Source organism: Streptomyces ficellus (genome assembly GCF_030406405.1).
Taxonomy (GTDB): Bacteria; Actinomycetota; Actinomycetes; order Streptomycetales; family Streptomycetaceae; genus Streptomyces; species Streptomyces ficellus_B.
Window position 1 is genome coordinate 1 of sequence record NZ_JAUEPL010000055.1, and the last position, 42,036, is coordinate 42,036.

Below are 42,036 nucleotides of genomic sequence, written 5' to 3' on the forward strand. Positions count from 1 at the left end.
GGACGGGACGATCAGCACGGTCGCCGGCACGGGCACCGCGGGCTTCGACGGGGACGACGGCCCGGCGACCTCGGCACAGCTGAACAACCCGGTGGGGCTCGCCATGGGCCGCGACGGGGCCCTCCACATCGCCGACAGCAACAACCATCGGGTCCGGAAGGTCGCGGCGGACGGGACGATCAGCACGGTCGCCGGCACGGGCACCGCGGGCTTCGACGGGGACGACGGCCCGGCGACCTCGGCACAGCTGAACAACCCGGTGGGGCTCGCCATGGGCCGCGACGGGGCCCTCCACGTCGCCGACCACGTCAACCACCGGATCCGGAAGGTAGCGTCAGCGAGGGTGTCCGGGCTGCCTGATTCGGGCACGGTGGTCTCCTGGGCCAACGTCCGCAGCAGGCTCCGGATGGGAGTCCACCGCGAGTCCCTCAAGGACGGGGCCGAGATCCACCAGTTGCTCGCCGCGCCCAGGAACCACCAGCGCTGGCGGCTGGTCGCCACGGGCCAAGACAACGGTGATGTTCTGTACCGGATCGAGAACGTGCGCAGCGGCAAGGTCCTGGAAGTCGCCAAATCAGAGGGATGCGGGGCGGTGGTCGCGCAGCGGGCCTACGAGGGCGACGACGCACACCACCAGCAGTGGAAGCTGGTCCCGGTCGACTCGGCGGCCGACAGCCCGCGAGTGTACGAGATCGCCAACCGCAACAGCGGCCTGCTGCTGCAGGTCGACACCAACGCCCGCACGGTCGTCAAGCAGCACAGGCCGGAGGGCGACCACCGAGGTCGCCAGTGGCAGTTGCTTCCCGCATAGCGCGCGAGAGGGGGCAGGGGCGGTCTCGCCCCTGCCCCCTCTCGCGGCTTCGGGTTCTACTCGGAACGGGACGGCTTCTCCGCGGTCGCCTTGGGCGCCTTGGGCGCTTCCGGAGCCTTCGGAGCCTCCGGGGTCGTGGGGGGCTTGCTGAAGTCGTCCTTCTTCGGCCTGCTCTCCAGATCCTCGTCCTTCTGGAGGTCGCCGTATTCCCTCACCGTCGCGCTCGCGTCCTGCATGCCGGCGGAGGCTGCCTTGGTTACCGAGCCGGGGTCCTGGGCGTACTGGGCCTGCGCACTGGCGGATGCCTGGGTGGTCTGGATGAAGGAGCCGAGGAAGCCCAGGACGGCCCGCGCCTCGGGCGAGGTCTCCTGCACGATCTTCGCGCGGGAGGAGGCGCCGTGGATCGCGTTATTAAACAGGCTGGTGCTGGTGTCGTCGTATGTGCCGTCGTTGGAGTCTTCGAAGTCGACGTCCTCACCTGGCTGGGTCTTCGTGCTGTCGGTGGTCACGGAGAAGAGGCCCGCGCCCTTGCCTGCGGAGTTGAAGATGTTGTCGAACACCATGGTCGTCACCTCTAGTCGTCGTGGCGGCGGTGCCGCGTGGTCAGGGCTGCTTGTAGAGGGTCTGCTGGCTGACGGTCAGGTTCTCGACGTCGAGCATGGTGTGGTGGACGTCCAGGGCGGAGACGACCTCGGCCAGTCCCGTCATGCGAAAGCCGCCGGGTGTCAGGTCGATGTCGTTGATGTCGCGGGCGACCATGTGGCTGAGGCCGGGGTAGATGCCGGGCTGTGGGGGGGACAGGACCGCCACCGGCACGGCGTACTGGACCGCGATCAGTCCGGAGAAGGTCACCGGGATCTCGTAGGTGTACTGCTTGCGGGTGCGGCGCTGGGTGACGATGGTCTGTACGCGGGAGTTCGCCGGGACCTTGCCGGAGATCTGCGACTTGGAGGCCCAGCTGGTGTTCAGGGAGCCGCCGACCGTGGCGGCGATGCCCAGGGCCAACTGGGCGTTGAGCGACGCGTTGCCGGTGGCGCTGCCCGAGGTTGTGAACCCCACCGAGTTGGTCATCGTGTTCGACGAGGAGTTCGTCGCGGAGCTGCTCGCGGACGTCTCGCTGGTGTTGGCGTTGTCGACGCCGATGCTGTCCTTGCTGTTCTTGTTGGTCACCGTGTTCGCGTTCTTGTTCGCCGTCCCGTTCTGACACGACGCCGCGAGCTGCGACTGCAGGTCCAGGCGCAGCTGGTTCTGCAGCTGCAGCTGGAGCGAGGCACCGATGCTGCCGCCGAAGGTGAGTTTGGCGTCCCCGTGGAGTGACCAGGTGACCCCGTTGGAGATGGTGAAGTCGACCGAGTCGGTGAAGGTCATCTCGGCGCCGCTGCGGTTGACGTAGGTGCGGGAAGAGAACGTGTCGGGCGGGGGCTGGGCGATGTCGCCCCGCACCTCGATCAGCGGCTCACCGAGGTTCATGTAGGCGAGCCAGCCCCGCTCGAACGCGGTCCCCGAGAAGGTGCCGAAGATCGACTTGTTCACAGAGAACCCGACGGGCTTGTGCTTCACACCGGAGGGGTCGGCGTAGACCAGGTTGGGGTGGTTCAGGATGTCCTGCGAGATCTGCTCGATGTTGAGTTCCCGCAGGTTCTTCTTCGTCAGCGGCTGGCGCCTGGCCTCTACCAGGCTGTATGCGGTGGAAGGCATCTACCCGTCCTCAACTAATTCAGCCGAACCGTGCTCGGTGAAATTTAAAGAGAAAACTGCGCACGTTCCGCCGGACGAAATTACCGCATCCCCTCGCACCCGGGAAGGCGTATTCGCATGTCACACTCAATCGAGTGATCGATTTTCGGAAGTCATTTCCGAAACGCCAGTGAAGTGACCTTTCTTCACTGGCATTCACTCGATCGATGACTTTTTGTCAACTTGCTCATGGGTACCGTGACCCCAGGCACTACCGCTGGGGGAGCTTCGCTTTCGGCCGTTAATCCAGCTCCATTCGGCTTCCGTTCGAAGGCCAGGTCCGCTTCAATACGGCTCCATTGAGTGCCGCGTTGAGCATCCGAAGTTTTCGTGTTTCGCATTCAGGACAGGTGAGGTTTCCGCGATGTACACCCAAGAGCGCACGGCAATGTCCAATTTGGTGGTCGGCGGCCCGGTGGCGGTGAACAGCTACGACAACGCGATCGTGGCGGCACTGGTCGAAAACCGGCCGGTCATGCTCGTCCACGCCTTCAACGGCGGCTACCTGCGACCCGCAGAGCTGGGCGAGGCAAGCCACGACAAGGGCGTCCAGCTGGCCACCGCCCTCGACGACACCGTCAAGGAGGCCAAGGGCCACCTCTGGCACATCACCCCCGCCGGCTTCTTCGGGCAGCGGCCCCTGTACTTCATCGAGAGCGCCGCCGGCCAGGTGACGCCCAAGCTCGCGGGCGCGGGCGGAACCGACGCCGGACGTGGCGACGACGGCATGCCGAAGCCGCAGCGTAGGCGCATCACCGTCCACCAGGACGCGCCCCAGAGCACGGCCGACACCGTCCAGGTCGGCCTGCCCGACAAGGTCGGCGACAAGTGGCGGGGGAAGAACGGCGCACCCGAGGACACCCAGCTCTGGGTCGTCACGGTCACTCCATGGGGCGGCATCACCTTCGTGCCCATCACCCACCCCGAGGCCATCCTCGGCTTCAAGGACCACGCGGTGACCGCCAACAGCGAGGTGAGCCTCACCCACAACTGGGGCGGGGACTTCACCGGGACGGTCATCAACACGTTCTACCCGCGCCTGCCCAGCGAGTGGAATGTCCCGTACCACCACGTCTTCACGTGATCCGCGGCCACCGCCGTACGACACCCGTCCCGAGCCACCGTCCGCACCCCTGGAAGAGGCACCACGATGCCCGTGCCCACGGAAGAACTGAAACTGGAGATCGTCAACGCCGCCACGGGGGAGATCCTCGACGGCAGGGCCGCGCCGGGGCAGGGCGGGGCGGTCGTCGTCCGTGAGCTCCCCGAGGACGGTCCGGCCCCGGAGCAGTGGCAGATCCTTCCCGTGCAGTCCGCGCAGGACGAGCAGGTCTACGTGATCCGCAACGCGACTGGCGGGAAGGCCCTTGAGCAGCCCGCCGCTGCGGACGGCGGCGTCCGCCAGGGAGAAGCGGCCGACGGCAAGAAGGCCCAGCAGTGGCGCCTCGTCCCCGTCGAGGGCGAAGCCGCCCTCTACTTCATCGAGAGCGCGGCCGACGACACCGTCCTCGACCTCGACCGCGACGCTTCCGGTGAGAGCGGCACCCCGGTCGTCGTGCGCGCGTACGACGAGGACGCGGAGAGCCAGCGGTGGCGTCTCGTGCCGGCCGAGCCCGAGCGCGTCAGCGACCCGGTGCTGCGCTGGGCACGGCTGGGGCACTGGAACGGACGGCAGTCCTGGCGGCTGGCTCACTCGGCGGCGCTGCGGCCCGCACCCGGTGCGACACCTTCGTTCAGCGATCTGCTGCTGGTTCTCGACCGGTTCGGAACCGACCAGGACGCCGGCGGCTGGAAGAGCGAAGGGGCCGTGCCCCGCCCCGGCGCACAGCCGGGCTCGTGGGCCGGGCTCGGCGCGCGGTTCCTCGCCGAAACCGCCGGAAAGGCGCCGGCGGACATCGTCGCGCTCAAGCCGGCCAAGGGGACCGTGACGGCGACTGCGCGAGGTGACGGAACGTTCGAGGACGAGGAGCGCGTCCTGCAGCCGCCCGCGCCCTCCCCGAGTCCCGCGGACCTGTGGACCCTCGCCGACATCACGGGCGAAGGAAAGCCCGGCATCGTGGTGCTGGCAGCCGACGGTGTCCGAGTATCCCCCCAGGGCGAGGACGGGACCTTCGCGCTCGCGGGCGGCGAGCCGGCCCTCCAAGCTTTCGGCCACGGCGATCAGGCCGGCGGGTGGCTGGCCGACAAGCACCCCCGCTTCCTGGCCGACACCACCGGCAGCGGCCGGCTCGACATCGTCGGCTGCCACGACGACGGCGTCTGGATCTCCCTCCAGGACGAGCAGGGGACGTTCGAGCCGCTGTCCGACGAGCCCGCTCTCCGTGCGTTCGGCCACGACGAGAAGGCCGGCGGGTGGCTGGCCGACAAGCACCCCCGTTTCCTCGCCGATACCACCGGCGACGGCCGGCTCGACATCGTCGGCTGCCACGACGACGGCGTCTGGATCTCCTTCCAGGACGAGGACGGTGTTTTCGCCGAACCCCTCTACGTCCTCGACGACTTCGGGATCGACCAGGGGTGGACCTCGGCCGAGGAGTACCCCCGGTTCCTGCTGAAGACCACCGGCGACGGAGCGACGGACATCATCGGCTTCGGCCCCTACGGCGTCGTCGTCGCACGCGGCCTCGACGACGGCACCTTCGAGCCCTCGAAGCTCGTCCTGAACGACTTCGGCACCGCCCAGGGATGGACGGCCAAGAAGCACCTGCGCTTCCTCGCCGACGTCACCGGCGACGGCACCCCCGACATCGTCGGCTTCGGCGACGAAGGAGTGTGGGTCTCCCACAACCGCGGCGACGGCACGTTCGAGCAGGCCCAGCTGGTCTGCCGCGGCTTCGGGTACGACGACGACGCCGGCGCCTGGCGGATCGGCCACCATCCCCGTTTCCTCGCCGACATCACCGGCGACGGACGCGTCGACATCGTCGGTTTCGGCGGCCCGGGCGTCTACGTGGCCCGAAACCTCCACCGCCGCTTCAGGACCCGATAGCCCGGCGTGCTGGGGCACCGATGGTGACGGCGGCGTGGCGGAAGAGACAGTGAGGCCGGCGGTGTGCGCCTCATATATGGGGTGAAGTGGGCGTGCATGCCCCCGGTGATCGAGCGGAGCGTCTCGTTCAGTTCGTGCATCGTCTCCGCGCCGGACAACTGCACGCGGGCCGCGAGGACGGTCTCGGTGGCTATGGCGAAGGACAGCAGTCCGACCGGGCGGGCGAGCGGCCCGACGCGGGCCCACGGGGGCGGGGTGGATGTGCTGGAGCTGGGACAGGGCGTGCCACAGGTCGCCCGGCGGATCCTGGGGTGCGGCTTCTTCTCGGCTGAGTCTCATGCGGCCGGTGTAGGGCATCTGGTGGGCTGGTGCCGTCAGGTGGGCCCGTTCGTCCCACGCGGTGGCATGAGGTCTTCTGTCCCGTTCCGCCCGCCGGGCCGGAGGCCGGGCAGCCCCCTTCGTGGAGGGGACGTGCCCAGCGTCACGCGCGCCGTCAGCGGCCGGCGGGTTCGGGGTAGCGTCGGCGGCGCTGGTCCGGGTCGTCGACGCCGATCTCGTACCAGGGCTCGCCGCGCCGGAGCCGGGGCAGGGTGTTCACCCAGACGGCGACGGCGATGCCCTTCACGTCGTCGGCGAGCGCCTGGAGGCGGTTGTCGAGCAGGTGCTCCTCCTTTCCGGCCAGGACGACGTGCAGCCGCGGGAAGGTCTGGGAGCGGGTGTAGCGGTGGCGCTGCCAGAACGGGTACGTGCCGCCGATCGTGCCGCGGGCGCCTTCCCAGACGCGGTGCCCGGCGTAGCGCTCGTAGTCCCAGACCTCCTTGGCGAGGCGGGCCTGGGACATGGTGCCGTTGTCGAGTTCGAAGAGGCGCACCTCGCTGGTCTTGGTCGGCCACGCGAGGACGGCGTCGGTGTTGAAGCTCAGGCCGGTCTCCTTGATGGCGTGGTTGACGTCCACCTGCCAGTCGGTCAGATGCTTGCGGCCGCCGTAGGCGAGGATCATGTCCGTCACCGCGACGCCGTGCGGACCGAACCCGGCGCGAACGGCCTTCGCTCCGGTGCCGGCCTTCGGTCGGGGAGGCAGCTCGTTGCCATCGGCCAGAGCCTTCTGCCCCGCCGGGGTCAGGTTCCAGATCTGGTGCTTGCCGTCCTTGCCGTTCGCGAGAAGGGCGGCGTCGAGGGTCAGATCGGCTACTTCCGCCGCAACCACTTCGTCCCGGTCCCCGAGGTGTCCTCGCTCGCCGAGCTGAACGAGATGGTCGAGCAGTGGGACCGGCAGGACGACGCCCGCCGGATCGGCTCCAGGTCCCGGACCATCGCCGAGGACTTCGCGCTCGAACAGCCGCTGCTGATGCCGCTTCCGGCGGAGCCGTTCGAGACCGGGCGGTTGTTCACCCCGCGAGTCGACCGCTACGGCCAGATCCCGGTCCGCACGAACCGCTACTCGGTCCCCATCCGGCTGATCGGCAAGCGGGTGAGGGTCATCCTTCACGCCTCTCACCTGGTGGTTTACGACCAGAACGTGGAGGTCGCCCGACACGAGCGGCTGATCGCCAAAGGCGCCGTCCGCCTGGAGCTGGACCACTACCTGGAGGTCCTGGTCCGCAAGCCCGGCGCCTTCCCGGGCTCAACCGCTCTCGAACAGGCCCGTTCGGCGGGCAAATTCACCCCGGTCCACGACGCCTGGTGGACCCAGGCCATGAAGACCCACGGCGAGCGGGACGGCACCCGCGCGCTCATCGAGGTGCTGCTGCTCGGACGCCACATGCCGCACGAACATGTCGTCGCCGGCCTGGCCGCAGCTCTGCGGGCCGGGGCCATGACCGCGGATGCGGTCGCGCTGGAGGCCCGCAAGGCCGCCCAGGCCGAGACCGAGCCCGCACCGGATAGTCGGGCCGTCGGCCAGCCGCCGGCGACGGTGACGTCCCTGCACGAGTGGCGCCTGGCCCATCTTCCGCCGGACACCAGGCCGCTGCCCTCGGTGTCTCACTACGACCAGTTGCTCCGACGCCGCCGCACCAGCGGCAGCGGCCACCGTGAGGGAGAAGCGCAGTGACCATGCCCCGCCAGCGAGGCTTGACCGAGCAGGCCGCCGACGCCGCGATCGACTCCGCCTGCCGCTTGCTGCGGCTGCCGTCGATCCGCAACGAGTTCTCCGACATCGCCGACCGGGCGATGAAGGACCAGATGACCTACCGCGGCTTCCTCGCCGAACTGCTGATGGCCGAGTGCGACGACCGGGCCCGCCGCCGCTCGGAGAGGCGGATCAAGGCGGCTGGCTTCCCCCGGGAGAAGTCCCTGCGGTCCTTCAACTTCGACGCCAACCCGAACATCGACCCGGCCACCATCCACACCCTCGCCAGCTGCGAGTGGATCAAGAAGAGCCAGCCCCTCTGCCTGATCGGGGACTCCGGCACCGGCAAGTCCCACATGCTCATCGCCCTGGGCACCGAGGCCGCGATGAAGGGCTACCGCGTCCGCTACACCCTCGCGACGAAGCTGGTCAATGAGCTGGTCGAGGCCGCCGACGAGAAGCAGCTGAACAAGACCATCGCCCGCTACGGACGCGTCGACCTGCTCTGCATCGACGAACTCGGCTACATGGAACTCGACCGCCACGGCGCCGAACTCCTCTTCCAGGTCCTGACCGAACGCGAGGAGAAGAACAGCGTCGCCATCGCCTCTAACGAGTCCTTCGGCGGCTGGACGAAGCCCTTCACTGACCCCCGCCTCTGCGCGGCCATCGTCGACCGGCTCACCTTCAACGGCACCATCATCGAGATTGGCACCGACTCCTACCGCCTCGCCAGCACCCGAGCCCGAACCGAACAACCCGCAGCGGGCTAACCCTGAAACCGCTGGACTGCTGGTCAGGGCACCTGTCAGGCTCCGCCTCGTGGAGATACTCGATGTCCTGACCAGCATGGCGAAGACAGGTCGGCTGGGCCCGGTGTTCAGCGGAGCCGACTGGAACGATGTGACCGCGGCACTCGGCGAGCCGTGGGACATCGGAGCAATGAGCCGGAACAGAAAGTGGCCGCGGCTCTTCGCCTACGGAGACCTTGAACTGAGTGTCTGCCGCTGCCGCAAGGTCTCCCTCATCTGCGTCCAGACCTGGCGTGACGTCGTCGAACTCCCCCCGTCGGCTGTCGGGGGAACGGGCACCTTCCCGGCAGGGCTCAAGCACGCGGACGTCGTTTCCGCCTTGGACAAGACCGGCTGTTCCTGGGAGCCCTATCCTCCGCTGACCTTCGGCGACCAGTGCTCGCTCACGGCGATCCCGTCAGGAGCGAACTTCACCTTCGAGATCCCCGAGGGCGAGGAACCCGTGCTGAACGTCATGGGCCTGCCCGGCGACGGACACGACTGCTCCGCACGGACTCCAGGCCAAGATCACTGACGCGAAGCGCCGTCAAAACTCGTGAACATTCATCGTCCCAGAGATCGCTAACCGCCGCTCAAACTGGTCGACAAACGCTGTCACTGAAGGTGAACGAAGCCAGCCGCCGGTAGTCACGGAATTTGATGCGTTTGCCGTCGGGGCCGGTCCGCCCTTCGTCGAAGGCGGTGGCGGTGTCCAGGTCGGCTGCGGCCCTGAGGAAGTGGACGGTCTGGCCGACCAGGACGGTGAAGGTCCGCCGGGTCTCTCCGACAAAGTCGGGGAACGCTTCCAGACCGTGCAGGAGACGGTTGAGCAGCGGCACCACTAATCTACTGGGGGCGACCGGGCGCTGGCGGGCGTTCCGAGGACGCCGCCTCCGTGGTGGTCTCCGGCGCTGCCTCGGCAGCAGCGGCGGCGCGGCGCTTGCTCCACTTGTCGTAGGCCACGGTCCCGGCGATGGTGGCGCCGGTGACGGCGCCACCGATGATGACGCCTCGCCCGGTGTAGAAGTACCGCAGCGCGAGGGGGCCGCCCCGCTTGGCAGCTTCCTTGGCCAGTTCCGCGTAGTCCCACGCCATCGTGCTACCTCAGTTCGTATCGCTCGCTCGGGACGACTCGATGATCGCAGGATGCCGCCACGCGTGTGGAGCGTTCCCGAATGTTCGTCACCGGGTGCGGGTACCTCCGCCGCCGATCGTCCGCCCGCACTTGTTCGCGGCGGCCTGACTGCCCTTGCCCTTGGTCGGGTTGAGGACCGTCCACGACGCGAGGTGCTCGGCGACGAGACCCATGACGACGGCGTCGCCACTGTCCGGAAAGCGGCCGAGCAGGGCGACCAGGTCCTCCTTCGGCTCGATCTGGATCTTCGGCGGTACTTCGGACGTCAGCCGGTGCCGACGGCCGACGAGCCTGACGGACAGGTGCTGATGTTCCTGTGGGGCGTGCCCCCGGTTGAGGGAGTGTGTGACAACTGTCAGCGTGGGCCGATTTCGCACTCGACATCGGGATGTGCAGCGACTGCCCCCGGCAACGCGTACGCACGGCCCTGAAGGGCGTCTGGGCGGTTTTGGCTACACAGCAGTTCGTCGAATCGCCCTGCCAGCCATGCTCTGTCCCCGATCACGCGTCAGCGCCAAGGCAGACATGCCGTAACCGTAGGCGCGCTCGACATCATCGCCTGGTCAAAGCCCTCACAGTGCCGCCCCCCCTCCAGTAGTCACACACGGCGGCGGTACACCGCGTGGCCGTCTCGCACCTCGGTCACCGCCCGCCGCACAGCCTTGACCAGCAGAAATCAATCCACTCGCCCCCGCAGCACAATTGAAATCCCGTGCCAATCACTACATTCCGAGCAGGCAGCTAAACCCACACCTCAGCGCCTCTCCAGCTCCTCAACGCTCCGCAAAGACCACCACGTAGGCATCGAGCTACGTCCCGAAACGATCACAACATCACCAGCTGAGCCGCTCACCAAGCTGGTGATCATCGCAGATTCATCACAGCCCCAGCTTCCACCTGCCGGAGCTCGCCCAACCGCCGCCAGGACACTGTCATCGGGGGACCTGGTAGTAGTTCTCCGGCGGCAGGGTCAGCGCGAACACCGTGCCATGCCGGCGGCGGATACCGTCCACGCGCGCCCCTGGGGGCTGGCAAACGAACCGGAAGGCGTTAGCCGGTTGTTCAGGCTCAGGAACATGCGAGCCTGGCTGATCCCAGGTAAGGGTGTGGCCCACGTGAGTCATTGCACCTTGTCTGTCCTCGTGGGCGTTGTCGTGGGTGAAGGGGATGCCGGACAAGGCTTGCTCCCCGGCGGCGAGGATCCTGGTGATGGTCTCAGGTGCAGGCAGCGGGGAACTGTAGTAGGCCGTCAGACGCATCGAGCAGGACACTTGGTAGGCAGGCTTGACCGGGTTGAACATGTCCCAGCCTGCCATTCCACGGGTGTAGCTGTCCTCCACGACCACGAGACGCAATACCAAGGGCGTGCTTTGCGCGTAGGCCTGGGCGATGGCCCGCAGCCGTGCCTCAGCAGCCTGACGTGCCTGCTGTGCGGTATCACTGTCCGCGAGTCGGTGGGCTCTGTGCCGGCTGGTCGAGCCAAGAAGCGTCCACAGACGGGCCACGACATTGAACGTGAGAAGGAGCGGCCGCGTCACAGCACGGAGCATGAGAACCTTCACCGGGCGCCGGGTCACGAGGACCGTTCCTTGGGTTGTGTGCTGGTCGGCATGATTCTGGCTTGCAGGAGCGAGGCCCCAGTCGCGGCGGCCGACTGGATGGCCACCCACAGGACGGCCTCGCCCGGGCTCGGTGTGGAGTCGACCAGGTGTGCCGTGGTCATCGTTGCCCACACGTAGGTGCTGATGACGATGGCCAGATGGTTGCCGCGGACTCCGGCGAGTCTGGCGCCGGCCCACAGGGCGAAGGGCTGGCACAGGATGCCTGCGGCGTTGGCGGCCAGGTAGTAGGGGACTCCCGCGAGCGGGTTGCGTGCGCTGTCGGCTTCGGTTGCGTGATCGATCAGCGTGTACAGACTGCGGATGAGCCACCATGCGACGAGCGTGGCCGCAGCGGCCGTGGAAGCCACTTTTACAGCCCGCACTAAATAGGTCATGAGCACGATTATCTGCCTGTCATCTGGTGGGTTTCTATCCGCACAGCTACTCAACCCTGAAAGCTGTTCTGAGGCGCCGCATCGTACGGAGCCCCAGAACTCGCTGGCTGTTACTGAGCGAGGGCGTCCTGGAACGCTTTTGCGTAGTGCGCCGTTCCGGAGACCTTGGGGTGGAACGACTTCATCGAGATCGGCTTGGTGTCGGCCTTGGAGTGCCCGGTGAGTGTGATGCCGTGGATCGTCTCCGGGTCTCCGCAGATCGCCTGCCCGGCGAAGGCAGACCGCGGGTCGGCGAACACTGCATACGAGCCGGCGTCGCTGACGGCTCCCTTCATCTCGGTGGCGACGACGTCACCCATTTCGTTCAGCCAGGGCGCCTCCTCGGTGCCGATGCCGACCACGCACGAGCCGTTCTTCTCCAGGAGCCTGGGGTAGCCCATGAGCACGATCTTCGCGTTGGGTGCCTTTTCGTGAAGTGCCCTGAGCGTCTTCACCAGGCGGGGCCGGATGACGGTATGTGCCCATGCCGGCAGCCAGCGCTTCAGCTCGGGTGTGTCGGTGTCGTATGGCATCCCCGTGTCGGGGTTGCGGGTCTTGATCGACCCGTTCTGGCACACGTCAGAGATGGCGGTGATGCACTTCTTGATGACGTCAGCGAAGGCCATGTCGTTACCGCCGATCGATAGGGCGACGAGGGTGGTGTGCTGATCCAGATAGCCCTGTTGGATCTGCGGCAGCTCTCCGGAGTCCGGCGTGATGCTGAGGATGTTGTAGTGGCGGGCGCCGGAGCAGGCGGTGAACTGGAAGTCCATTCTGGGGCTCCACGGGTCCGCCAACTCTCCAACCGAGAGTGCTTCGCCGGGCAGGACCGCGCGGCGGGGCCAGGCGTGCCGGGAGCGGTGGCAGGTGTTCTTCGTTTTGTCACCCGACACTTTGTTGTAGTAGTCGGACTCCGGATAGTAGTCGTCGCCGCCCGGGTCGGAGGCTCCTTCACCGGAAGAATAAGAGTCGCCCATCGCGGTCACGATGTGGTTCGGCTTGCCAGGAAGGGGCTGGAAGGCGACCGCGTCCCATGCGACGTCCTCGTCGGCGGTGCCGTCAGCGGTGGCGTTGGTGAGGGTGACGGTTGGTGTTCCGGTGAAGCGGAAGGCTCCGAGGCTCACCCACCGGTTGGCGCGCTGCTCGACGATGCGCACGTTGCTGGTGGTGTCGGCGCCGCCGATCACGTAGGCCGCCTGCCGGGTGTGGGCTCCGGTATCTGGCAGATGTACCATCACGCGGGCCCATTCGATGTTTTTGTCGAGGGTCCAGGTGCCCTTGACAGTCATCACCCCGGAGTCCCCGCCGAGGTGCGCTGTGTCGCGGGTGTGGGCGTACCAGAAGTGGCCGCCCTGTCCGCCGCCTATTTGGTGCAGATCTCCCTTGGCCTGGTACGGGCCCAGGCCGGGGCCGGTCGCTGCCGGGTTGGGGTAGAACGTGAACTGGAAGTGCCCCGCGTCGGTGCCGCTCGATCCGCAGCCGCCGTAAGTGTCGATGTTGTCGGGTACGGATTCCACGATCAGCGCGCCGGCGGGGGCAGGGCTGCACTTCGGGGTACCGTTTTCCAACCGATACCCGCGGCCCGGCTCCTCGCGTAGTGTGACGTACTTGATGCTTTCGTTGCCGCATTCGGTGGCGCAGTCTGGCTTCCACGTCACGTTCGACCCGCGCCACCAGTGTTTTTTGTAGCACTCTTCGTCGGGGCAGTCCGGGGGGCTGGCCGCGTTGCAGTTGTTGGTGGCGTTGCAGAACGCGTCCAGCGGCGGCTTCACCAAGTCGCGCTGCACCTCGGTGACCCACCAGGCGGGCCGGAACCCGACGCTGGAGTATCCGGATTCACCAGGCCAATCCTGCCGTCCGTCGGTTGAGTAGGAGAAGCCGGTGTCCATGGACCAGGCGGACCAGCCCATCACCTTCTCCTGGTATGGCCAATTCTGGGGCTTCGCGGCGTCACGCGGGTCGGTCATGAACGGGTGCCGCGACGGCGGGTAGAACGGGTTTGCGGGGTTGTTGTACCAGCCCAGTCCCCACGGCGTGCCATCACCGTTGTTCGGGTTGAAGCCGAGGTTGTAGTTCCACAGCGCGGTGAACCAGTTCTCCGGCTTCGACGCGTCATCGTTATTGACGGTGATGGTTTGTCCGGCGGTGTGCACCTGATTCCACTTGTCCGCGAGGATGTACATGGAGGCGGCAATGTTCACCGAGTAGTCCAGGGCTACGGCCTTCTGCTTGAGCGGAGGCAGGGACGTCTCACCGGGCTTCTCGTGCCCAGCCAGGCGCATGCCGTCGGTGACCTGGCCCACCCCGTAACCGCAGTCCGAGTTCAGCCAGCGGATCTTCCAGTACTCCTCGGCCGTCTCACCCTTGTGCCCATAGAATCCGGCGATCGCGGCCTGCGGGTTGCCCATCTGCCCGGGTATGGCACCGCCCTCGGCCTGCCAGAGGTTCGACTCCTGCGCGAGCACGCCCAGCAATACTTGAGCTGGAATACGGCCCCCGCCCTTCAGTGTCGGTGGAGGGAACAGGCCCTGGGGGTCGACGGTGCCCAGTCCGGCCTGGGCTCGCCAGCCTCCCTGCTTGATCCACTTGGCACGCAGCTCGCCGCGGATCGCCATGTTCACGGCCCACTCGATCTGGTTCGGGGTCGGCTGCAGGGCGAGCGCCTTGACGTCGTTGCGGGGGATGGAGCACAGGCGGTCGGTGTCGATCGGAGTGGAGGCCCGTGGGTCATCGGCCGCTGCGGCCCGCCCGCTCCTGCCGGGTGCCGGGCGGCTCGTGCCGGTGGTGTTGAGGGCGGGTGAGAAGGACTCCTTCCCCGTGGCGCTGCTGGTGTCCACCAGCGCCTGGGTGATCTTCTGACCGGTGGCGGTCGAGAGGCTCGTGATGGTTGGCGCCCCGGCATCGTTCGCGGGGCCCTGGGCGCTGCGCCGGGGGGCCGACGGTTCGGCCTTGGTGAAGCCCTTCCCGGCATTCTGGATGTTGTCCAGACCTGCCCGCACACCCGGCATGAGGACCGGGTCGACGGCCAGCCGGCCGAGACTGGACACCTCGGCGTCCGCCGGAACGTTCAGGCGGGTCACTGCACTGCCCGCCAGCCGGGCGTTCTTGGGCTGCCCGGTGAGGAACACCCGGCCGCCGGTACCTTGCTTGAGGGCCAGGTCCTCGAGCTTGCCAGATGCCAGCGTCGAGGTCTCGCCTCGCTTGGTCCACAGTTTCGCGCGGGCGGTGTCACCCGTGCGGTCCAGGAACGCCACCCCGTCACGTGTGGGGCGGATCTGGGACGGAACACTGTCTGCCCTGGCCAGGGTGCGGGCCTTGCCGGTGGGGCTGAGGTGAACCAGGTGCCGTCCCCGTGCGGCGACAAGGCCACCGTTCACGGGCACAGCAGATGTCACCTGCCCGTCCACGGAGGCGTCCGCGATGGTTTTGCCGGTGGTCGCCACGGTGATTAGGCGGGTCTTGTTGTCTCGGAAGGCGGTGAACGCGGCAGTGCGGGTCTGGGGGTTGCAGGTCGGGTCGAAGTAGGCCATCGACGCGGTGAACGGAAGCTTCGTGACCGTGCCGGTCTGCAATTCGATGACGGCGGTAAATGCACCGCCCTGCATCAGGTCCGGCTTGTTGGTGAACGTGCGCGGCGCGTAGACGGCGGCTACGTGCTCCCGGTCCATTACGCACGCATTCCCGATCCACGCATCCGCCGGCATGCCGGGCTCTGCGAGGGTGGCGACCGTCCTCCATTCGTAGGCTTCCTTGCTGTCCGCGACAAGGATCTTTAACCCTCCAGAATCTGCCGCAGTGGTCACGGCCCGATCAGCAGAAGCCGTCCAGTCCTTGCCGAGTCTCATGCCTGGATCCTGTACTCGGGCAGTCGGCTCCGGCGGCTCGCTGCTCACGGGGCCGGGTGACGGTGGCGTGGGGGCTGCCATAGCCGGAACAGTCTGGATGAGCCCGGTCAAGACCGCGGTGGCTGCAAGGCCTGCGATCGCGCGTGCTCGTCTGGATAATCGCACCTTACTCCTCAAGAGGTGACCTTTCGGGTATGGACGAGAAATCGCCGCAGCCCTGAATGGGGAGGACCACACAGGAGTGCTGCGGTCGATGGGGAGGCGCTCTGTGCTGGGCTCGCCTCCGGGGCGGCTCGAAGCTCACCGCGCGGCCACAGGCATGCTCCGCCGTCTGGGCACCGCCGGATTGCCGGCCGTGACACACAGCGTCGCTGTGAGGCCTCGACTTGATCACAGGTTGGGAGATCAAGCAGCTTGTGAACGCTGGCGCACTGAGCACACCCAGTGATCGGGCGTCTCCCGGCATCGCGAGGCTGAAGGCACACGTGTCCTGCCCCAGACATCCGGGAGCGAGGGCCCAGCTTGCCGCAGTCCGGTGCGAGAGTCCGGACTGGGCAGCGGCGAAGGCCAGTCGATCGTCAGCTGGTGAACTGGAACGACGCGTTGTTGTTGTAGACGTTCCGGAATTGGTCGATGTGCTGGTACGGGCCCATCACGTCCTGGGCGCCGCCGAAACCACTGCGGAAGTACACACGGGCCGTGTACTTGTAGTGGAAGTTCTCACCGGACGCGGCGTTGTTCTTCACTCGCTGGTAAGAACCCGGCCACGGGCTGCTACCTCCCCCGCCGCAGTACTTCAGCGGGTGGTCGGCGCCGTCCCCAGGGCGGAGCGCATCGAAGTTGTAGATCGGGTGATGCATGTTCCGGTACGCGCCGTTCTGCCCGGAGTTGTACCAGAGGGTGAACTTGAACTTCGAGGAGCCCGGGTCGTAGCAGGCTTCCATGCTGTGAAGCGTTTCGGAGTCCCAGCCGGGGTCCGCCGCGCTGGCCGCACCAGCGTTCGCGACGAACAGGGCGGCGGCCATGACCGTGAGGGAAACCGCTCTGCCGACCAGCCTCATCGCCCCGCCTCCTGAGACGTCGAGCCGGCCTTTGCGACGGCCGCCTTGATGGCAGCCTTCTGCCTCTTCAGGTCATCGAGCCGTCCAGCGATCTCCTTCTGCTGGATCGCAGCTTCCGCTTCGAACCAGGTCTTCTCCACGTGGTGCTGGTCTCGACACTCCACGTCCGCTACCGCTGTTCGCTTCTCGGCCTCGCTGACCTCGCCCGAGCCGGTACTGAAGTGGTCGCTGGCATCCAGGGGCTCACTGTAGGTGTGACCCTTGGACTTCATACATGCCGACCACAACGCGAAAACCTTCTTCACCGCAGGGGTCCCCGTCGACTGCTGGTAACTGCTGCCAGTGATCTGGTTTACCAGTGCGTTCTGCTGAACACTGACGCCTGTGCCGTCCGTCTTCGTGGCACAGCTACGCAGGGTGTCCTGGTCAGCGTTCATGGACTCGTCCGCAGCGAGCGCCTCTTGATATGCGGCCTGCTGCGCCGGGTCCGGGTGGTAACCGTTCTCCTTGGCCTGCGCGAGATCGTGGATGCCGTAGCGCCAGTCGGTCAGCGTTGTCCCTCGGACCGCGGGCAGATCAGGCGCTGGCTTCCAGTCCGGGAAGCCGGCATCTGCCATGCAGCTCTTGATCGCGTCATCGCGGGAGGACGACAGGAGACGCGCCTCCGCCTTGGTCGGCAGATAAGCCTCGACAGGCAACTTCCACGTCGCCGGGTCCTCGGGATCCCCGATGTACGCCTTAGCCGCCGGCTCCTGCGGCGCAGTCGGCCGGTCAACGGCGGCAGACCTGTCGCCATCCGAACCTGGCATGACCGCAAAGGCTGTGCCGGCCACGGCTAACGCCGCGAGTGCAGGCACAACCGTCTTAAGCTTGCTCTTCACACGTCCCCCTCGGCTATATCGACGCATGCCCGCGCTAATTGCTCGACAGCTGGCCCCTCGGCCGCGTCGTACGCCGGGGCATGGTCTAGTTCACGCTGAGCGCCCGATCACTCTAGGCACAGGAATCACTGCGCGACAGGTGAGAGGCCCTGACATGGCGAGAACCGGGCCGCAACCGGAGCGACGTCATCAGCCGGACCACATGGATGTTCTGCGCACCTACGTGAGGACTCCCTAATACGGAAGCTGATCAAGCTCGCTTCACGCACCCCGCACTGGCTGGATTGCGATCACTTGAACAGCCTGCCGACTCAACTGCAGTTGCTCCGAGATTGCTGGTCAGAGGCGAGATGATCTCGTAGAGGCCGTGTGATCACGGGATGTCGGCGCCGCCCTCGATAGCTCTGTTAACCGGCCGAACTCATCAGTTAGCAAGCAGAGTGCCGAAGCTCAAATGACTGTGCGTGGCTCGCATCACCCGGCTTCGCCCGTAAAGAGGCGCGACCCAGATCCACAAGGGCCAGCCGTTGAGCTAGTCGCTGTATGTCCAGTTGTGCTGGTCACCGCCCTGGCGGGCGAACCTCACCCTGAGGCAGCTGGCAACCGCTGTTCGGTAGGTGCCCAAGTCGACCGCATCAGGCACTCGCTGGTGCTGCACAGCGCAGGAGGTTCCGCAAGAACACTGTGCTGATCATGGACGGCACCTGGGCCGACCACAGCCTTGCCAAGCACCCGGAAGATGTACCGGTACATGACTAACGATCAGGTCGTGGCATGGAAGCTGTCCGGCAGGACGCCGTCGGCCACACGCGGGCGTCGCGGATGGTTGCTATGCCTGCATGCACGACTGGAGCCGTGATAGGCCGGCGCGGCATCCAATCGCCAACTCACATACGTATGGCCATGACAATCAGGGAATAGGTCACTCCACATTGTGGGTTCCGTTGAGGCGAAACTACCCAGATACCCCTGCCTGACCGGCTCTCACTTTCTCCTTGCAGCCTCACCCTTCGGGGCGAGTTCAGGCCAATCAAATCACGAGGTGTAATAGGTTTCCGCTAGTCCTATAGAGTACCTGGCCGGGCACCCGAAAGATCACTCAGACGTGTGCCGCCCAAAAGCCCGCCCTCACTTGAGAGGACGGCGAGCTCAGCCATGCTGGACCAAACGCGAAAGATTTCGCCCACATGAAGCCAAGGGAGATCCCGCCAATGTTTACAAGCGGTCGCGCACTCAGGAGCATTACGGGAGCTTGCGCACTCTTCGCAGTCTCAGCCAGCCTCAGCCCTGCCTACGCCGACACAACGGATTTGCAGTCTGGGGAGGTGTGTGCCGACAGCACGGTCAACAACCGGACCCTCGACCTCCCCGGCGATAAGCCTGACACTGCCATCTTCGCGGACGTATGCGTTGGCGTCGTCAACGGAAATCAGGTTCAGGCCCGCACGACGCTATATTGGCACCTCTTGGCTGACCAGGTCGTCGACCGGTCCAAGCGCTTCTCCAGCGTGCGAGTGACCACCCGCGCAGAGAAGCGCTCTACAAACGGCACCGACAGCATCGTCACATCTAAGACGTGTGATTTCACTGACCAATTAAACCAAGCCTGGGCCAACTCGACGGCTCTGACCTGCCAGAGTCCCGCCACGGCATTCGGCTCAACTGGTTCGTGGTCCGCCGACGCTACAGTGATATACGACATCGAAGGTGACGGAAAGGGAGCCATCACCTGGCAGCTCACCGGTTCGCCCTTAATCCCCTGACCGCCGACGCAGCTCCTTTGGATTGAAGTCTGCCCGACACTCGTATGTCGCGGGAACTGAGGCGCCTTCATGAGCCACCGCCGGACTTCAGCCGTCACACCCGGCTGCGGCGGTGGCTCGCTCCATGCTCGGATACTTCTGTGGTGCAACCCCTGCCGCCGTCGGTAGCCCTGACGCTGGTCAACCACTCACAGGTTGCTCCGTTGCACGCCGGCCGAGCTCGCCCGCTGCAAGAGGGCCAAGCACTGGCCATGTGCGGGGCGTATGTTCGAGCCGACTGAATCGTCGTGCCTCCAAGCGGTGAGTCACGACATCGTCTGTGCTCACCGGCCGCATCGAGTGCGCCGACTGGGTGCGTTCAGTGGCCGGTCTCCCGGCCGCGGTGCGGTCCGGGCTCCTGCGGTCGGTGCGCCTGCTGGTCGTCCTGGCGCACCGGGCGCACCGCGTCGGCATCGTCCTGTTCGGCGTAGCGGTCCATGGTGGCGCGGGCTCGGTCGGCCGCTGCGGTGATGGCGGCCCCGAGGTGGCGCAGCCGCTCGGCAGTGAGATCGAGGGCTTCCACGTCCGTCCTGGACTCCCGGAGGGCCCGCAGCGCCGTCAGATCGATCACCTCCTTCCGTCCGGCCTCCGGCTCCTGGTCGTCGGTTTCGGGGTCGGCGGCCGCGGGCGCGAGCAGCTGCTCGGGCATCGCCGCCTGCTGGTGCGCGACGATGTCGTACGCCCGGCCGCGCACGGCGGTGACGGTGGTGGTGCGCAGCTTCTCCCGTACCACCGCGCCGGCGAGGACAGCTCGCTCGTACTGCAGCGGGATGCGGGGTATCTCCCACTCCCCCGCGCCCTGGCCCGGGGGCCGGGGCGCAGCCGGCTCGCCGGGATCGGCCGGGGGTTGCCGGTCCGGGTCGGGTGCGGGGGTGGGTGGGCGGCGCCGGTTGGTGAGGTCGGACAGGGCCCACCGGGCTGTGTAGAGGCGGTAGCCGGACTCCAGGCCGCGCACCGTCTTCGGCTCGCTGATGTCCAGGCAGTACGTAGAGATGGCGGCAGCCACGATCCGGTCGTCCAGGCCCGGCTCGCGGCGGCGGCCACGCAGGACGAGAGCGAGGTGGCGGCGGGCTTCGGCGAGCAGGTGCCTGCGGTGGAATCGGCCGCCGTCGTTCATTACGAACACCGTCGCGGCGACGTCGACGGCCGCCAGGGCGACGTCGACCACGGCGGCGACCCGGGCCCGGATCGCTGCAGCCCGCGGCTCGGGCGTACTCGAGGAGGGAGTTGATGACGTCGGCGGCCACCTTGGAGGTGCGGATCGCGCTCTCCTTCCACTCCTTGCGCAGCTGCGCGAGGGGCCGGGCCTTCTGCTTCGGCGGGCGCGTCATCTTCGCGGCGATCCCGTTCAGCTTGGCGCGGGCCCGCTCGGAGACCACGGGCAGGAACCGTGGCTCGCCGTCGTCGTCGACGGCGGTCACGTACTCGTGCTCAAGCTCTGCCAGGCAGGCGGCGATCTGGTCGCTGCGCCGGGAGGTCCAGCGGATCAGCTCGTGCGGCACCCCGGCAATCTCCATAACCGGCCGGCGTCCCGGGGTGACGGTGCGCGGCTCGGTCGCCAGCCCCAGCGCGTGGCAGACCTCAGCGGCCACGAGCTCGTTGTAGAGCGCGGAGGCGGCGACGGTGTTCTCGTGCAGGGCCGTGGTGTGGATGGAGCCCCACTTTCCGTCCAAGCGCTGCCCCTTCACGGACAGAAGCAGATGGTCATGGAGCAAGGGCCTCCCGGAGCGAGCCTCGTAGTGGCGGAAGCGGGCGGCAACCAGACCGCGGGCGGCCGCACCCGGTAGATGCCGTCCTTGCCGTACCGGATCACCGCCGCCTCGTCCTCAATCCACTCCAGCACCCGCTCGATCGCCCGCTCGTGCGCGGCCTCGATCACCCGCCGGGTCTCCTCATCCCCCAGCGCCCACAACAGGCAGATCGTCGGCTGCGGCCGGAAGACGAAGTCGACACCCGTGACCATCACCCGGCGTTCGAGGGCGCCGGCCTTGAACGCCTTCTTCGGGGACTCGCCCTTGGCGAGCCGGTCGGCCTCGATCCGGTCCGCGTACGGGTGCCGGCCCCGCTCGCCGAACAGGTTCCGCAGCTGGCTCTCGGTGACCTCCTCACCCGGCGTCAGTCCGAGCACGGCCAGCCCACGGCCCATCCATCGCCCGGCCGGGACACCGGCTTGCTCCTGGGCCTCGCGCAGCGGCGTGCGGGCCGGGCGGCGGCCGTGGCCGACAACGGTCTCGCGCAGGTAGTAGCGGTCCATCTGACCGGCCCGTACGACCCTGATATCCACTGTCATGCAGACCACGCCACACGGCTCTGACCTGCAAGAAAAGGACGATCAGCGGTACGTCCCGCCAGGCGGGAGCAGCGGCCGAAATTTCTTCTCAGGTGCCCGCCGGGCGGGAAGCGGCCCCGGGCCGGAAGCGAATGTCATCACTCTCCGGCAGCCCTCACATCACGATCCGAACGACACCGACAAGCACCACCGAGCACCACACGCGCCAAGGAACGCGCACCCTCAACGAGCACCGCCTACATCAGCCCCCGGCACCCGCCGGGGGCTTCGTCGTGCTGCCCGGAGGAGACCTGTGCCCACCTTCGAGACCCTCCCCCGCTTCACCGCCGACCTCCAGCACCTCACCCCCGCCCAGCGCCGGCGCTTCCGCCGCGTCGTCCTGGACGCCTTCGTGCCCGACCTGCGCCCCGGCCGCCAGTTCCGCCCCGGCTTACGGATCAAGGGCGTCCGCTGCGCCCCGGGCCTCTACGAGCTCTCTCCGCCCGCCCCCGACGTGTACGGAGGCGGGCGCCGACGCGTTACGAGTTCGGTTCCTCGCCCGCGCCCGCGCCGGTGCGCAGCTTGAGGACGGGCAGACCTTCCGCTTTCGCCCGCATGGCCTGGCCGGTGTCGTAGGTCAGGAGCCGGACCGGCCCGGCCGCTATGGCTTTAGCTCCGAGTACCCGGTCAACGATCTCGTCGTCAGGGTTGGGCAGACGGCTGTGGCCAGGCGAGTCAAGCAGGACTTCTACACCGTACAACGCGCTGGCAGAGTCTTCGTCGAGGAGGCGGTCGAGGACGGCAAGAGTGTGGCCGGCGCGCCATCGCGTGTGCCGGTCCTTGGACTCCTTCAGGCGATCCAGCTCGTCGACGACCACCATGGGGAACAACACCCGGACCTGGCCGGTGCCCTCGGCAAACTCAGCGAAGTCGACGTCCTCAAACTTCGTCGGGTGACGAATGTAGAAGCTGGTGTCCGGAGCGATGAGCGAGAGCCCGCTCGGCCACATGGCCATCTGGTCCTGGAAGGCGTCGACGGCTTCCCCGAGGGCGGCGACGCGCTGCTCGATCTCGAGGCTGACGATTCCGTTCACCAGCCGCTGCTGGTCGCTGCCGGCGAGGTGGCCGACTCCGTCCAGGAGCGTCTGGTGCGTTCGCGTTCGTACGAGCCGGTCGATGTCGCGGGCGCTGATCTGGGAGGTGAGCAGCCGTACGGACTCGTTCGCCCACTCCAGATACTTGAGCAGGCGACCATAGGCACCTCCGAACTGGCCGCCGTCTATGTTCCCGGCAGCGGTGTGTACGGATCGCAGGGTCTTCAGGACGTTGTCCCGGTGCGCGCCGGGTATGGGTGTGACCAGCATCCGCCGATGATCGCAGCGCCAGCACAGCTGCGCTGGGGTTTTCACGCCTGTGTGTACGGCTGCGACGGCGGGTCCGCAGGAAGTGCGTCTTCTTCGCCTTCGACAGCGTGGTCTCCGAGATCAGGGGGGCGAAGGCAAGCTAGCAGACGTCGTCCTGCGCGACGCCTTCACCGGCGCCACCGCAACCTGAACAGCATAGGCCGTTTATCGCCATCGGCCACGACCCGCGCACGCAGTTGCTATCGGCCAACTCGACCTCAACGTCGAGGGCTACATGGTCGCCGCCCCGTCGCTGCGTACGAGCCTGCCCGGGATTTTAGCCGTCGGCGACGTAGTGGACCACACCTACCACCAGGCCACCGCCGCCGAGCCGTGGCCCTGGATGTGGCGCGGTACCTGGCCTGCCGCAGCCCGGCCCAGGTCGAGCCGGGAACCGCCACGGTCCCGGCCTGACCGAGGCCTGACAGTGGCGCAGGCCCGTCCGGAAGACCTCCTGGCAGGCCCATGCCTCGGTTGGTGCCGCCCAGAAGGTTGACCCACCCCTTCACTGGAGCTCCCTAGCCCTTGCGCCGCAAGGGATAGGGCCCATGTCACAGCAAGCTGGGCGACCGATCGTTCGCCGACTGCTCCACTGCGCCGGGTCTAGAGCGTGTCTGCTTGGTGTTGTCCGCCGTGCGAAGCTGTGAGCCATGGCGCCTTCGATAGTCCGTGGACTTACTCTGCCCGCCCCGCTGACGTCGCTCATCGATCGCAACCTCTGGCGTCATCCGGGCGATGAGGTGCTGGCGAAGGTCATCCCGTGGTTCAAGGACCCACTTGCCTTCGTATCGAACCCCGAGCAGATGGCGTACGCGTCCCAATCAATGGATATGTTCGCCGATGATCCACACTCGGCCTTCTTTCTCCAGGCACGCGGAAGCAGGAACGTCTCCCCGCTCGAACTTCCATGGCTTGACGTTGAACAGGCAGTGCTGATCGCCACCACTCGCAACCCCGGTGATGACGGAGCCTTGACTCTCGACTACCGGACTGACCCCTCAGATCCCCGCATTGTTGCAGTGACTTCTGGACGGACTCCCTTCTGTGCCAGTGGCAGGTCGTAGCACCTAATTTCTCGGGCTTCGTCTCAAGCTTGGGCCTGTAGCTTCCGCAGTCATGTCACTGCCACGCCCCGATAAGAATGGACGCGACGTGGAGTGCGGCCTGGTAGGCGATGGCTAGTTTGTCCGTCCGCAGGACCAGGCCGCGCCACTGCTTGAGGCGGGCGATGCACCGCTCGACGGCATTTCGCTCCTTATACTTCTCGGCGTCGAAGCTGGGCGGGCGGCCTCCGGCACGGCCTCGCCGCAGGCGGTGACCGATCTGGTCTGCGGGCTGAGGGATGACAGCCCGGATGCCTCGGCGACGAAGGTGCCCACGGATCGCGCGGGACGAATAGGCGCGATCCGCCAGGACGGTCGTCGGGCGCGTTCTTGGCCTTCCGGGCCCGCTGCGGGGGATCCGAATCCTGGCCATGACCGCCTCGAAGGCCGGCGCGTCACCAGCCTGACCGGCGGTGACGTGGATACCCAGTGGACGGGCCCGGCTGTCACTGGCCAAGTGGACCTTCGTACTCAGCCCGCCACGGGAACGTCCGAGCGCGTGATCCTCAGGCTCCGACCGGCCGGGCGCCCCCTTTTCCTGGCTCCGGCCGAATGTTGGTGAGCCCGGCAGACAGTGGAGTCCACAGAGACCGTCCAGTCCACATCGTCACCATCATCCGCCGCAGCAAGTAATGCCCCGAGGATGCGTTCCCACGTGCCGTCCACGGCCCACCTGATCAAGCGCTTGTGAGCGGTCTGAAAAGACCCGAGCTCGATGGGCAGGTCCCGCCAGGGCGAACAGCTGCGGTACTTCCACGCAATGGCCTCAAGGGTCCGGCGGTGGTCAGCCCACCTTCGCCCCCGGGCCGGATCGGCCGGCATCAACGGTTCGATCCGGTCCCACATCGCATCGGTGATCACTAGTCGGACAGACACATCCGATCAACTGACCAACCCATCAAAGAGACACACTCTAGATGGGAGGTCAGCTCGACCGGCCCAGGCGCACAGCGCATGGACAGTCTCAACACACCACAGACGCCGCCTAGATACCGCGGCGGCCTCTGTCTTGACCAAAACCAACCCATGGGCCTCGCTTACCGCTGACAGTCGTGCCGGCACATGGGCGACCAGTCGGTCTATGCCCAGGGGTCTCGGCCGGATGCGGTGATCCGACGCTCCTGTGACAGCGTCAGGAAGCGAGGCTCGGCGGTCCCCCACAGCGGCGTGCCTGAGAGGGGGTGGCGCGGGTGCTCAGAACGGAAGATCCGCAGGAGAAACTCCACCATGCCACATTCGTAACGCTGCCACAGATCTCGGCCTCGCTCGTAGACAACAACCGGCCAGGCGTCCGGATTCTCGTCTGTTCGCTGCCAGCAGAGAAGATCTGCAGTGCCGTCCACTGCCCAAGCCAGTATTGCATCCGGTGTGGACCAAGCATCTGAAGGACCACTTGATTCCCATTCATCCTGGGCTACCCACGTCTCTTCGAACATATACCCGCCAGGTTGACCGGATGCATCAATGGAAGGTTCGAGAATTGAAAGGAAATTCTCGATAGCTCCAGGCCCATAGTGCCTCATGAAGGCTTTATAGTCCGAAGGAAACGACGTTCCCCAGGCATCCTCAACCGCCTCCCAATCGACGTCACTGCCAGCCCCTGAAAGGGGGGGCATCAAAGTGATCAAATCGTCAATGCACATCTTTCGACACCCTTCACCTCATGTTCCCAACTGGCACCGGATAGCCGCCCACAGACTGTCTGCCAAGGTTATACAGCCCCCCTGGCTTAAGCTCGTTCTTGACGGTGGCTTTGTCGATCAGAGTTGATTGAGCACCGTTTCGCCAAAGGGTGGCGTTTATCTCGTATTCATACGGTACAGTCCTCGGCCCTTGGTACTTCGGCACCACTGAGTACTCAACGACACTGTCAGGCTTGCCGACCTCTTCCTTTACGAGTCTCTCGTAGTAGCGCATATTCTTTTCGATTCGATGCTTGTCCCTGGTGAAGTAGTTGGTCGGCCGGGCGCATGTCGACAGGTTACGCGGCTCCGTTCCGGATCCCCCCAAGGTGTTGGCGAGTAGGTGGCAGGCATTGATACTCGACTGAGGAACGAAGTCGAACGCCCTCACGAAGTCCTGCGCCCACCTATATCCCAGCGCCTTATTCGCGTCAGCCGGAGTTCCACCCGACGATATCTGCTGCTTGTCGAGACAGGCAGTGATACCCATGGGGCGGTTGTGGCTGTCGAGGGAGCCGTAGTCCTTCCAACCGGAACCGCCTATACGGCAGTCTTGAGATTCGTCACTATCGTTTCCGGCGTCGGGATCGGTTCCGGGTGCCGAGTGCACGCCCGGATCCTGGTCCGGATCGAAGGATGCAGCCCCCGAAAGATTCAGCATGTCCAGGACTGTGGCGATCGCGTCCCAACCCACGCCAGTTCGCCATCCGGTACCTCGCTCATCCCAGTCCGGACGCGGGACTGGACGTTCGGGTGCCGGTACAGGATGGGTGCCATTGTTGGGGTTTGTGTCGACGGGAGGTCTCGGCGGAAGGATCGGCGTCGTATACGACGCCGAGCAGAGGGATCGGCAACCGCCTCCGCCGACTACGCCGCCTCCGCCGCCTCCGCCGCCTCCGCCCTGTCGAGACCCGGAACCTGTGTATGCGAGCCATGACCTGGCTTGGGGCTCCGTGACCCGGTAAGCAACACCGTAAGACTGCCGCCTAAGGGCATCTGCCAGACTTCCGGCAGAGCTATACGAGAGACCAGTCGAATACCGCGCTTGAGTTATCTGGAATCGTATCTCTCGATAAAACCCACCGATTCGTCCCCAAGGTCCAAGGAAGCGACTAAACCGGAAGTAACCACCCCTGCTTTTCCTCGCCCTAACCTGTACAGGCGCTCGCGTCTCATGACGCGTCGGAGTGATGGTTGCATGTCCAGACGGATCGGTTCCGTCCAATGGGCCAGCATTACCGTATACATAGCGGTTGCTCTGCACCGACGGGCTTGGCTCCAACAGCCACGTATCGCGGGACGCAAATCCCCCAGTGCCCGGCTCATACCACCGCGCAGCCATGTTGACGCTACCTGAGGACGGATCCGTCCAACCCGACTGATAGCCGAGCGAGGTGCCAACCCCAGCGGAAGCTGAGACCTCGCCGAAGGGCGTGTACGCGCGGGAGCCGGTAACGGTCTTGCCGTCGGAGGAAAGGCCAGCGACAACGTCGGTGTGACGGTCACTGATCGCCCATTGCTTTGCTGTGCCGTTAGTCATGGCCAGCACGGAACCGGAGGGGTTTCTCGTGTACCTATTAGCGCCGTCGCTGGTGAGGTCATTCGATCCACCGTCATACGTGAAGGTGGTCTGTCCTGACTGGCGTACGCGATCAAGGGAGTCGTAAGTGAAGCTTGACGATCCGTCGGTCACCTTGCGTTCGAAGGCGTCGAAGGTTAGCGCACGGGTCGCGCCGCTCTTTGTAACGGAGAAAAGCGTGCCCCGAGGGGTATAGGTATAGCTCGCGGTGCCGTCGGTAAGGATGCGGTTGCGGGCGTCGTACTTCGCTTCCGCGCTGCCTGACTTAGTGCGGTTGCCCGCGTCGTCCCACTCGTAGCTGGTGCTCGTTGCGCCGTTCGTCCAGGAGGTCAGTCGACTTGCGCGGTCGTAGCTGTAGCTGTTGTCGGCAGCGCCGGCCGTGCCATTGGTCGTCTTCTTGGTCAAGCGGTCATCGAGGTCGTAGTCGTAGCTCGTTGATGCGGTCTCGGTGGTCCCTGTCGGGTTGGTGATTCGGTCGATGTTCAGGCGGCCTAGGGAGTCGTAGCCAAGCGTACGGCGCGCCGATTCGGCCCAGGCTGTGGCACCTTCTGGCTTGGTTGCGTATCGCTCCAGCGTGGGGCGGCCCGCTGCGTCGAAGTCGTGCCAGATTTCGCTGCTGGTGATGGAGTCCCAGGTCCAGTCGGGTCGGCCGGCTGCGTCGTAGCCGTAGCTGGTCGTTCCTCCTGTGGTTTTACGCTGCGTCATGTTGCCGTCGGCGTCATAGGTGTAAGAAGACTGGCCTCCTGGACCATCACTCGTCAGCAATTGACCGCGATCGTTGTAGGTGTACGTGTTGCGGCCCGTCGCTCCGTCGGTACCAGCGGTGGTAAGTCGGCCTACCAGGTCATACTCGAGGGAACGGGCGGTTGTCGCGGACTCCGCGCCCGTACCGGTCTCGCCCGTCAGGCGACCCAAACCGTCGTAGGTTCGCTCCCGCTTGACGCCTCCGGGCAGCAGCTCGGAGATGTCTTGGCCGGCAGCGTCGTAGGTCGTCGTCCAGGTGCGGTCACTCGCCGCCGGGTGGGCGTCCGTGGCGGGCTCGATCGTGGACTGTGGCAGGTTCCACGAAGTGAACGTGTAAATCGTGGAGTTGCCGCGGCCGTCTGTCAGGCGGGTGCGGTTGCTGGCGGCGTCATAGCCGAACGTCGTGGTGATGGACTTCGTCGCAGCGACGGGCTCGGTCTGCTTGGTCATGCGGCCGAGCGCGTCGTAGGAGTAGGTGGAGCGTGCCTGGGTGGCAGAGGTGACGGCGGTACGGTTGCCGTCGGCGTCGAATTCCATGGAAGTGGAGCGCAGCGCCGTGGTGCCGGTGCCGTAGTCGGTCGTTCCGGTGACGTTGCCGAGCGTGTCGTGTCGTGTCGTGCTCTTGCGGCCCGTGGCGTCCACGGTTTCGGTCTGCCGACCCAGCCCGTCGTACGTGAACGTGGTGACACCGCTGCCCGGGTCCTTTACGGACACTGGCTCACCGGCCGCATTGTAGGTGGCGGTCGTCGTGCGACCTCCGGGGGTGGTGGATGCTGTCTGGTTGCTCGCGTCGTCCCAGGTGTAGCGGGTTATGAGGTTCTGGACGGTGGGGTAGCGCTCGATCGTGGTTGCGGTCAGCCTGCGACCGAGTTCGTCGTACGTCGACTCACTGCGCGCGCCCATCGGGTCGGTGACGGAGAGCGGGAGGCCGGTAGGCGTCCAGGAGTAACGGGTGATTCCGGCGCCGTCGAGGTTCGTCTCGGTGGTTTCGAATGGGCTGGGCTCGGTGCCAAGAGTGGTGGGTGTGCCGCCTGCCACGGGATCGGTTTTGACTGAGAGGTTTCCGAACTGGTCGTAGCCGTAGCGCGTGATGCGGCCGAGCGGGTCTGTCGTGGTGGCGACGCGACCGGCCGCGTCGTATTCGGTCCGTGCGACGGCGGTGATCTTCGTGCCGCCTGGCGGGGTGTAGTCCGGCATGGTGAGGGCGACGGGACGGCCGAGCTTGTCGACCTGCGTGCGGGTCACAGCCCCTCGGGGGTCCTTGGTCTCTGTGACTTCACCGAAGGTGTTGTAGCCGGTCAGCGTGGTGGGCCGGACTGTCTGAGCAGCTTGTCCGTTTTCCTCGGCGAGGACAGGCGGTGCGGTCTGCTCCACCAGATTGCCCAGTGCGTCGTAGCGGCGGGTGGTGGTGTAGGCGGCGGCGTCTGCGCCGGTTACGTTGCCTCGCGGGCTCACCATGGAGATGAGGAGGCCGCGGTCGTCGTAGCTCTGGGTGGTGACCCTGGTGTCTGTACCGTCGGTCAGTGTCGCCTTGGTGGGGTTGCCGGCCGGGTCGTACTCCGTGGTGCTGGTCACCTTCTTGCCGGATGCGTCGATCGTCCGGGTGTTTTCGGTGATGCGGTCGTCGCCGTCGTAGCTGTAGGTGGTGACGCGGTTCAGCCCGTTCGGGTCGAGCACGCTGCGTGTGGTGCGGCCCGTGGAGTCAACCGTGTGAGTGACGGTCGTAGCGCCTCCGCCGGTCACCTGCTGGGTCAGGTGCCCTGCCCCGTTGTAGGTGTTGGCCTCCAGGACGATGTCGCGCTTGGTGCCATCGCCCTGGGTGACTTGCTTGGCGGTGGTCGTGGCCTTCAGGCCGTCGTCGTAGTAGGTGAAGGCCGTGGTGGCACCCAGCGCGTTCGTGATGGACGCAAGGCGTCCGCCCGGGTCGTAGGCGTTGGAGCCGACGACCAGATCGCGGGTCTGTCCGGAAGGGTCTCCCTTCCAGTCCTTCAGCACGGTTTCGGCGAGCTGACCCCGCGGGGTGTAGCGGTGGACGTATGTGGTGCCGACCGAGTCGGTTTCGCTGATGACGCGGCCAAGCCGGTCGTGACTGTAGGTACTCGTGTGGTTTTCGGCGTCGGTGATCTGGTTCTGGCGGCCGAAGGTGTCGTAGTGGTAGGTGGTGGTGCGCTTGGCGTCGCCGCCGGTGAGGTCTTCGGTGGACTCGGTGAGGATCGCGCCGTCCTGGTTGAAGGTGCGGCTGATCTTGGCGGTGTGGGTAACTCCGGTGATCTCGTTCTTTACGCCGGCACCAGTCTCGGTAGTGATCTTCGACTGCATGTCGTACGCGTAGGTGGTGGTGACGCCGTTCGGGAACGTGTCGGAGACCTGGGTCTCGAAGAGCTTCCGGCCGAGACCGTCATAGGTGAAGTTGGTTATGAGGCCGGAGGGCGCCGTGATCCGTGCCAGGTCGCCGTTGGAGAAATAGGCGTAGGTGGTGCTGGCGTCGCCGGGGGTCTTCTCAGAGGCGACCAGGCCGGCCGGTGTGGTGCCGCCGCCGATTGCTGCCTCTGTGCCCGTGGTGTACGTCTTGGTCTGCGTGCGTCCGTCTGCCAGCGTGGTGACGGCAGGAAGTCCCAGCGTCGTGTAGCTCGTGGCGGTCCGGTACCTGTCGTCCTTCGGCCCAGAGGAGCGTGCGTCACGAACGGTGATCGGCTTGTCGTTGCGCGGGTCGAGCGGGTCGGCCGCATTGGAGTAGTACTCAGTGAAGGACGTCCAGCAGGAGTTCGCGTCACGGCACTTCGTCTGTGTGACGGTGTTTCCTCGCGCGTCGTGCCCAAGGATCGTGGAGTGGCCGTTGGCGTCGGTCACGACGTTCAGGAAGCCGCCCGCGTCGTAGGAGTAGTTGGTCAGGCCTCCATCCGCATCGGTCACGGACGTCCGGCGCTGGCCGCGCACCGCGTCATACGTGGTCGTGGTGGTGTGCCCCTCAGGGTCAGTGACCGTGATCGCCGACGTCAGACCAGAGATGGTGCTGCGGCTGCGAGCCTGGTAGTGGGCGCTGACCTGATCATCGGTCAGGCCGTGCTGGTAGACGGCGACCTCGTCGAGCTGCCCGGTGAGGCGGTAGGTGCCCGCCGTGGCCACGCCCATCCATGCAGTATTTGCGTAACCGCCGCCCAGGTAGGCGTAGACGCCGGGCATGTGCTTGGCGGCGCGGCCGAGGCTGCCGACCTTGATGCCGTCCAGGTAGAGGGCTTGGCCGCTGCCCGACGCGCTGAGGACCGCGTGGTGCCACTGATTGTCCGTGACGGTTTCGGCGGACTTCATCGGGGTGGCGCCGGTGGGCTGGCTGTCGGTCCAGAACTGACCACGCAGCAGACCGTCTGCTCCGACGTTCAGGACCGGTCGGGCGTCGGTGGGTGTACTACCGATCGGCGCATTCTGCAGTCCGAGCAGTACGCCCTCCTTCGTGGTCCTGAACCAGAGCTCGACCGCGACGTCCGTGGAGGCGGTGATCAGGCCGCTTGGCACAGAAATCTGTCCGGTGCCGGTGAGCTGAGCTGCGTGGCCGTCCTCGACACCGAAGACGCCAGTGGTGGCGAGGGTGGTGTTGGTGTACGTGCCGGCGCCGTTGTTGGCCGCGGTTTCGCTGACTGCAGTGGTGGCGCCTTCGGGCTCATCAAGACGCCAGTAGGCCGCCGGGGCATCGCCGGTGACGGAGCCGCGATAGTGCGGGCCGTCGCCGGCGACCAGGCCAGTGCGGGCCCGGTAGTGCTGTCCGGCCCCGCCGACGCCGAGCGCTGTGGTGTACATGGCGGCTTCGTCGATCTGGCCGGCGAAGTACTTGGTCCCGGCCAGCTGGCCGTCCCACGGGGTGGTCGTGTATCCGCCGCCCAGGTAGGCGTTGGGCAGGGTGATGGGCTTGATGGCGCCCGGCAGGGTGCCGACGCGCACGCCGTCCAGGTACATGGCCTGTCCGCCGCTGTAGCCGGTGAGCAGGACGTGGTGCCACTGGTTGTCGGTTACGACGGTGGTCGAGGCAATGGTGGTGCCGGCCTGGCTCTTGTCGAGCTGGCCACGGAGCTTGCCGCCGCGGTCGATGAGGAGTGCGGGTGTGATGGAGGTAGGTGTCTGGCCGAGTTCGGAGTTCTGGAAGCCGAACAGGACGCTTTCGGGCTTGTCGGTGCGGAACCACAGCTCAAGACTGATGGAGCTGGTGGTTTCCAGCGGGTCGGAGGGAACGTTGACGGATCCTTCGGCGCCGTCGAGTTCGACGGAGGTGTTGTCGCCGTCCGCGAACACGCCGGTGCTGCCGAGGTTCACCCCGTCGCCATACGAGCCGTCCATTCCGGTACCCGGCACGCTGGAGGCCACTGCCCCACGGCGCTCGCCCAGACGCCAGTATGCGGCGGGGGCATGGGCCATGACGGCGTCCTGGTAGGCAGCGGATCCGGACGCGTAGGAGGGGCTGGACACCTTCCACGTGCCGCCGTTGTTGTCCGTTGTACTGGTCAGACGTGCTGTTGCCGGGTCGTACTGGGTGGTGGCATGGGTCCGGCCGGACGGCAGGACCACCTTGGTCATCAGGCTCGAGGTGGTACGTACGGCGTAGTGCTCGGCAACTGTGCCCGCGTCAAGTGCGTGCCCGTAGACCGCGACATCGTCCATGGAGCCCTGGAAGGGGTAGGTAGCGGCCGGGACGCCCATCCAGCCTTCGTTGCCCCAGCCGGAGCCGAGGTAGGCGTACTGGTCGTCGCGGGCTTGGACGGTGCCGGTGAGGCTGCCGACCTTCACCCCGTCGAGGTAGAGAGTCTGTGTAGTCCCTGCGCTAGTGAGGACGGCGTGATGCCAGACGTCGTCGTTGACGTTCTTGGTAGAGATGATGGGCTTCGTGCCGGCGTATTCCAGTGTGTAGAACTGGCCGCGCAGCTTGCCCGTACCGTCCACGCTCAGGTAAGGGCTGTACCGGGTGGGCCGCTGGCCCGCTTCCGCGTTCTGGAGGCTGGCCAGAACACCCGGCTTGGTGGTCTTGAACCACATTTCGACGGAGACGAACGCGGAGGACTTCAGGGTGTTGTCCGGCAGCTCGATCACCGAGTCGACGCCGTCGAACGACGCCGAGGTATCGGTCGTGCCGGCAAGGGCGGGGGTGGAGCCGAGGACGACATCGCGGTAGACCGCTTCGTTGAGGCCGGTACGTGAGGGGGCCTGGCTGTGGACGACGGAGCCTTCCGACTCCCCCAGGCGCCAGTAGGACATGGGGTTGGCGTCGAGAACGCCGGCCCGGTACAGCGATCCGTCCTCGTAGGAATAGGTCGTGCACTCGGTGGCCGAGGACGGCGGGCAGACCTTGGTCAGCCGGTCACCACTGTAGGTGTAGGTCCAGGTCAGACCCGGCGTGGTGGCGTTGATAGGGCTGGTTGTTACGGCAGTGACATGTCCGCCGGTCCAGGTGAAGGAGATGTAGCGGCCGGACAGGTCGTCGGTGACCTTGACCACCGGGCCGCCGTTCTCCTGCGCGCGTTGCAGGGTCTGGCCGCGGCCGGCGCTGTCGAGGATCCGGCTGAGGAAGCCTTCGGAGCCGAAGTGGTAGGTGGCGCCGGAACGGTCCCTCAGGACCCATCCCTCCACTTCCCGGGCGAGGCGGCTGGTGGAACCGGAGGGCCCGGTGTAGCCGCCGCTCTTGTTCAGCCCGTATCTGGCTTGGGAGCCATCAGCAGCCGTGATCACAACGCTGCCGGTTACGGGCTCTTCGCGCAGGCGGGTGTCCCAGCGAGTGGACCAGCCCGCGCCGAAGGCCCCGTCCTTGCGGGGGTCGAGAGAGTTGTAGGTGCGGGTGACCGCGAGTTCGGGGCCGACCGTGGTCAGGGCCGCGTCGGTGGCGGCGGTGGTGTAGTTGCCGGCCCTCGCGCCGAACTCACGGCCGGAGTCTGAGCCGCCGAGGTGGCTGGTGACACCGGGCTGAGGAACCTCGGTGGTGAACAGGGCAGGCCCGGGGCGTGCCGAGGTGAGTCCGCTGTCGAACACGTACGCGTACCAGGCATAGGTCTTGCCCCAGTCGAGCCAGCCTGCGGGCACGGCCCACTGCTGGGCTGCGCTGCGCGTGCCCATCTGGCAGTTCTTGCGGGTGTCCTTGCCTTCGACCTCGCATACCTCGAACTGGTACTGCAGGGCCTTGGGGTAGCGGTCGGGGTCAGTGCCGTTGGCCCACAGGGTGGGAGTCAGCGAGTCCAGTACGACACCACTGGCCGGCGACTCCGCCACCAGCTGTGGCGGGAGGTTGACAGAGGAGAACTTCACCGACGGCGCGGGGATGCCCTGGCTGGTGAACCGGGTGACGCCGACGTCGTCCATCGTCCACTGAAGGGTGTAGGTGGCAGGCGTCAGCGGCGCGACTTTGGCGTTGAGGGTGACACTCTCGCCGGGTGAGATGTCGCTGGGCATCGGCGTCCAGCGGATCTTCGACGAGTCGGTGATCTCCTTGCCGGTGGCGTCGTAGAGGTTGTAGCGCAGCTTGTAGTTGCCGCCCTTGAGCCAGGTCGCCTGTCCCCGGTTGGTGACAGTGACCTGCATTTCCGATTCTGCGGTGGCGGTCACCGGGCTGAGGAACTCGCCCAGCTTGTAGGTGGCGCCGTACTTGGTCCAGGTGACGTCCAGGCTGGGCTTGCCATTGGGGTAGTCATCGGAGCCGAACTGCTTCCAGCCCTTGGAGTCGGTCGTGGACGCCTTGACGGCCAAGCCGTAATTCTTCTTGCGGCCGTGGGTCCAGTCGTCCACCAGTTGCCGCCCGGCGCTGCCGAGCTTGATGCTCTCCCAGGCCGGGCCGCAGGACCAGGTGGTGGTGCCTTCCGGGCGCCATCCGTGGGCGAAGCTCTTGGAAGCGAGGGATGCTCCGGTGGCCGGCCCGGGGTACTTGGTGGTGGTGCTCTCCGCCCAGTTCGAGGTGATCGGGTGGACGGTGACAGGGCGGGCGGTGCACGACTGGGACCAGGTGTTGTATAGCGCCAGGTTGGCGCTCAGCACCCAGGCGTTCTTCAGTGTCGACTCGACGCCGTTGAATCGGAGGAAGGCCGCGGCTTTGTGGCTGCCGGCGTCGTAGGTACCGACCTTCAGCACGGTGTTGGTCGAGAAGTCGGTGTTGTAGGGCGACTCGACGAAGGTTCCGGACGTGGCGTCGAACGACGTGACGGAGGGGTCGACCCGGACGGGATAGATGCGCTCCGGGGCCTCCAGCCACTGCTTGTCGAGTGACACCGTCAGGACCTGGCGTCCGTTCTCCGTGGCGAGGCCGTAGACGACCTTGTCGGAGATCGCTCCCTCGTTGGCGTCGGCCGTGACGTTGGAGTCTTCCATCCAGCCGCGCGGCATACGCGCACGCTCGGTACCGGAGGCGTCGATGAAGGCGACAGCGCCTTGAGGGTCGAGCTGGGCAGTCAGTCCTTCGAGCTCCAGCGGGAATCGCCACTCGGTGGGGGCGCCCTTGTCCTTGAGGACGATGGTTTCCTTGACCGAATTGCTGCCGGCGAGGAGCTCGATGTCTGCGGAGGTACGTATTTCTGGGTAGGTGATCGTGCTGCCCTGGGGCTGGCCCGGGGTGTGGGCTGCGCCTTCCACTGCGTACGCCACGGAGAGGCCATCGGCGAACCGCAGACGCATCAGGGGCTGGGCGTCGGCGTGCTCCCCGAAGGTGATATCGGCCTCGGTGGAGCGCGTTTCCCACGTGTCACCGGTCGCGTTCATGACCCGAGGACCGGTGGGCTTGGCGAGCGTGGTGTCGATCTTCTGCCAGACACCCTTCTCACCGCGGAAGTTGACAGGCTCGTTGTAGTACCGCGTGGTGTACGTGCCGTCCGCGTTGACGAAGGTGGCGGCATGCTGGGCACGCTTGCTCACCACCTCCTTGCTCGTCTTCTCGTCAAAGCCCCGAGCAGCCTCGACGACCGGCGCAGGAACGGGCTGAGGCTTGCCCATCTTTGGCGGCTTCGGCGCAGGAGGCATAACCGCCTCTGTCACCGCCGGCTCGGTTCCCAGCTGCCCCGGCACGCGCAGCGCTTCCTCACGGCCACCGGCCGCCTTGGCCCCAGTACGGCCGGTGCCAGCCTTATGGCTTCGCCCGGCGGCGCTGCCCCATCCCTGGTCCGGACGCTCGCCGGCCTCGGTGGCCGGTCTACCAGCCCATCTATCGACAGCTAGTGCAGCCTGCTCTGTTCCAGCAAGCGCCGCCATGACAAGAGCCATGGATGCGGCCAAAGGGCGCGCAATACGCACGAACCCGTCCCCCCACAGTTGTGATCAAAGTGGGGACACTTCTACGTCTGCCAGCAAAGACATGACAAGTCAGAGCAAGCCCGCGCCACCTTTAAGTGATTTTTATCACGGGGACAAAAGGGCGGAATCGCTCATGTCACTTGAGGGGGAGAGATGCGTTCTGTGGTGCAGGCGTGTTGCGCTTCGGCGCTGGAGCAACTGGTCCAACCGAGCGGAGCAGGCGCTCCAGAGGGTGCTCTACCCAGCGGTAAGCGCACGCGGACAAGACCAAACTGACTCCGAGCACCAATAGCCAGACCAGAGCTGTCGACGTCACGGACTCCGTCCGCCCGTACCGCGCCAGACAGATCCGGATAACGATCTCGTGAATGAGGTACCAGGCAAACGACCAGTGGCCCAGTCGCACAGCCCATGGTCCGCCGAGCCCGGTTCTGCGTCCCTCGACATCCGCCACGGCAGCCGCTGAAACGAGCAGGGCGAAAAGGGGAGCCGAGAGCATCTGAGAGGCACTGTAGGGGCTGTACCACAAGCTGTCCGGGACAGCCTTGGACCAGGGAATCAGCACGACATGCCAGCCGATAACCAGCGCAACGGCCGGCCACAAGCCCGCACGCGGCCGCCATCCCCGCTTCACGGCTAGCCCCGCCACCACACCAAGCAGAAACTGCAGCGTGCGGGTCAGCGGCAGGTAATCAAGGGCCCACACACGGACAGACGCCTCGGTGAACAACGAGCCACACAGCCACGCAAGCACCGCGCCCCCGCAGACCAGGAAGCCGATCCATCGCCGGCCACGAGTGGACCGCACCGCAGGCAAAGCCATCAGCACCGGGAAGATCAGATAGAACCATGCTTCGTCGCTGAGCGACCAGGCAGCCGGGTTGCCGCCCTGAAGTATGACCGTCTCCGGTATCCAAGCGTTAACAAGCAACAGCGAAGCAACGACCGCCTTCCCCGACACCGCCTTCCCCAGAACTAGCCATACCGATACCGAGAAGACGGTAGTGGCCGCCAGCAGCGGCCAGATACGAGCGAAGCGCCTCCAAAGGAAGACCGTGCTGGGAACCCGCGCACCGTCATAGGTCCATGCCAGGACGAAACCCGACAGCACGAAGAAGAAGGTCACTCCGCTGCGGCCATACCAGACCATGTCACTGAGACCCGGAAGCGGGCCAACCTGACGAGACAAATGGTAAAGAACCACAGCAAGAGCAGCCCAAAAACGCAAACCCGTCAGGGAAGGAAGCCGGTCTCTGCCAGCAAAGACGACGGGACGGCCAAGGACGGTGCGGGAAGGGGCTCTATGTCGCATCAAGGGATTATCAACCACTCCCCATCCCCGCCCCACGTCCACATGCTTGCCCCTAGCGCGGCGCCGACACAGCGCATCGTCAGCGCTCGCGGCCACCTCGCTGAAGGGCCTAGCTGGAGGCCGCTTCCAAGGCCGCCGACGACCTCGCAAAGGCGGTGGAAGAGGCTTTCCCTCAGCACCCGGACGCTGAAATCATCCTCAGCTTCCCCGGCCTCGGCACCCAGCTCGGCGCCCGGGTGCTCGCCGAGATCGGGGACGACCGCGCCCTCTTCGCCGACGCCCGTGGCCTGAAGGCATACGCCGGCTCCTCACCCATCACCCGCGCCTCCGGCAAGAAGTCGAACATCACCAGGCGGTGGGTGAAGAACGACCGCCTCAACCACGCCGGCTACCTCTGGGCCTTCTCCGCGATCACCGCCTCACCCGGCGCGAAGGCCCACTACCGGCGCCGCCCAGAGACGAACACGGAGACTGGCACGCCGCAGCCCAGCGCAACCTCTTCAACCGCATGCTCGGGCAGCTCTATTACTGCCTTCAGCACCGCAAGCTGTTCGAAGAGCACACAGCCTTTCCAGCCGTCCTCGCTGCCGCGGCTTGACGAGTTAGATCCCTGAGGTGTCTATCTACGGCCACGCCACCCTCCGCGCGACCGGCACCGAGCGAGTCGGCGGCTCGAGTCCCTCGTACGGGTTGTCTCCCCGCGATCGGCGAACCGGCCAACCGGGCGGAATCGGCGGTCGGAACATGGGGATTGATGAGCAGCGCATCGCCGAGCCGGGGCTCGTGGTCCTGGACGTCGCCGCCGGCGACGAGGAGACCGTCCGCGCGGTGATGGAGGTCCTCCAGCAGCAGTGGGCGACCTCCGGCATCACGCCGGTGTGGCGTACGCCGGGGAAACCAGGCGTGAGGGCGCGGGTGTACGCCGACGTACGTCGTTCCGGCACCGCGCGCTGGCCCGGCGCCGCTCGTACGGCGGTGAGCAGTGCATGACCGTCCTTCCCGTTTTCCCCATCGGCGGAGCTCGTCGGGTGCGACGATCGCACCCGTTTGCCGCCCCTCTCTTACTTCAGAAAGGCCCTTGGTGAGCCGTACCGTACGAACCACCGCACTCGCTTCCGCCGCGCTCGCGCTCGTGGCCCTGGCCACGCCGAGCCAGGCCGCTTCGACCACCGGCGAACTGATGCTTCCGCACGTGCGGCCCAACGCCGCCGGCGCCGACACCCGCGACGGGACCCAGCTGAACCTCAACAGCGAGTACTTCGTCATCAAGAACGTCACCACCAGGACGGTGAACACCGGCGGCTACGTCCCCGACATCACCACCAACACCTAGGCCGCGCCCTGCCCTCCCTCCTACAGCTTGCCGCCGGCCGGAGCGAGGGCGTACGTGCACACCGGCAGGCGGTCGCCACTACCGCGACAGCAGCGGCTGGCACCACATCTACCGTGGCTACGCCCGCCATGTCCTGTTGAACACCAGCACCGCGAAGAACCCGGACCTGCGGCTGAAAGAAGCCGGGCAGCCCGGACGACAACAACACCGCCACCGGCAGCATCACCACCTGCAACTAGAACACAGCCGCCAACGGCACGACCTACGCCTGTTGACAAGCAACACCCCGGCGCCCGCGGCGGCAGAACCACAAGCCTGCGGCTGCCTGCACCGCGGGCGCCACCGTCTGGCTTCAGCACATCCACGCCCCCATACGGGGCAGCGTCGTGGGGCCCCGGTCGGCCACCCTGGGGGTGAAGGCGTCCTGGAGGTGACGCAGCCCTTGGCGGCGAGCTCCCGGGGTTCCACGTCCGTGCGCCCCTCCTTCCACGACAACGGCCCCGCAGTGGTCAACGCAGTCCGCGGCCGGAGCCGCCCGGTGCCGATCAACCGGCGCTGCTACCGGGTCGGTCCCGCGCACTGCCCCCCCTTGATCTTCCGCATGGTCCAGCACGCTGTGCGTTACCTTCGTGGACGTGACGTAGGACGCCGTCGGCGCTCGGAAGCCCCTACGAACGAGGAGCAAGAGCGGGATCCGGACCAGCGGCCAATGGCCCCTCGCCCCGGAGGAGCGGCCAGACTGGGGCCATGGAAGATTCGAAGCCGCTCCTGCCCACCCGCCGCCTCGCCGCGTACCTGGACCGCATCGGGGCCCGCCGCCCCTCCGCACCCACCGCCGACGCGCTGCGCGACCTCCAAGTGAGGCACCTGCATACGGTGCCGTTCGAGAACTTGTCGATCCACCTCGGCGAGGACGTCCCGCTGGACGCCGGGGCGATCCTGGACAAGCTGCTGAACGGGCGGCGGGGCGGCTTCTGCTACGAACTCAACGGCGCCTTTGCGCTGCTCCTGCGTACCCTGGGCTACCGGGTCCTGCTCCTGGAGGGCCGCGTGTACTGCCCCGATGGCGTACCCGGCATTCCGTACGACCACCTCGCCCTCCAGGTGGAGGCGGAGGACGGCAGCCGCTGGCTCGCGGACGTCGGCTTCGGCGACCACACCCAGCACCCGCTCGGCCTCGACGACCGCGGCGATCAGAAGGACCCGGCAGGGGTGTTCCGGATCCAGGACGCCGACAGCGACGAGGGCGACCTGGACGTGTTGAAGAACGGCAGGCCCGAGCTCCGGCTCGTGCGGCGTCCACGCGCCCTCGCCGACTTCGTCACCGGCGCTTGGTGGCACCGGACCTCACCGGCCTCGCACTTCACCCGCGGCCCCGTCTGCTCTCGGCTCACCTCCACCGGACGCGTCACGCTCCGCGACCACACCCTCATCACCACCGCGAACGGCGAGCGCACCGAATACGCCCTCGGCACCGACGCGGAGGTCCTGGCCGCCTACCGCGACCACTTCGGCATCACGCTCGACCGCCTCCCGGTCCCTCTCCACCCGCGCGGCCCGCAGCCCGGCTGAGACGGTTTCCGTAAGACCGGTGGAGGCGTTCCCGCGTATAGGCCCTGTGGAGGGGGACGGGCACCACGCCCTGGGGAATGTCAAGGCCGGGCGGAGCTACCAGCTGACCGACGACTTGGACCATCGAGGGAGACGCGTCGCGCGGGCGTACGTGGACTGACCCACCCGTTGGTCGATGGGGGCCGTTCCCACCGGAAACGGCCCCCCCCTTGGGGTTCAGCGCCTGGCGTGCAGGTACGCCGGCCGTGCAATGACCAGGCCTACTGGGGGTCGTTGAGCACGGAGCGGGCCGGCAGGCGGCAGGCGCGACGCCGGCATGAGAGCCCCAACCCGGACACAGCCTGAGACCATCCTGTCAGTGATGGCGACCCTGGGGACGACCGCCAGCAGAGGCAGCACTTTCTCAGCGGCAGGGACAGCGGACAGGAAAGCGGCGGGACCGCGGACCGGCGGCGGGACGGCGAGGCCCGCCGCGCCGCAAGGCGAGCGGCGGGCCCATGTCATCCCGGGTTCACCGAAGAATTAGAAGCTGCCCCGGTAGCCGGTCAGGTCGGCCTCCGGACACGTGATCGAACCGATCAGGCAGCTGACGCTGCTGTAGCTGCGTGTGTAGACGTTGGTGACCTGTCCACCGTCGTAGATGTAGATGTGGTGGTTCGGCATCAAGCGATGCTTTCCGGAGCGAATGGTGTAATTGCCGCTTGTGGTGAGCTGCATCGTCATGGCCCCGTCGATGGCCCCCTTGACTCCTCCGAGCCCCCTGCAGAACGGGTTGGTGGCGTGCGTGACCATCCGCACGTCGACGTAGTTACTACCCGACCCCAGCTTCTTGACCGTCATGTCCTTGGCGCTGGCGGTCTTCGTCGCGACCTTGCGGCCGTTCCGCTTGTCGTACACGGTGGTGGACCTCACCGACACGTTGCCCGTCACCGCCTTGGAGCTCCACGTGACGGTCGCGTGCGCCGCTGTGCGGTACCTGCTCGACTTCCAGTCGAACGCCGTACGGTTGTCACCACCGAACGCGTAGTTCGAACCGTAGTCGCAGCCGGCCGCAGGAGCGGCGACCTTCGCCTGCGGGATGAAGGTCACCCAGGACAGCGTGGTGGTCCGAGCGACCGCCGCGGCCGCCGCCCTCGACGCGGCCTCCTTGCGCAGACCCGTCAGCGAGGCGGAGGCCGGAACCGACGCTTTCACACCCCACAGCCGGGCGTCCGGATGCCCCTCCTCCGGCAGAACCGGCGCCACCTGGTAGTCATAGTCGGCGCCCGGCTTCACCTGAACATCGCGGAACGCCGCCACCCCAGCCTCCAGGCTGGCTACCTGCACACCATCTCGTACCACTACATAGCGGGCGTCCGCCTTGTACGGCTTCCACGACAGGTCCACGAAAGAGGCACCATACGCCACGGTGATCCCCTGCTGCACCATGGAACGGTCGACGACGGCCGCCGCGCCCGAGGGAGCCTGAGCCACACCGAAGCCGTGTGTCGACGCCGCCACGCCCTTAGACGTCGTTTCTTATGGCGTGATCGTTCGTTGAACCGTGTATGACGGATCTGGTTGAGCGGCTTGTGCCGGATGAGTTGTGGGTGTTGTTCCGGCGGGTGGTGCCGCCGACGGAGGTGATACGT

31 protein-coding genes and 2 pseudogenes are annotated in these 42,036 nt (G+C 66.5%); 13 read left to right on the forward strand and 20 right to left on the reverse strand.

The genetic code is table 11. The features are described 5' to 3' along the window. Nucleotides 1-811: RICIN domain-containing protein (locus QWM81_RS26805; RefSeq protein ID WP_290114949.1), on the forward strand; the 811-nt coding region annotated here is incomplete at its 5' end. A gap of 56 nt (nucleotides 812-867) precedes the next feature. Here the strand turns inward: QWM81_RS26805 and QWM81_RS26810 are convergent. Together QWM81_RS26810 and QWM81_RS26815 are read right to left on the reverse strand one after the other, a co-directional pair. Further along, the gene (locus QWM81_RS26810) at nucleotides 868-1,374 is read right to left on the reverse strand and encodes a hypothetical protein (RefSeq protein WP_290114950.1); all 507 of its coding nucleotides are present in this window, start codon (nucleotides 1,372-1,374) and stop codon (nucleotides 868-870) included. 40 nt (nucleotides 1,375-1,414) lie between these two features. After that, a complete protein-coding gene (locus QWM81_RS26815; RefSeq protein ID WP_290114951.1) occupies nucleotides 1,415-2,509 on the reverse strand; it encodes a hypothetical protein in 1,095 nt (364 codons plus the stop codon). A 403-nt stretch (nucleotides 2,510-2,912) separates the two neighbouring features. Here QWM81_RS26815 and QWM81_RS26820 point away from each other — a divergent pair, with 403 nt between their 5' ends. Continuing rightward, nucleotides 2,913-3,632: a hypothetical protein gene (locus QWM81_RS26820; RefSeq protein ID WP_290114952.1), complete on the forward strand. Its 720-nt coding sequence runs from the start codon at nucleotides 2,913-2,915 to the stop codon at nucleotides 3,630-3,632. 66 nt (nucleotides 3,633-3,698) lie between these two features. Beyond that, entirely contained in the window at nucleotides 3,699-5,537 is a 1,839-nt protein-coding gene (locus QWM81_RS26825; RefSeq protein ID WP_290114953.1) for an FG-GAP-like repeat-containing protein, read from the forward strand. Nucleotides 5,538-6,030: 493 nt separating this feature from the next. Here QWM81_RS26825 and QWM81_RS26830 read toward each other — a convergent pair whose 3' ends face one another. Continuing rightward, complete coding sequence (locus QWM81_RS26830) at nucleotides 6,031-6,744, reverse strand: replication-relaxation family protein (protein WP_290114954.1); 714 nt, start codon at nucleotides 6,742-6,744, stop codon at nucleotides 6,031-6,033. On the opposite strand from QWM81_RS26830, the gene QWM81_RS26835 reads away from it, so the two are divergent. From QWM81_RS26835 to QWM81_RS26845, 3 genes are read left to right on the forward strand one after another with little or no spacing between them, the layout of a single operon-like run. Beyond that, nucleotides 6,673-7,590, forward strand: coding sequence for a Mu transposase domain-containing protein (locus QWM81_RS26835; RefSeq protein ID WP_290114955.1), 918 nt, complete (start codon nucleotides 6,673-6,675; stop codon nucleotides 7,588-7,590). The two genes, QWM81_RS26830 and QWM81_RS26835, sit on opposite strands and share 72 nt — an antisense overlap. Beyond that, nucleotides 7,587-8,381, forward strand: coding sequence for an IS21-like element helper ATPase IstB (gene istB / locus QWM81_RS26840; RefSeq protein ID WP_290114956.1), 795 nt, complete (start codon nucleotides 7,587-7,589; stop codon nucleotides 8,379-8,381). The genes QWM81_RS26835 and istB overlap by 4 nt, the downstream gene beginning before the upstream one ends. Before the next feature lie 49 nt (nucleotides 8,382-8,430). Beyond that, complete coding sequence (locus tag QWM81_RS26845) at nucleotides 8,431-8,934, forward strand: hypothetical protein (RefSeq protein WP_290114957.1); 504 nt, start codon at nucleotides 8,431-8,433, stop codon at nucleotides 8,932-8,934. Nucleotides 8,935-8,992: 58 nt separating this feature from the next. On the opposite strand, the gene QWM81_RS26850 is transcribed toward QWM81_RS26845, so the two are convergent. The 8 genes from QWM81_RS26850 to QWM81_RS26885 all read right to left on the reverse strand — a co-directional run bounded on the left by QWM81_RS26850 (nucleotide 8,993) and on the right by QWM81_RS26885 (nucleotide 17,356). After that, nucleotides 8,993-9,238 (reverse strand): hypothetical protein, encoded by a 246-nt coding sequence (locus QWM81_RS26850; RefSeq protein ID WP_290114958.1) that lies wholly within the window; start codon nucleotides 9,236-9,238, stop codon nucleotides 8,993-8,995. A 7-nt stretch (nucleotides 9,239-9,245) separates the two neighbouring features. Further along, entirely contained in the window at nucleotides 9,246-9,494 is a 249-nt protein-coding gene (locus tag QWM81_RS26855; protein WP_290114959.1) for a hypothetical protein, read from the reverse strand. An 87-nt stretch (nucleotides 9,495-9,581) separates the two neighbouring features. Further along, the gene (locus tag QWM81_RS26860) at nucleotides 9,582-9,911 is read right to left on the reverse strand and encodes a hypothetical protein (protein WP_290114960.1); all 330 of its coding nucleotides are present in this window, start codon (nucleotides 9,909-9,911) and stop codon (nucleotides 9,582-9,584) included. Nucleotides 9,912-10,466: 555 nt separating this feature from the next. Then, complete coding sequence (locus QWM81_RS26865) at nucleotides 10,467-11,111, reverse strand: hypothetical protein (RefSeq protein ID WP_290114961.1); 645 nt, start codon at nucleotides 11,109-11,111, stop codon at nucleotides 10,467-10,469. Next, nucleotides 11,108-11,530, reverse strand: coding sequence for a hypothetical protein (locus QWM81_RS26870; RefSeq protein ID WP_290114962.1), 423 nt, complete (start codon nucleotides 11,528-11,530; stop codon nucleotides 11,108-11,110). The genes QWM81_RS26865 and QWM81_RS26870 overlap by 4 nt, the downstream gene beginning before the upstream one ends. Nucleotides 11,531-11,640: 110 nt before the next feature. Next, nucleotides 11,641-15,414: a GDSL-type esterase/lipase family protein gene (locus QWM81_RS26875; RefSeq protein ID WP_290114963.1), complete on the reverse strand. Its 3,774-nt coding sequence runs from the start codon at nucleotides 15,412-15,414 to the stop codon at nucleotides 11,641-11,643. Between the two features lie 578 nt (nucleotides 15,415-15,992). Continuing rightward, entirely contained in the window at nucleotides 15,993-16,439 is a 447-nt protein-coding gene (locus QWM81_RS26880; RefSeq protein WP_290114964.1) for a hypothetical protein, read from the reverse strand. A gap of 32 nt (nucleotides 16,440-16,471) precedes the next feature. Further along, nucleotides 16,472-17,356, reverse strand: coding sequence for a hypothetical protein (locus QWM81_RS26885; protein WP_290114965.1), 885 nt, complete (start codon nucleotides 17,354-17,356; stop codon nucleotides 16,472-16,474). Nucleotides 17,357-18,681: 1,325 nt separating this feature from the next. Between QWM81_RS26885 and QWM81_RS26890 the strand changes: the two genes are divergently transcribed. Beyond that, a complete protein-coding gene (locus QWM81_RS26890) occupies nucleotides 18,682-19,119 on the forward strand; it encodes a hypothetical protein (RefSeq protein ID WP_290114966.1) in 438 nt (145 codons plus the stop codon). Nucleotides 19,120-19,477: 358 nt separating this feature from the next. On the opposite strand, the gene QWM81_RS26895 is transcribed toward QWM81_RS26890, so the two are convergent. From QWM81_RS26895 to QWM81_RS26900, 3 genes and pseudogenes are all read right to left on the reverse strand, one after another. Continuing rightward, entirely contained in the window at nucleotides 19,478-20,326 is an 849-nt protein-coding gene (locus QWM81_RS26895) for a hypothetical protein (protein WP_290114967.1), read from the reverse strand. Nucleotides 20,327-20,480: 154 nt separating this feature from the next. After that, a pseudogene (locus tag QWM81_RS29230) lies at nucleotides 20,481-20,873 on the reverse strand (relaxase domain-containing protein); the annotation flags it as partial. Continuing rightward, nucleotides 20,843-21,448: a relaxase domain-containing protein gene (locus QWM81_RS26900; protein WP_290114969.1), complete on the reverse strand. Its 606-nt coding sequence runs from the start codon at nucleotides 21,446-21,448 to the stop codon at nucleotides 20,843-20,845. The pseudogene QWM81_RS29230 and the gene QWM81_RS26900, both read right to left, overlap by 31 nt. Before the next feature lie 292 nt (nucleotides 21,449-21,740). Here QWM81_RS26900 and QWM81_RS26905 point away from each other — a divergent pair, with 292 nt between their 5' ends. Then, entirely contained in the window at nucleotides 21,741-22,013 is a 273-nt protein-coding gene (locus QWM81_RS26905) for a hypothetical protein (RefSeq protein WP_290114970.1), read from the forward strand. Here QWM81_RS26905 and QWM81_RS26910 read toward each other — a convergent pair. After that, nucleotides 21,967-22,791, reverse strand: a complete 825-nt coding sequence (locus QWM81_RS26910) for a PIN domain-containing protein (RefSeq protein ID WP_290114971.1) — start codon at nucleotides 22,789-22,791, stop codon at nucleotides 21,967-21,969. The two genes, QWM81_RS26905 and QWM81_RS26910, sit on opposite strands and share 47 nt — an antisense overlap. A gap of 689 nt (nucleotides 22,792-23,480) precedes the next feature. Between QWM81_RS26910 and QWM81_RS26915 the strand changes: the two genes are divergently transcribed. Further along, nucleotides 23,481-23,894, forward strand: a complete 414-nt coding sequence (locus QWM81_RS26915) for a hypothetical protein (RefSeq protein ID WP_290114973.1) — start codon at nucleotides 23,481-23,483, stop codon at nucleotides 23,892-23,894. A 55-nt stretch (nucleotides 23,895-23,949) separates the two neighbouring features. On the opposite strand, the gene QWM81_RS26920 is transcribed toward QWM81_RS26915, so the two are convergent. From QWM81_RS26920 to QWM81_RS26935, 4 genes are all read right to left on the reverse strand, one after another. Next, nucleotides 23,950-24,779, reverse strand: a protein-coding gene (locus QWM81_RS26920) for an IS5 family transposase (protein WP_435372462.1) whose coding sequence is annotated in 2 segments (ribosomal slippage) — nucleotides 23,950-24,458 and nucleotides 24,458-24,779 — 831 coding nt in all. Because the reading frame shifts where the segments join, the coding sequence is not laid out codon by codon here. 233 nt (nucleotides 24,780-25,012) lie between these two features. Beyond that, complete coding sequence (locus QWM81_RS26925; RefSeq protein WP_290114977.1) at nucleotides 25,013-25,576, reverse strand: SMI1/KNR4 family protein; 564 nt, start codon at nucleotides 25,574-25,576, stop codon at nucleotides 25,013-25,015. 13 nt (nucleotides 25,577-25,589) lie between these two features. Further along, the gene (locus QWM81_RS26930) at nucleotides 25,590-36,158 is read right to left on the reverse strand and encodes a LamG-like jellyroll fold domain-containing protein (RefSeq protein ID WP_290114979.1); all 10,569 of its coding nucleotides are present in this window, start codon (nucleotides 36,156-36,158) and stop codon (nucleotides 25,590-25,592) included. Between the two features lie 166 nt (nucleotides 36,159-36,324). Next, on the reverse strand, nucleotides 36,325-37,500 hold the full coding sequence (locus QWM81_RS26935) for an acyltransferase family protein (protein ID WP_290114981.1): 1,176 nt from the start codon (nucleotides 37,498-37,500) through the stop codon (nucleotides 36,325-36,327). Nucleotides 37,501-37,613: 113 nt separating this feature from the next. On the opposite strand from QWM81_RS26935, the pseudogene QWM81_RS26940 reads away from it, so the two are divergent. From QWM81_RS26940 to QWM81_RS26955, 4 genes and pseudogenes are all read left to right on the forward strand, one after another. Then, nucleotides 37,614-38,098: pseudogene (locus QWM81_RS26940) on the forward strand (transposase); the annotation flags it as partial. Nucleotides 38,099-38,244: 146 nt separating this feature from the next. Beyond that, nucleotides 38,245-38,490, forward strand: a complete 246-nt coding sequence (locus tag QWM81_RS26945; protein WP_290114982.1) for a DUF6207 family protein — start codon at nucleotides 38,245-38,247, stop codon at nucleotides 38,488-38,490. A 91-nt stretch (nucleotides 38,491-38,581) separates the two neighbouring features. Then, the gene (locus QWM81_RS26950; protein WP_290114983.1) at nucleotides 38,582-38,833 is read left to right on the forward strand and encodes a hypothetical protein; all 252 of its coding nucleotides are present in this window, start codon (nucleotides 38,582-38,584) and stop codon (nucleotides 38,831-38,833) included. 747 nt (nucleotides 38,834-39,580) lie between these two features. Then, nucleotides 39,581-40,405 carry an arylamine N-acetyltransferase family protein gene (locus QWM81_RS26955; RefSeq protein WP_290114984.1) on the forward strand — a complete coding sequence of 275 codons (825 nt, stop codon included), beginning with the start codon at nucleotides 39,581-39,583 and terminating at the stop codon, nucleotides 40,403-40,405. Between the two features lie 522 nt (nucleotides 40,406-40,927). Here the strand turns inward: QWM81_RS26955 and QWM81_RS26960 are convergent. Next, nucleotides 40,928-41,830, reverse strand: a complete 903-nt coding sequence (locus QWM81_RS26960) for a hypothetical protein (protein ID WP_290114985.1) — start codon at nucleotides 41,828-41,830, stop codon at nucleotides 40,928-40,930. Between the last annotated feature and the right edge of the window lie 206 nt (nucleotides 41,831-42,036).

Coding starts and splice junctions, on each gene's coding strand:
- QWM81_RS26825 (WP_290114953.1), top strand. CDS start 3,699: ATGCCCGTGCCCACGGAAGAACTGAAACTGGAGATCGTCAACGCCGCC.
- QWM81_RS26955 (WP_290114984.1), top strand. CDS start 39,581: ATGGAAGATTCGAAGCCGCTCCTGCCCACCCGCCGCCTCGCCGCGTAC.
- QWM81_RS26925 (WP_290114977.1), bottom strand. CDS start 25,576: ATGTGCATTGACGATTTGATCACTTTGATGCCCCCCCTTTCAGGGGCT.
- QWM81_RS26855 (WP_290114959.1), bottom strand. CDS start 9,494: ATGGCGTGGGACTACGCGGAACTGGCCAAGGAAGCTGCCAAGCGGGGC.
- QWM81_RS26915 (WP_290114973.1), top strand. CDS start 23,481: ATGGCGCCTTCGATAGTCCGTGGACTTACTCTGCCCGCCCCGCTGACG.
- QWM81_RS26870 (WP_290114962.1), bottom strand. CDS start 11,530: ATGACCTATTTAGTGCGGGCTGTAAAAGTGGCTTCCACGGCCGCTGCG.
- QWM81_RS26935 (WP_290114981.1), bottom strand. CDS start 37,500: ATGCGACATAGAGCCCCTTCCCGCACCGTCCTTGGCCGTCCCGTCGTC.
- QWM81_RS26930 (WP_290114979.1), bottom strand. CDS start 36,158: ATGGCTCTTGTCATGGCGGCGCTTGCTGGAACAGAGCAGGCTGCACTA.
- QWM81_RS26910 (WP_290114971.1), bottom strand. CDS start 22,791: ATGCTGGTCACACCCATACCCGGCGCGCACCGGGACAACGTCCTGAAG.
- QWM81_RS26810 (WP_290114950.1), bottom strand. CDS start 1,374: ATGGTGTTCGACAACATCTTCAACTCCGCAGGCAAGGGCGCGGGCCTC.
- QWM81_RS26880 (WP_290114964.1), bottom strand. CDS start 16,439: ATGGCCGCCGCCCTGTTCGTCGCGAACGCTGGTGCGGCCAGCGCGGCG.
- QWM81_RS26900 (WP_290114969.1), bottom strand. CDS start 21,448: ATGACAGTGGATATCAGGGTCGTACGGGCCGGTCAGATGGACCGCTAC.
- QWM81_RS26820 (WP_290114952.1), top strand. CDS start 2,913: ATGTACACCCAAGAGCGCACGGCAATGTCCAATTTGGTGGTCGGCGGC.
- QWM81_RS26945 (WP_290114982.1), top strand. CDS start 38,245: ATGGGGATTGATGAGCAGCGCATCGCCGAGCCGGGGCTCGTGGTCCTG.
- QWM81_RS26875 (WP_290114963.1), bottom strand. CDS start 15,414: ATGAGACTCGGCAAGGACTGGACGGCTTCTGCTGATCGGGCCGTGACC.
- QWM81_RS26815 (WP_290114951.1), bottom strand. CDS start 2,509: ATGCCTTCCACCGCATACAGCCTGGTAGAGGCCAGGCGCCAGCCGCTG.